The 56,222-nt window shown below is 66.2% G+C and carries 54 protein-coding genes (2 of these 54 running past the window's edge); 26 read left to right on the top strand and 28 right to left on the bottom strand.

The annotated features are described in order from the left end of the window. The 3 genes in view from RM190_RS13480 to glpD are tightly spaced (at most 15 nt apart) and all read right to left on the bottom strand, a layout consistent with a single transcriptional unit that may run on beyond the window. Positions 1-97, bottom strand: partial view of an ABC transporter ATP-binding protein gene (locus RM190_RS13480; RefSeq protein WP_311759972.1) — the 5' portion only. 995 nt of this gene lie to the left of the window's left edge; the window shows 97 of its 1,092 coding nt (coding positions 1-97); the start codon lies at positions 95-97; its stop codon lies off the left edge, out of view. 15 nt (positions 98-112) lie between these two features. Further along, on the bottom strand, positions 113-1,198 hold the full coding sequence (locus RM190_RS13475) for an ABC transporter ATP-binding protein (RefSeq protein WP_311759971.1): 1,086 nt from the start codon (positions 1,196-1,198) through the stop codon (positions 113-115). 10 nt (positions 1,199-1,208) lie between these two features. Further along, positions 1,209-2,780 carry a glycerol-3-phosphate dehydrogenase gene (glpD, locus tag RM190_RS13470; protein ID WP_311759983.1) on the bottom strand — a complete coding sequence of 524 codons (1,572 nt, stop codon included), beginning with the start codon at positions 2,778-2,780 and terminating at the stop codon, positions 1,209-1,211. Positions 2,781-2,994: 214 nt separating this feature from the next. Between glpD and RM190_RS13465 the strand changes: the two genes are divergently transcribed. Next, positions 2,995-3,771, top strand: a complete 777-nt coding sequence (locus tag RM190_RS13465; RefSeq protein ID WP_311759970.1) for a DeoR/GlpR family DNA-binding transcription regulator — start codon at positions 2,995-2,997, stop codon at positions 3,769-3,771. 266 nt (positions 3,772-4,037) lie between these two features. Here RM190_RS13465 and RM190_RS13460 read toward each other — a convergent pair whose 3' ends face one another. After that, positions 4,038-4,970: a pirin family protein gene (locus RM190_RS13460; protein ID WP_311759969.1), complete on the bottom strand. Its 933-nt coding sequence runs from the start codon at positions 4,968-4,970 to the stop codon at positions 4,038-4,040. Between the two features lie 78 nt (positions 4,971-5,048). On the opposite strand from RM190_RS13460, the gene RM190_RS13455 reads away from it, so the two are divergent. Genes RM190_RS13455 through RM190_RS13445 form a run of 3 tightly spaced genes read left to right on the top strand, consistent with a single transcriptional unit; the run spans position 5,049 to position 6,934 of the window. Next, a complete protein-coding gene (locus RM190_RS13455; RefSeq protein ID WP_311759968.1) occupies positions 5,049-5,789 on the top strand; it encodes an energy-coupling factor ABC transporter ATP-binding protein in 741 nt (246 codons plus the stop codon). After that, positions 5,764-6,378, top strand: coding sequence for an energy-coupling factor transporter transmembrane component T family protein (locus RM190_RS13450; RefSeq protein ID WP_311759967.1), 615 nt, complete (start codon positions 5,764-5,766; stop codon positions 6,376-6,378). Before RM190_RS13455 ends, RM190_RS13450 begins: the two co-directional genes overlap by 26 nt. A gap of 4 nt (positions 6,379-6,382) precedes the next feature. Continuing rightward, the gene (locus RM190_RS13445; RefSeq protein ID WP_311759966.1) at positions 6,383-6,934 is read left to right on the top strand and encodes a biotin transporter BioY; all 552 of its coding nucleotides are present in this window, start codon (positions 6,383-6,385) and stop codon (positions 6,932-6,934) included. Between the two features lie 24 nt (positions 6,935-6,958). Here the strand turns inward: RM190_RS13445 and kynU are convergent, their stop codons facing one another. Both kynU and RM190_RS13435 read right to left on the bottom strand, forming a co-directional pair. Next, positions 6,959-8,170 carry a kynureninase gene (kynU, locus tag RM190_RS13440; protein ID WP_311759982.1) on the bottom strand — a complete coding sequence of 404 codons (1,212 nt, stop codon included), beginning with the start codon at positions 8,168-8,170 and terminating at the stop codon, positions 6,959-6,961. A gap of 106 nt (positions 8,171-8,276) precedes the next feature. Beyond that, positions 8,277-8,927 (bottom strand): carbonic anhydrase, encoded by a 651-nt coding sequence (locus RM190_RS13435; protein WP_311759965.1) that lies wholly within the window; start codon positions 8,925-8,927, stop codon positions 8,277-8,279. Positions 8,928-9,068: 141 nt separating this feature from the next. Here RM190_RS13435 and RM190_RS13430 point away from each other — a divergent pair, with 141 nt between their 5' ends. From RM190_RS13430 to RM190_RS13415, 4 genes are all read left to right on the top strand, one after another. Further along, positions 9,069-9,452, top strand: coding sequence for a hypothetical protein (locus RM190_RS13430; RefSeq protein WP_311759964.1), 384 nt, complete (start codon positions 9,069-9,071; stop codon positions 9,450-9,452). A gap of 64 nt (positions 9,453-9,516) precedes the next feature. Further along, entirely contained in the window at positions 9,517-10,926 is a 1,410-nt protein-coding gene (locus RM190_RS13425; RefSeq protein ID WP_311759963.1) for a leucyl aminopeptidase family protein, read from the top strand. Next, the gene (locus RM190_RS13420) at positions 10,923-11,795 is read left to right on the top strand and encodes a C40 family peptidase (protein WP_311759962.1); all 873 of its coding nucleotides are present in this window, start codon (positions 10,923-10,925) and stop codon (positions 11,793-11,795) included. The genes RM190_RS13425 and RM190_RS13420 overlap by 4 nt, the downstream gene beginning before the upstream one ends. A 122-nt stretch (positions 11,796-11,917) precedes the next feature. Beyond that, a complete protein-coding gene (locus RM190_RS13415; RefSeq protein WP_311759961.1) occupies positions 11,918-13,099 on the top strand; it encodes a PQQ-dependent sugar dehydrogenase in 1,182 nt (393 codons plus the stop codon). Positions 13,100-13,105: 6 nt separating this feature from the next. Here RM190_RS13415 and RM190_RS13410 read toward each other — a convergent pair whose 3' ends face one another. From RM190_RS13410 to RM190_RS13370, 9 genes are all read right to left on the bottom strand, one after another. Next, on the bottom strand, positions 13,106-13,477 hold the full coding sequence (locus RM190_RS13410) for a DUF3775 domain-containing protein (RefSeq protein ID WP_311759960.1): 372 nt from the start codon (positions 13,475-13,477) through the stop codon (positions 13,106-13,108). Between the two features lie 50 nt (positions 13,478-13,527). Next, positions 13,528-15,348: a DNA mismatch repair endonuclease MutL gene (mutL, locus tag RM190_RS13405; protein ID WP_311759959.1), complete on the bottom strand. Its 1,821-nt coding sequence runs from the start codon at positions 15,346-15,348 to the stop codon at positions 13,528-13,530. 43 nt (positions 15,349-15,391) lie between these two features. Then, complete coding sequence (locus RM190_RS13400; protein ID WP_311759958.1) at positions 15,392-16,705, bottom strand: M16 family metallopeptidase; 1,314 nt, start codon at positions 16,703-16,705, stop codon at positions 15,392-15,394. Continuing rightward, positions 16,702-18,096 (bottom strand): M16 family metallopeptidase, encoded by a 1,395-nt coding sequence (locus RM190_RS13395; protein ID WP_311759957.1) that lies wholly within the window; start codon positions 18,094-18,096, stop codon positions 16,702-16,704. Before RM190_RS13395 ends, RM190_RS13400 begins: the two co-directional genes overlap by 4 nt. A 104-nt stretch (positions 18,097-18,200) precedes the next feature. After that, positions 18,201-18,776: a DUF3035 domain-containing protein gene (locus tag RM190_RS13390; RefSeq protein ID WP_311759956.1), complete on the bottom strand. Its 576-nt coding sequence runs from the start codon at positions 18,774-18,776 to the stop codon at positions 18,201-18,203. A 32-nt stretch (positions 18,777-18,808) separates the two neighbouring features. Continuing rightward, positions 18,809-19,618, bottom strand: coding sequence for a signal peptidase II (lspA, locus tag RM190_RS23400; protein ID WP_390908389.1), 810 nt, complete (start codon positions 19,616-19,618; stop codon positions 18,809-18,811). Next, positions 19,618-21,207, bottom strand: coding sequence for a bifunctional phosphoribosylaminoimidazolecarboxamide formyltransferase/IMP cyclohydrolase (purH, locus tag RM190_RS13380; protein ID WP_311759955.1), 1,590 nt, complete (start codon positions 21,205-21,207; stop codon positions 19,618-19,620). The genes lspA and purH overlap by 1 nt, the downstream gene beginning before the upstream one ends. Positions 21,208-21,244: 37 nt before the next feature. Continuing rightward, positions 21,245-22,891, bottom strand: coding sequence for a heparinase II/III family protein (locus RM190_RS13375; protein WP_311759954.1), 1,647 nt, complete (start codon positions 22,889-22,891; stop codon positions 21,245-21,247). A gap of 30 nt (positions 22,892-22,921) precedes the next feature. Beyond that, positions 22,922-24,223: an RsmB/NOP family class I SAM-dependent RNA methyltransferase gene (locus RM190_RS13370; protein WP_311759953.1), complete on the bottom strand. Its 1,302-nt coding sequence runs from the start codon at positions 24,221-24,223 to the stop codon at positions 22,922-22,924. 42 nt (positions 24,224-24,265) lie between these two features. On the opposite strand from RM190_RS13370, the gene RM190_RS13365 reads away from it, so the two are divergent. The 5 genes from RM190_RS13365 to RM190_RS13345 all read left to right on the top strand — a co-directional run bounded on the left by RM190_RS13365 (position 24,266) and on the right by RM190_RS13345 (position 30,444). Then, entirely contained in the window at positions 24,266-24,439 is a 174-nt protein-coding gene (locus tag RM190_RS13365; RefSeq protein WP_311759952.1) for a DUF1674 domain-containing protein, read from the top strand. Between the two features lie 128 nt (positions 24,440-24,567). Then, positions 24,568-25,839 (top strand): efflux RND transporter periplasmic adaptor subunit, encoded by a 1,272-nt coding sequence (locus tag RM190_RS13360; protein WP_311759951.1) that lies wholly within the window; start codon positions 24,568-24,570, stop codon positions 25,837-25,839. After that, the gene (locus tag RM190_RS13355) at positions 25,839-28,943 is read left to right on the top strand and encodes an efflux RND transporter permease subunit (RefSeq protein WP_311759950.1); all 3,105 of its coding nucleotides are present in this window, start codon (positions 25,839-25,841) and stop codon (positions 28,941-28,943) included. Before RM190_RS13360 ends, RM190_RS13355 begins: the two co-directional genes overlap by 1 nt. 1 nt (position 28,944) lies before the next feature. Next, a complete protein-coding gene (selD, locus tag RM190_RS13350; RefSeq protein WP_311759949.1) occupies positions 28,945-29,988 on the top strand; it encodes a selenide, water dikinase SelD in 1,044 nt (347 codons plus the stop codon). A 69-nt stretch (positions 29,989-30,057) separates the two neighbouring features. Continuing rightward, a complete protein-coding gene (locus RM190_RS13345; protein WP_311759948.1) occupies positions 30,058-30,444 on the top strand; it encodes a hypothetical protein in 387 nt (128 codons plus the stop codon). A gap of 16 nt (positions 30,445-30,460) precedes the next feature. On the opposite strand, the gene RM190_RS13340 is transcribed toward RM190_RS13345, so the two are convergent. Both RM190_RS13340 and RM190_RS13335 read right to left on the bottom strand, forming a co-directional pair. Further along, on the bottom strand, positions 30,461-30,904 hold the full coding sequence (locus RM190_RS13340; protein ID WP_311759947.1) for an RbsD/FucU family protein: 444 nt from the start codon (positions 30,902-30,904) through the stop codon (positions 30,461-30,463). 88 nt (positions 30,905-30,992) lie between these two features. Then, entirely contained in the window at positions 30,993-31,826 is an 834-nt protein-coding gene (locus RM190_RS13335; RefSeq protein ID WP_311759946.1) for an aldo/keto reductase, read from the bottom strand. Between the two features lie 253 nt (positions 31,827-32,079). Here RM190_RS13335 and RM190_RS13330 point away from each other — a divergent pair, with 253 nt between their 5' ends. From RM190_RS13330 to RM190_RS13315, 4 genes are all read left to right on the top strand, one after another. Next, positions 32,080-32,526, top strand: coding sequence for a PaaI family thioesterase (locus tag RM190_RS13330; RefSeq protein WP_311759945.1), 447 nt, complete (start codon positions 32,080-32,082; stop codon positions 32,524-32,526). 94 nt (positions 32,527-32,620) lie between these two features. Further along, positions 32,621-33,274, top strand: a complete 654-nt coding sequence (locus RM190_RS13325) for a protein-L-isoaspartate O-methyltransferase family protein (protein WP_311759944.1) — start codon at positions 32,621-32,623, stop codon at positions 33,272-33,274. 36 nt (positions 33,275-33,310) lie between these two features. Next, positions 33,311-34,708 carry a TolC family outer membrane protein gene (locus RM190_RS13320; protein ID WP_311759943.1) on the top strand — a complete coding sequence of 466 codons (1,398 nt, stop codon included), beginning with the start codon at positions 33,311-33,313 and terminating at the stop codon, positions 34,706-34,708. Between the two features lie 32 nt (positions 34,709-34,740). Then, positions 34,741-35,259: a hypothetical protein gene (locus tag RM190_RS13315; protein WP_311759942.1), complete on the top strand. Its 519-nt coding sequence runs from the start codon at positions 34,741-34,743 to the stop codon at positions 35,257-35,259. A gap of 57 nt (positions 35,260-35,316) precedes the next feature. On the opposite strand, the gene RM190_RS13310 is transcribed toward RM190_RS13315, so the two are convergent. The 3 genes from RM190_RS13310 to surE are packed head-to-tail and all read right to left on the bottom strand — an operon-like array spanning position 35,317 to position 37,987. Beyond that, positions 35,317-36,507 carry a LysM peptidoglycan-binding domain-containing protein gene (locus RM190_RS13310; protein ID WP_311759941.1) on the bottom strand — a complete coding sequence of 397 codons (1,191 nt, stop codon included), beginning with the start codon at positions 36,505-36,507 and terminating at the stop codon, positions 35,317-35,319. Positions 36,508-36,537: 30 nt separating this feature from the next. Continuing rightward, a complete protein-coding gene (locus tag RM190_RS13305; protein WP_311759940.1) occupies positions 36,538-37,188 on the bottom strand; it encodes a protein-L-isoaspartate(D-aspartate) O-methyltransferase in 651 nt (216 codons plus the stop codon). 7 nt (positions 37,189-37,195) lie between these two features. Then, on the bottom strand, positions 37,196-37,987 hold the full coding sequence (gene surE, locus RM190_RS13300) for a 5'/3'-nucleotidase SurE (RefSeq protein ID WP_311759939.1): 792 nt from the start codon (positions 37,985-37,987) through the stop codon (positions 37,196-37,198). A gap of 214 nt (positions 37,988-38,201) precedes the next feature. Here surE and RM190_RS13295 point away from each other — a divergent pair, with 214 nt between their 5' ends. Both RM190_RS13295 and RM190_RS13290 read left to right on the top strand, forming a co-directional pair. Continuing rightward, a complete protein-coding gene (locus tag RM190_RS13295; protein ID WP_311759938.1) occupies positions 38,202-39,125 on the top strand; it encodes a sulfite exporter TauE/SafE family protein in 924 nt (307 codons plus the stop codon). Continuing rightward, positions 39,122-39,907: a TIGR02186 family protein gene (locus tag RM190_RS13290; RefSeq protein ID WP_311759937.1), complete on the top strand. Its 786-nt coding sequence runs from the start codon at positions 39,122-39,124 to the stop codon at positions 39,905-39,907. The genes RM190_RS13295 and RM190_RS13290 overlap by 4 nt, the downstream gene beginning before the upstream one ends. Here the strand turns inward: RM190_RS13290 and RM190_RS13285 are convergent. The 7 genes from RM190_RS13285 to RM190_RS13255 all read right to left on the bottom strand — a co-directional run bounded on the left by RM190_RS13285 (position 39,904) and on the right by RM190_RS13255 (position 47,489). After that, positions 39,904-41,046, bottom strand: a complete 1,143-nt coding sequence (locus tag RM190_RS13285; protein WP_311759936.1) for a GNAT family N-acetyltransferase — start codon at positions 41,044-41,046, stop codon at positions 39,904-39,906. The two genes, RM190_RS13290 and RM190_RS13285, sit on opposite strands and share 4 nt — an antisense overlap. Positions 41,047-41,078: 32 nt before the next feature. Further along, positions 41,079-41,831, bottom strand: a complete 753-nt coding sequence (locus RM190_RS13280) for an SDR family oxidoreductase (RefSeq protein WP_311759935.1) — start codon at positions 41,829-41,831, stop codon at positions 41,079-41,081. Further along, positions 41,828-42,583, bottom strand: a complete 756-nt coding sequence (locus RM190_RS13275) for a glycerophosphodiester phosphodiesterase family protein (RefSeq protein WP_311759934.1) — start codon at positions 42,581-42,583, stop codon at positions 41,828-41,830. The genes RM190_RS13280 and RM190_RS13275 overlap by 4 nt, the downstream gene beginning before the upstream one ends. After that, a complete protein-coding gene (locus RM190_RS13270) occupies positions 42,583-43,023 on the bottom strand; it encodes a RidA family protein (protein WP_311759933.1) in 441 nt (146 codons plus the stop codon). Before RM190_RS13270 ends, RM190_RS13275 begins: the two co-directional genes overlap by 1 nt. 8 nt (positions 43,024-43,031) lie before the next feature. Beyond that, positions 43,032-43,487, bottom strand: coding sequence for a YbjN domain-containing protein (locus RM190_RS13265; RefSeq protein WP_311759932.1), 456 nt, complete (start codon positions 43,485-43,487; stop codon positions 43,032-43,034). A 48-nt stretch (positions 43,488-43,535) separates the two neighbouring features. Then, on the bottom strand, positions 43,536-46,982 hold the full coding sequence (locus tag RM190_RS13260; protein ID WP_311759931.1) for an AAA family ATPase: 3,447 nt from the start codon (positions 46,980-46,982) through the stop codon (positions 43,536-43,538). A 186-nt stretch (positions 46,983-47,168) separates the two neighbouring features. Beyond that, entirely contained in the window at positions 47,169-47,489 is a 321-nt protein-coding gene (locus RM190_RS13255) for a DUF6280 family protein (RefSeq protein ID WP_074968330.1), read from the bottom strand. A gap of 348 nt (positions 47,490-47,837) precedes the next feature. On the opposite strand from RM190_RS13255, the gene efp reads away from it, so the two are divergent. Both efp and RM190_RS13245 read left to right on the top strand, forming a co-directional pair. Continuing rightward, complete coding sequence (gene efp, locus RM190_RS13250; protein ID WP_311759930.1) at positions 47,838-48,401, top strand: elongation factor P; 564 nt, start codon at positions 47,838-47,840, stop codon at positions 48,399-48,401. A 117-nt stretch (positions 48,402-48,518) separates the two neighbouring features. Further along, on the top strand, positions 48,519-48,827 hold the full coding sequence (locus RM190_RS13245; RefSeq protein WP_311759929.1) for a GNAT family N-acetyltransferase: 309 nt from the start codon (positions 48,519-48,521) through the stop codon (positions 48,825-48,827). Positions 48,828-48,830: 3 nt separating this feature from the next. Here the strand turns inward: RM190_RS13245 and RM190_RS13240 are convergent, their stop codons facing one another. Further along, positions 48,831-49,790: a LysR family transcriptional regulator gene (locus RM190_RS13240; RefSeq protein WP_311759928.1), complete on the bottom strand. Its 960-nt coding sequence runs from the start codon at positions 49,788-49,790 to the stop codon at positions 48,831-48,833. A gap of 250 nt (positions 49,791-50,040) precedes the next feature. Here RM190_RS13240 and chvE point away from each other — a divergent pair, with 250 nt between their 5' ends. The 5 genes from chvE to RM190_RS13215 form a co-directional block, all read left to right on the top strand. Further along, the gene (chvE, locus tag RM190_RS13235; RefSeq protein WP_311759927.1) at positions 50,041-51,105 is read left to right on the top strand and encodes a multiple monosaccharide ABC transporter substrate-binding protein; all 1,065 of its coding nucleotides are present in this window, start codon (positions 50,041-50,043) and stop codon (positions 51,103-51,105) included. A 75-nt stretch (positions 51,106-51,180) separates the two neighbouring features. Next, the gene (gene mmsA / locus RM190_RS13230) at positions 51,181-52,755 is read left to right on the top strand and encodes a multiple monosaccharide ABC transporter ATP-binding protein (protein WP_311759926.1); all 1,575 of its coding nucleotides are present in this window, start codon (positions 51,181-51,183) and stop codon (positions 52,753-52,755) included. Further along, positions 52,748-53,935: a multiple monosaccharide ABC transporter permease gene (gene mmsB / locus RM190_RS13225; RefSeq protein WP_311759925.1), complete on the top strand. Its 1,188-nt coding sequence runs from the start codon at positions 52,748-52,750 to the stop codon at positions 53,933-53,935. The genes mmsA and mmsB overlap by 8 nt, the downstream gene beginning before the upstream one ends. Continuing rightward, entirely contained in the window at positions 53,935-55,677 is a 1,743-nt protein-coding gene (araD, locus tag RM190_RS13220; RefSeq protein WP_311759924.1) for an L-arabinonate dehydratase, read from the top strand. The genes mmsB and araD overlap by 1 nt, the downstream gene beginning before the upstream one ends. Beyond that, positions 55,664-56,222, top strand: the 5' portion of a protein-coding gene (locus RM190_RS13215) for a Gfo/Idh/MocA family protein (RefSeq protein WP_311759923.1). It continues 374 nt past the right edge of the window; 559 of the gene's 933 nt are visible here — the first part of the coding sequence; it begins with the start codon at positions 55,664-55,666; its stop codon lies beyond the right edge, outside the window. The genes araD and RM190_RS13215 overlap by 14 nt, the downstream gene beginning before the upstream one ends.

The following is a 56,222-nucleotide window of genomic DNA, read 5'->3' as shown; positions in this document are numbered from 1 at the left end:
GCCAGACGTGGTTCATTTCCTTCAGCGCGTAATCCGCATCCGATTTCGGATGCGCGCTATAGCTGTGGGCCAGGTTCTGCAGCGTGATCTGGGCCATGCTTCCCCCCTTTCCTCAGGCTGCACGGGCATAGGCGGCGGGCGCAACAAGGCTGCCATCCGCGTCGAACAGATAGACATGGCGCGGATCCAGCCACAGCGAGATCTGCCGCCCCGGCTCAATATCATGGATGCCGTCGACAAGGCCGACCCAGCGATCGTCGCCATGCCCGACATGGATGAAGCTTTGCGCCCCGGTGATCTCGGTGACGATGACGGGGCAGCGAAATTCCAGTGCGTCGGCGCCGGGCCGTTCGGTGCACAGGTGGTTGGCGCGGAACCCCGCCAGATATTGACCGTCCGGCACGGCAAAGGCGCCCTCAGCCGGGACGATGACGCCCGGCCCGATGTCGAGGCTGGGACCACGCTTGATGCAGGGGGCAAAGTTCATCGGCGGGTCGCTGAACACGCGGGCGGTGACGGCGTCCACCGGCTCGCGATAGACGCGGGGGGTGGGGCCGAACTGCGTCACGCGCCCTTCCCACATGGTTGCGGCGTTTCCGCCCAGCAGCAGGGCCTCTTCGGGTTCGGTCGTGGCATAGACGAAGATCGCGCCCGAGGCCTCGAAGATGCGGGGGATTTCGACGCGCAGCTCTTCGCGCAACTTGTAGTCGAGGTTCGCCAGCGGCTCGTCCAGCAAGACCAGTCCCGCCCCCTTGACCAGCGCACGCGCCAGGGCACAGCGCTGCTGCTGTCCCCCCGACAGCTCCAACGGTTTACGGGCCAGCATCGGTGTCAGGTGCAGCATCTCGGCGGTCTCGCGCACCTTGCGGTCGATTTCCGCGCGCGGTCGCCGCAGGATGCGCAGGGGCGAGGCGATGTTTTCGTAAACCGTCAGGCCGGGATAGTTGATGAACTGCTGATAGACCATCGCAACACCGCGATCCTGCACGCGACGGCCGGTGACATCAGCCCCATTCCACAGGACACGCCCGGTCGTCGGCTGGTCCAGCCCCGCCATCAGCCGCATCAGCGTCGTCTTGCCCGACAGCGTCGGACCCAGCAGGACGTTCATCGAGCCATTCTGCAATGTCAGGCTGGTGGGATGGATATGCACCCTCCCCTCGACCATCCGCGACACCGATTGCAGTTCCAGCGTCATTCCCGCTCCCTCATTCGGCCGCGTCGGCCGCTTGCCCGGCAAGCCACTCGCCCAGGTCGGCGGCCTGCGCGCGCGTCATCTTCAGTCCAAGCTTGGTTCGGCGCCAAAGGATATCTTCGGCGCTTTGGGCGTATTCGCGGGTCAGGAACCAGCGCACCTCGGCCTCGGTCAGACCGGCGCCAAAATCGTGTCCCAGATCGGCACGCGCGCGCGCGTTGCCCAGGATATCGAAAACTTCGGTGCCGTGGGTGCGTTGCAGGCGCTGCACCTCGGCCGGCGAAAGGAACGAATAGGCCTGCGCGATCCGCGCGCGCAGCGCCTCGACCCCGTCGACCGGGAAATCCCCGCCGGGCAGTGGCACCCGGGCGGTCCAGGCCGCGCCCGCCTGCGGGAAATGCGAGGCAAGTTTGGCCAGCGCATTTTCCGCCAGCCGCCGATAGGTGGTGATCTTGCCGCCAAAGACATTCAGCAGCGGCGGTCCGTCCGCATTCACGCTGAGCACATAGTCGCGGGTCGCTGCCGTCGCCGACTTCGCACCGTCATTGTAAAGCGGGCGCACCCCGGAATAGGTCCAGACCACCTGCTCTGCCCGGATCGGCAGCGCGAAATAGCGGCTGGCGAAGGCGCAAAGATAATCGCGTTCCTCATCCGTGCAGCGCGCCTCTCCGGGTGGGCCCCGGTGGTCCATGTCGGTCGTCCCGATCAGGGTAAAGTCCTGCTCGTAAGGGATGGCGAAGATGATCCGCCCGTCCGTGCCCTGGAAGAAATAGCAGCGGTCGTGGTCATAGAGCCGCGGGACGACGATATGGCTGCCGCGAACCAGCCGCACGCCTTCGGTCGTCGGGATATGGGTGACATTCCGGATCACGTCCTCGACCCAGGGGCCGCCCGCATTGACCAGGGCGCGGGCCAGATGCAGGCGCTGCCCCTCCGGCCCCTCGGTCGTGATCCGCCACAGATCCCCCGCGCGCTCGGCATGGGTGACGCGGTGGCGGGTCAGGATGGTGGCCCCGCGCGCCTCGGCATCGCGGGCGTTCAGGACAACCAGCCGCGCATCCTGCACCCAGCAGTCGGAATATTCCCAGCCGAGCCTGAATCCCGGCTTCAGCGGGCGTCCGGCAGGATCGACGGCCAGATCCAGCTTGCGGGTTCCCGGCAGGACACGCCGACCGCCCAGGTTATCGTAAAGAAACAGCCCCAACCGGATCAGCCAGGCCGGACGCCGCCCGCGCATCCAGGGCATGGCGACACCCAGCAACCGAGAGGTGGGGGTGTCGCTTTCAAAGCGCATGTCCGGGGAATAGGGCAGCACGAAACGCATCGGCCAGCTGATATGGGGCATCGCGGCCAGCAGCGTCTCGCGCTCTTCCAGCGCCTCACGCACCAGGCGGAATTCGAAGAACTCCAGATAGCGCAGGCCGCCGTGGAACAGCTTGGTTGAGGCCGAGGACGTCGCCTGTGCCAGATCGCCCATTTCAGCCAGTGTCACGGACAGGCCACGACCCGCCGCATCGCGTGCGATTCCGCAGCCATTGATGCCGCCGCCCAGGATGAAAAGGTCTTGAACCGGCCCTTCCTGCATCGCCCCTGACTCCTCCACGAAGCCTCCCAGCCCCGCGCCTGAAGGCTGCACCCCTGTTCACGGTTCCGTCAACAGATATTTTCGTTTGTCTTGCGAATCGGAAGAATCCGAACATTCTCACTGGGAGAATTCTTTTTCATGACAGCAAGCGGAAGGCTTGCGCACATTCGCGAAGGGCGTAGATTCGCTTCGCTATCCATGACTGGGGAGAGGCATGGCATTGAGCATCCGACAGGCGGAAATCCTGGAATTGGCCCGCGCCGAAGGCCGGGTTCTGGTCGATGAACTGGCCCAGCGCTTCGACGTGACGCTGCAGACGATCCGTCGCGATCTGGGCGAAATGGCCGAAGCGGGCGTTCTGGAACGCGTCCATGGCGGCGCCGTGCCGCGTGCCGGAACCGTCAATCTGGGCTATGAGGCGCGCCGGCGCATGAATGCCGACGCCAAGGCTGCCATCGCCGCGGCCTGCGCGGCCCAGATCCCGGACAATTGCAGCCTGATCCTGAACCTTGGCACCACGACCGAGGCCGTGGCCCGCGCCTTGCTGCACCATTCGAACATCACCGTCGTCACCAACAACATGAATGTTGCGAACATCCTGCTTGAGAATCCGGGATGCGAGATCATGGTCGCAGGCGGCGCGCTGCGCCGGTCGGACGGCGGCCTGGTGGGCGAACTGACGACCCAGTTCTTCGAGCAATTCAAGGTAGATTACGCGGTGGTCGGCACCTCGGCGCTGGACCATGACGGCGACATGCTGGATTTCGATCTGGCCGAGGTTCGCGTCAGCCGCGCAATCCTGCGACAGGCCCGCAAGTCGTTTCTTGTCACCGACCATTCCAAGCTGGGCCGGACCGCACCCGCGCGCATTGCCAGTCTGGCCGAAATCGACACGATCTTTACCGACCAGCCCCTTCCACCCGAACTTGCCGACCGTTGCGCCGAATGGCGCACCGATCTGCAGCTATGTCCGGCCACCGCCGAGGGCTAAGGATCGCGGGCAAGGCACGCGACAACGTCAGCGCAGCCCCAGCATCGACAGGATGAACAGCACCACGACCACAAGGCCGACAAGGTAGATGATGGAATTCATTTGGAAATCTCCTGTTTCCTGTGTCCCTGCAAGTTCGAGATCAACGAAATGCCCCCGCCAAGGGTTTCCGGGACCCCGAACTATTTTGGGCCGCAGCCCCGCCGACCCGGCCGCACCAACCCGGCCACAGTCGGGCGCGCCTGCGGCCGCGAAAGCGGGGCTGGTCAGGGCAGGGGAATGAATTCGTGATTGTCGCCGCGCGGCAGGTTGAACAGCCCCTGCCCCCAGCGGGCCTCGCGCCATTCCTCTTTCGCCTGCTCGATCCGCTCCTGTGACGAGGCGACGAAGTTCCACCAGATATAGCGTGGGCCGTTCAGGGTCTCGCCGCCCAAGGCCATGATGCGCGCACCCTGTGCGCCCGCCGCGACAGTGATCTTGTCGCCGGGGCGAAAGACCATCATCCGCCCGGCCGGGAATTCCTGCCCCGAAATCAGGATCGAGCCCTGCGTCACATAGATCCCCCGATCCTCGTGATCCTCGGGCAGGGGAAACAGCGCACCGGGATCCAGCGTGATGTCGAGGTAAAAGGCGTCTGAATACAGCGTCGCGGGGGCCCGTTCTCCATAGGCCCGACCCAGGATCAGGCGAGCATGGATGCCGCTGTCCTCGAATTCGGGCAGGCTTTTCTTTTCGTGATGCTCGAACAGCGGGGCCATGTCCTCATGCGTTTCGGGCAGCGCGATCCAGGTCTGGATGCCGAACAGGGAATGCGGACCCTTGCGCCCCTCCTCGCTGGTGCGTTCGGAATGGGTCACGCCTTTGCCCGCGACCATCCAGTTCACCTCTCCCGGCAGGACGACCTTATCGGCGCCGGTGCTGTCGCGGTGGTGGAAATCGCCACGGTAAAGATAGGTGACGGTCCCCAGCCCGATGTGCGGATGCGGACGGATGTCGACGCCCTGCCCGGTCAGGAACTCGGCCGGCCCGGCCTGGTCGAAGAAGATGAACGGCCCGACCATCTGGCGCTTGGGCGCAGGCAGGGCGCGCATGACCTCGAAGCTGCCAAGGTCGCGCGCTCGGGGCACGATCAGGGTTTCGATGCTTTCCAGCGCGACGTCATCGGGGCATCCGGGTTCAAGCGCGGGATTCCAGCTCATCCGAGTCTCCTTTCGAGATGCGGGTTTCAAGCAGCCTTAAAGATGCTAGAGCGGTTCCCGATTCTGGAAAACCGTCTCGTGAGGACGCCGACAATGCAACCCGGCTCGGGTATCGAGATCCAAGGCCTTCATCTTGCCATCGGACCCCGCCCGATCATCCAGGGAATCGATCTGCGGCTGGATGCGCCGCGCATCGGCATCATCGGTCGAAACGGATCGGGCAAAAGCACGCTGGCGCGCCTGCTGGCCGGGCTGATCGAACCGACGCAGGGCCGCGTGCTGATCGAAGGCACGGATGTCTGCAAGGACCGCAAGGCGGCGATCGCGACCGTCGGCATCCTGTTCCAGAATCCCGAACACCAGATCATCTTTCCGACCGTCGCCGAGGAGATCGGCTTTGGCCTGCGCCAGATGGGCCGCAGCAAGGCAGAAGCGCGCCACGCGACCCGGGCCGTTCTGGACCGCTTCGACCGTGCGCATTGGCTGGACGCCACGACCGAGGCACTGTCGCAGGGCCAGAAACACCTGCTTTGCATGATGGCGGTAATGGCGATGGGGCCGCGCTGGCTGATCCTGGACGAACCCTTTGCAGGGTTGGACATCCCGACCCGGATGCAGCTTGCGCGTCATCTGGACCGTTGCGGTGCACGACTTCTGCACATCTCGCACGATTCGCGCGATCTGGCGGGATATGACCATGTCTGCTGGCTGGATGAGGGCCGCATCGTCGAGGCAGGGGATGCCACCGTCTTGCAGCGGTTCGAGATGGAGATGACCCGCGAGGGGGCCGAGAATGATCTCGCTGACCTCGCCGGTTAGAACGCGGGCACATGGCTGGCCCGCCGGGGCCAAGCTGGCCGGGCTGGCGGTGGCGACGACATTGCTGTTCCTGCTGAAGGGCCCTCTGGCGCAGGGACTGGCATTGGTGGCCGTATTGGCAATCTATAGCCTGCCGGGGCGCGACTTCATGGCCCACGGCCTGCGACAGTTGCGCGTGCTGTGGCCCTTTGTCGTCCTGCTTCTGGCGTGGCATGCAGTGACCGGAGGATGGGTGCAGGGATGGACCATCGCGCTGCGCATGGTCTCGACGGTGGCGATGGCGAATCTGGTGACGATGACGACCAGCCTGTCGGACTTGTCGGACCTGCTGCACCGGCTGCTGCGCCCGCTGCGCCGGCTTGGCCTGCCCGTGGGACTGATCGAGGCGGGCATTCCCCTTGTCATCCGCTTCACCCCAACGCTGATCGCCAAGGGACGCTTGCTGATGGATGCCTGGCGCGCGCGCTCGCCCCGGCGGGCGAACTGGCATATCGTCCTGCCGATGGCGCTACTGGCGCTGGACGATGCCGACCACCTGGCCGAGGCGCTGCGCGCACGGGGCGGCCTGAACCCGAATGACGAGGACTGAGCACATGGAACGAAACGTGGCGCAGATCGCGCTGTTCGCCGCCCTGATCGCCGCATTGGGGGCCATTCCCCAGATCACCCTGGCCTTCGGCATCCCGATCACCGCGCAAAGCATGGGCGTCATGCTGGCGGGGGCGGTCCTGGGGACCAAACGCGGCTTCCTGTCGATGATGCTGTTTCTGCTGCTGGTGGCCATCGGGCTGCCGCTGCTGGCAGGGGGACGCGGCGGCCTTGGCGCTTTCGTCGCGCCGACCTCGGGCTTCCTGATCGCGTTCCCTTTCGGCGCCTTCGTCACCGGACTGTTCGTCGAGAAGGTGCGCCTGCGCCCGATCGGCCTGCGCGCGGGAATCGGCGCGGCGCTTGGCGGCATCCTGGTGCTTTACGCCCTGGGTATCCTTGGCATGTCGATCGGGCTGGGCAAATCGATCCCCGAATGCGCGAAGCTGGTCATGGCCTTTCTGCCAGGCGATGTGCTGAAGGCGGGCGTCACCGGGATGCTTGTTGCGGCCCTGGCAAAGGCCCGGCCGCAATCCGTCGCGTGGAGCGTGCGCGCCTGACCCCTGCCAGGACGGACCGCAGCTTCAGGTCACCGCGCCGCGGACCGCAAAGCGCGGCTCGCGCCACAGCCCCGATTCCAGCACATCGGCCAGCACCTGCACGGCGCGCGCCACATCGGCATGGCTCAGATACAGTGGGGTGAAGCCGAAGCGCAGCGTATGGGGCGCGCGGAAATCACCGATCACGCCGCGCTCGATCAGCGCCTGGACGATCTCATAGGCGTGCTCATGGCCAAACGCGACCTGGCTGCCGCGACGCGCGGGATCGCGCGGGCTTTCAAGGACCAGACCATGACCCGTGCATTTCTCTTCGACCAGCTGGATGAAAAGCTCGGTCAGCGCGATGCTCTTGGCGCGAAGCTGACCCATGTCGACATCGTCCCAGACCGAAAGCGCGCCTTTCAAGGCCCGCAATGACAGGACCGGTTGCGTGCCGCATTGAAAGCGGCGAATGCCGGGATCGCCCTGATAGCCGGTCTCGAAGGCAAAGGGACGGGCGTGGCCCCACCACCCGCTCAACGGTTGCTGCGCCTTGTCCAGATGACGCGACGCGACATAGATGAAGGCAGGAGAGCCGGGGCCTCCATTCAGGTATTTATAGGTGCAGCCGACCGCGAAATCGGCATTCGCTTCATCCAGCGTGATGGGCAGTGCCCCCGCCGAATGGCAAAGATCCCAGACCGCCAGCGCGCCGACGCCGTGGATGGCGCGCGTCAGTTCCGCCATGTCGCGCAGCGCCCCGGTCTTGTAGTTCACATGATTGACCAGGACCGCAGCAACATCGTCGTCCAGCAGATCCTCGATCCGGTCGGCATCGCGCCCCTCAAGCCGCATCGTCACGCCCGGCAGGGTCGAGATCACGCCCTCGGCAATGTAAAGATCGGTCGGAAAGCTGCCCGCCTCGGCCACGATCACCTTGCGACCGGGCCGCAGGCCGATCGCCGCATGCAGGGCCTTGTATATGTTGATCGAGGTCGTGTCGGAAACCACGACCTGTCCCTGCGCGGCCCCGACCAGGCGGCCGATCGCGTCGCCCAGCTCGACCGGAAGGTCGAACCAGCCGGCGGTGTTCCAGCTGCGGATCAGGCCCTGCGACCATTCTTCGCGCGCGCCGATGCGCAACGCATCCAGCGCGGCGGCGCTGGCCACGCCCAACGAGTTCCCGTCCAGATAGACCTCGCCCTCGGCCAGCAGGAAACCTTGCCGAAGCCGGGCCAGCGGGTCGCTGGCATCCATCCGGGCAATGTCTTCGGGGCTGGGCGCTGTGGTCATGGCAAATCCTCCTGGCTGAACCGGGGACTGCCATATCAGCCCTTGAGGCGGCTTGCGATGCCCGAACGCCTTAGCCGAGCAGGGTGAAGCTGTCCGTCTCCGGCAGGTATTCCAGCAGCGTGCCTTCGCCGATGTCATGGACGACGCCATGCAGCGTCAACGAGCCCGCCTCGACATTTTCCCGGATGAAGGGGAAGGTCATCAGGTTCTCCAGCGAGATCAGCACCGCCTGCTGTTCCAGCGCGGCGATCTGCTGGTCGTCGGGCAGATGGGCGATGCGCTCGTATCCGGGACGCAGAATGTCCATCCAGCGGCCGACGAAGCTGGATTTCTCTTCCAGTTCGGGCGCGTTGCCGTGGCACATCGCGTGGCAGCCGACGACGCCGCCGCAATTCGTGTGCCCCACGACCACGAGATGCGCGATCTTGAGGGCGTTTACCGCATATTCGATCGCAGCCGAGGTGCCGTGCTGCTGTCCGTCCGGCAGATAGGGCGGCACGAGATTCGCGATGTTCCTGTGGATGAAAAACTCACCCGTGTCGGCGCCGAAGATCGAGGTCACATGCACGCGAGAGTCACAGCAGGCGATGACCATCGCGCGCGGATGCTGGCCAACTTCGGCAAGGCGACGGTACCAGCTGCGATTCTCGCCGAAGGTCGTCGCGCGCCAGCCCTGATAGCGCTGGACTAGATACGGGGGCAGCGGACGCGCCTGTTTCATCATATCCTCATCTGGCTGTTTGGCGACTTGATACCCCCGGAACCGATAAAGTTCGAGGGGTTTAGCGACACCCCCTCAACCATTTCTTGAGAGATGGCTGCGAAAGCTGTGTTTCGCGACTTATCGAGTAGGGTGGGATACATGGCGGGAATTGCAAGGCTGGCGGTCGAAGAGCAGTCGACGATCGACCGGCAAAGGCTGAACCAGATGGTCGAAGCCCTGGGCGAGGCCTCGGCTGCGCGCATCATCTCGGCCGCGCTGGAGCAGCTTCGACTGGCGCTGAACCGGACCGAGGCCGCGATTGCGCGCGGCGATCTGGTCGCGGTCGCCTGCGACGCCGACCGTATCTCGCGGTTGGCATGGCAACTGGGGCTGGTTTCGATGGCAGCGGTCGCCATCGACGTCGGCACCTGCGCCGAGCGGCGCGATGCTGGCGGTCTGGCAGCGACCTCGGCCCGGCTGCGCCGGATCGGCGACAGTTCCCTGACGCGGATATGTGACCGCCCCGATCCCGCCGCCGGGTAAGCGGGGCTTGCGGTCGTCACCCCGCGCGCTAGGTTGACGGCAAGACCAAGAAAAGGCCCGTGCCATGACACCTCTTCCCGAATTTGCAGCCCCCTTCTCTGCCAGCCTGCCGCTTTGGCTGGTCCGGCCGGGTGCCGACGGCCCCGCCCTGCCCGAAGGTCTGGCCGCGTCCGACCGCACCTGGGCGCTGGCGCAGGGCTTTGCCGGAACGGCGGGCCAGCTTTGCCTGCTGCCGGGTGAGGGCGGTGTCATCGCCGGGGCGCTTTTCGGCATCGGCCCGCAGGCCGATCCCGCTAGCCGCCCCGCCCGCGAACGCTATTCCCTTGCCAAGGCGGCCGAGACGCTGCCCGAAGGCGACTGGCACCTGGCCAACGCGCCCGAGGGGTTCGACCCGCAGCTTGGCGCGCTTGGCTGGCTTTTCGCGCAATACCGCTTCACTCGCTACAAGCAGGGCAAGACCCCGGCCGCACGACTGGTCTGCCCCGAGGGCGTGGATGCGGATCGCGTGCTGGCCCTGGCCGCGGGCGAATATCTGGCGCGCGACCTGATCAATACGCCCGCATCCGACATGGGTCCGGCGGATCTGGAACAGGCGGCGCGTGCGCTGGCCGCACGCCACGGTGCCCGCATCTCGGTGATCGAGGGGCAGGATCTGCTGGCCCAGAACTTCCCGATGATCCATGCGGTCGGCCGCGCCGGGGCGCAGGCCCCGCGCCTGATCGACCTGCGCTTTCCCGGCGAAGGGCCGATGCTGACCCTGGTCGGCAAGGGCGTCTGCTTCGATACCGGCGGGCTGGACATCAAGCCGCCATCCTCGATGGGGCTGATGAAAAAGGACATGGGCGGTGCCGCGAACGTGCTGGGCCTGGCCGAGACCCTGGCCCGGCTGGGCCTGACTGCGGGGATGCGCCTGCGGGTGCTGATCCCGGCGGTCGAGAACTCGATCGCGGGCAATGCCTTCCGCCCCGGCGACATCCTGACCAGCCGCAAGGGCCTGACCGTCGAGATCAACAATACCGATGCCGAAGGCCGTCTTGTTCTGGCGGATGCCCTCGCCCTCGCGGCCGAGGAAAAGCCCGCCGTCCTGATCTCGATGGCGACATTGACCGGGGCCGCAAGGGTGGCGCTTGGGCCGGACCTGCCGCCCTTTTTCTGCGACGATGACGGCACCGCGACGGCAGTCCAGCGGGCCGGGCGCGACAATGCCGACCCGATCTGGCGCATGCCGTTCTGGGAGCCTTACGAATCCATGATCGAGCCGGTCATCGCGGATCTGGACAACGCGCCGGGTGGCGGCTTCGCGGGCGCGATCACCGCCGCCCTGTTCCTGCGCCGCTTTGCGGGCGAGGACGCGACTTACCTGCATTTCGACATTTACGGCTGGCAGCCCGTCGCTGCCCCCGGACGCACCAAGGGCGGCACCGGGCAAGGAATGCGCGCCATCCTGAACGCCCTGCCGGAGATCCTGAAGTGACCGCATCGACCCAGACCGCCGAACCAAGGACGGACCGCCGCCTGACCCCTGCGACGCAAAACGTCGCGTTGGAATCGTTGCGCGGCGTGCTGAACCGCCCCGTCTATACCGCCGGTCGCCCGGCGCGCCTGCAGGTGGCGCTGGCGGATCTGTGCCGCGAGCCGGGGGGCGCGCGCGACCGACAGGTCAACCACGGCGCCGAGCTGACGGTGATCGAGGAACGCGACGGCTGGTCCTTTGTGCAGGCGGTCGCGGACGGCTATTGCGGTTGGCTGCGGGACAACGCGCTTGGTTCGGCGGTACAGCCGGTCACGCATCGCGTCAGCGCACCCGCGACGCATGTCTATCCCCAGCCCAGCATCAAGACGACCGAACTGGGCGGCCTGTCGATCGGCGCGCGCCTGTCGGTCGTGGCCTGGCAGGACGGCTTCGCCCAGCTTGCGCAAGGCGGCTGGGTGCCGCGCCAGCATCTTTCCGACCAGCCCGCCAGCGATCCGGCCAGCGTCGCCGAAACGCTGATCGGCACCCCCTATCTGTGGGGAGGAAACAGCCGCTGGGGGATCGATTGTTCGGGACTTGCGCAGGCTTCTTTGACCGCCTGCGCCATCGCCTGTCCCGGCGACAGCGACATGCAGCAAGCCGCCTTTCCGGTGGTCGAGGGCGAAATTCGCCGCAACGACCTGCTGTTCTGGCCCGGCCATGTCGCCATCGCGCTGGACGCGACCCGCATGATCCACGCCACAGCCTGGACCATGAGCGTGGTGATCGAGCCGATCGCCGCGGCCATTACGCGCATCGACGCGGCGGGTCAGGGCCCCTTCCTTGGCGCGCGCCGCCCGCCCGCAGGCGCGGACGCGGTCTTTCCCTGACCGTCCGCCCCCCTGACCGCCCGACGCACAGGGGAATGCGCTGACGGAATTGTCAGGGAACGGGGCGGGTTCGCGGGGTGTTGGCGGGTATCCCCTGCCGCTTCACCCAAAGGATCGCGACCATGCCCCGTCTTTGCACGCTTAGCCTTCTCGCCGGACTGGCGGCGACACCCGCCGCCGCGCAGCTGAACCAGCAGCCTCCGAACGCCCCGGACCAGCAGCCCGCCTTTGACGGCCAGACCCGTGCCCCGGAACTGACGGACGGGGTTCACGTGAAACAAGATGTCGTGGTCTCGGGGTTCGATCACCCCTGGGGGATGGCCGCGCTGCCGGATGGCGGCTGGGTGATCACCGAAAGACCCGGAAAGATGCGCATCCTTGCCGATGGCAAGCTGAGCGAACCGCTATCCGGTCTTCCGCAGGTCGACACGCGCAAGCAGGGCGGGCTTCTTGACGTCGCGGTCCGGGACGATTTCGCCCAGACCCGCCGCCTGTGGTGGAGCTTTGCCGAACCCCGCGACGGCGGCAAGACCTCGACCTCGGTCGCGACCGGGACTTTATCGGCGGACGGCACGGCAATCAGCGACGTCCGCGTCATCTTCCGCCAGGAACCGGCCTGGGACTCGACCATGCATTATGGCTCGCGGCTGGTCTTTGATGCAGATGGCATGCTGTTCGTGACCACCGGCGAAAGATCCCTGCCCGAGCCGCGGAAACTGGCGCAGGACGTGAACACCCATCTGGGCAAGGTTTTGCGCATCGATCCCGAAACGGGACGCGGGCTTCCGGGCAATCCCTTTGCGCAGGGTGGCGGTCAGCCCGAGATCTGGTCATGGGGCCATCGCAACCTGCAGGCGGCGGCGCTGGACGGACAGGGCCGGCTTTGGACCGTCGAGCATGGCGCCAAGGGCGGGGATGAGCTGAACATGCCCCAGGCCGGGCGCAATTACGGCTGGCCGATCATCACCTATGGCGAGGATTACAGCGGCAAGCCCATCGGCAAGGGCATCACCGCGCAAGACGGGATGGAGCAGCCGGTCTATTACTGGGATCCGGTCATCGCCCCCAGCGGCCTTGTCTTTTACGACGGCGCGATGTTCCCCGAAATGCGGGGTGATGCGCTGATCGGCGGGTTGAAATCGCAGTCCCTTGTCCGCCTGAAAATGTCCGAGGGGCGCGTGACCGGCGAACAGCATCTGGCCGAGGGGATCGGGCGCGTGCGCGATGTCGCCGTCGATGCGGATGGTTCGATGCTGATCCTGACCGATGCCGATGACGGCGCGCTGATCCGACTGACGCGCTAGTCCGGGTCACACGGGGTGATGCAGGTCATCCTCGGCCTCTTCGGGTGAAATCCCCAAGGCCTCCATCCCGGCTTCAAGGTAATCGGCCAGCTGCGGCTCTCCCATCAGGTAACTCTCGGTGGGCGAGCGGTTCTCGACCTTGGCGGTGCGAATTGCCTCGGCCAGATCCTCGGCGGCAAAGGTGTCGCGGCCAATCCACATCACCGCGACAAGGCTGGCCTTTTCATCATCGTTCAGGCTGGCGATGAATTCGGATAGCTCGGTCTCGGTCCCGTGACCCCGCCGATGGCCGCTATGCGCCCAGGCGTTGACCCCGCTGTCGTATTCACGCGCGCGGATGATGACATGGGCAATCTTCTCAGGGCTGATTTCCAGCATGGCGACCTCTCCTTGCAGCGAAGTGTCGCGCCAGCCGGGGCGCAGGTCAACTAGCGACCGAAAAGCCGCTCGATGTCGCCCAGTTTCAGCTCGATCCAGGTCGGGCGGCCGTGGTTGCACTGTCCCGAACGGGGCGTCCGCTCCATCTCGCGCAGCAGAGCGTTCATCTCGTCCGCCGTCATCCGCCGGCCCGAACGGACCGAGCCATGGCAGGCCATCGACGACAGCACCGCATCGACGCGGGCCTTCAAGCGGTCCGATGTGCCCTGATCGGCAAGATCGTCCAGGATGTCGCGGATCAGCGCGGGGGCATTGATGCGGCGGATCAGGGCCGGAACCTCGCGCACGGCAACCGCGCCACCGCCGAACGGTTCGATCACCAGCCCCAGTTCTGCCAGGTCATCGGCGATGGACAGGATACGCTGCGCGTCGGCGTCAGAAAGTTCGACGATCTCGGGGATCAGCAGGGCCTGGCTGGCGACACGGCGCGCCTCGGCCTGGGTCTTCAGCCGTTCATAGACCAGCCGCTCATGCGCGGCATGCTGGTCGACGATGACGATGCCATTCGCGGTCTGGGCGATGATCCAGTTTTCATGCAGCTGTGCGCGGGCGGCGCCCAGAGGGGCGTCGGCTTCGACCTCGATTTCCGGTTCAACCCGCGCCGTCGGCGCCTCGGCAAAGCCGGGGGCCTGAAAGGCCATGCTCGCGGCGATGGCCTGCGGCGAGGGGCGTGCGGCCGGGGCATAGCTTGCCTGATAGGCGCGGGTTGCAACCGCCTCCGGCGCAGCCTCGACCCGTGCCGCGCCAAGCGCCGCCGTCGCCACCGTGGTCGAGCTGCGATGCCCTGCCCCCGCCAGCCCGTGACGCAGGGCGCTGACAACAAGACCTCGGGCGATGTCGGGTTCGCGGAACCGCACCTCGGCTTTGGCCGGGTGGACGTTCACATCGACCTGATGGGGATCGCAGGTCACGAACAGGACCGCGGCCGGATAGCGCCCCGAGGGCAGCACGTCCATGTAGCCCGCGCGCAGCGCCCCGGTCAGCAGCTTGTCACGAACCGGGCGACCGTTCACGAACAGGTGCTGGGCCACTGCCGCCCCGCGCGAATAGGTCGGCAGCGCCGCAAAGCCGGTCAGGGTGATACCGTCGCGGGTCGCGTCGATCGGCAGGCAATTCTCGATGAACTCGCGCCCCATGATCCGGGCCAGCCGGGTCTGAAGCGCGCCGAACAGTTCACCCTGCTCGGCATCGACGCGCAGAAGCTGGCGGCCCTCATCCTCGTCGGTCAGGGTGAAGCCGACATAGGGTTCGGCCATTGCAAGGCGGCGGATGACCTCGGCCACGGCCTGCGTCTCGGCGCGGTCGCTGCGCAGGAATTTCAAACGCGCGGGCGTAGCGAAGAACAGGTCGCGCAGTTCGACTACGGTACCGCGATTGCCCGCCGCGGGCCGGACCGGGCCGATGCGCCCGCCCTGAACGGCGATCTGCGCCCCCTCGAAACCCTGCGCGCGGCTGGTCAGCGTCAGGCGACCGACAGCACCAAGGCTGGGCAACGCCTCGCCCCGGAAGCCGAAGCTGCGGATGTCCAGCAGGTCGCTGCCGTCGATCTTGCTGGTGGCGTGGCGGGACAGCGCCAGCGGCAGATCCTCGGCTGTCATGCCGCAACCGTCGTCACCGACGCGGATCAGCCCCTTGCCCCCCTTGGAGATCGCGATGTCGATGCGGCTCGCGCCGGCATCCAACGCATTCTCGACCAGCTCCTTGACCGCCGAGGCCGGGCGCTCAACCACCTCGCCCGCTGCGATGCGGTTGGCGGCGGCTTCATCAAGCTGGCGGATGATGGGACGCATGTTGGGGGCATGACTGTTCATGCCCCCAGATTTAGCAGTATCGGACAAATCAGGAAAGAGTTCGTCAGTTGCTTGCCGAGACGCCCTGCGGCCGCCCGACCAGGACGAAGCGGATCTGATCGGAATGCAGCAGGCGCTTGGCAACGCGCTGGACGTCCTCGGCCGTGACGGCCTCGATCTTCGAATTGCGGGTATTCACGTAATCGGCAGGCAGCCCGATCAGCTGCATCCCGGCAAGGATGCTGGCGATCTTGCCATTGCCGTTGAACCGCAAGGGATATTCGCCAGTCAGATAGGTCTTGGCGTCGGTCAGCTCCTTGTCGCTGACCGGGCTTTGGCTGAAGCGGTCCCATTCCTGACGGATCAGACCGATGGCCTCGGCCACCTTTTCATTGGCGCTGGCCATGGCCCCGGCCCAGGTCTCGCCATAGACACCGTTCGAAAGGCCGGTTCCGACGCCATAGGTAAGCCCACGCTTTTCGCGGATCTGGTCCATCAGGCGCGACGAAAACCCGCCGCCGCCCAGAATATGGTCCGCGACAAAGGCGGCGAAATAGTCGGGGTCGGACATGGGCAGGCCGGGTTGCGCGAAATTCACCACCGTCTGCGGACTGTCCCAGTCGATGACGGTCACACCGCCTGTCAGGCCAAGCTTGGCGGGTTCCGGCAGGGGCGCAGATCCCTTTTCGGGCAGCCCGCCCAGGATCTTGTCGATCAGCTTGCCAAGATCCTCGGCACTGATGTCGCCCGCTGCGGCTACGACCACGCGGTCACGCGCCAATACGCGGTTCTTGGCGTCGATCAGGTCATCACGGGTCAGCGCCTTGACCGATTCCGCCGTCCCGTTGATCGAGGTGGCATAGGGGTGATCGCCCCAAGACAGGCGGGCCATTTCCTTGGCCGCGATCGAGCTCGGGTCGGTCGCCTCGCTGAGGATCACAGACTGGACCTGCGCACGCACACGCTCGACCGCGTCGGCGTCAAAGCGCGGGTCGGTCAGGGCCTGGCGCAGCAGGTCGGCGGCCTGGTCGCGATTCTCGGTCAGGGCGCGGGCGCTGACGGTCAGGGCATCATCGCCCACGTCAAAGCGGTTCATCGCCCCCAGCCCCTCGACCGCCTCGGCGTATTGGACCGAGTTCATCTGGCCCGAGCCTTCCTCAAGCAGCGCGGTCATCAGGTTGATCGCACCACGCTTTTCAGGCGCGTCCAAACTGGCGCCGCCCTTGAACATCAGGGACAGCGCGGTGAAGGGGATCGAGTGATCCTCGACCAGCCAGGCCTTGATCCCGCCGGGAGAGGTGATTTCCTGGATCTCGATGGCACGGGCCGGCAGGCTGGCCAGCGCGACGAAGACAAGGGTTGCAAGCGCGCGGATCATTGGACTTCCTCGGCAGTGGTGACTGCGGCAGGGACGGCTTCGGCAGCGGCGGCATCGGCCCCCGCTTGCGGCAGAAGCCATGCGGTGACGCTGGCGCGGCTGTCCAGAACCAGCTTCGCGGCGGCGCGGATGTCGTCGGCAGTCACGTCGCCCAGAATGTCGGGCCAGTCGTTCACATCCTCGACCGTCAGGCCGACCGACAGCCCCTGCCCATAGTCATAGGCCCGGCCATGCGCCGAATCCTGGGCATAGATGCGCGCGGCCCGGATCTGGGTCTTGACCCGCTCAAGCTGCTGGGCATCCGGGCCGTCCTGCAGGAATTTCGCCAGCGCGGCATCCAGCGCCGCTTCGGCATCGGCGTTGCTGACACCGGGGCCGGGAACCAGAGACAGGCCGAACGTGGTCGGATCGACCGTCAACCCGTCATAGGAGGCATCGACGTAAAGAGCCTTGCCGGTCAGCACCAGATCCCGGGCCAGAACCGAGGTTTGGGCAGAACCCGCCAGCAGCTCGGCCAGTACGGTCAACGCGGCGGCCTGTTTCTGGTCGCCGGCATTGCGTTCGGGTGCAAGGGTCGTGCGCATCAGGACCGGCTGCGCGACGCGCGGGTCGCTGCGCTCCATCCGGCGGGCCGAACGCTGCTCGGGCTCCTGCGGGCGGGGCTTGCGGGTCGAATTTTCCTTGGGGGCGATCGGACCGTAGTACTTCTCGGCCAGTTCCTTGGCTTTTTCGGGCGTCACGTCGCCCGCGATGACCAGCACCGCGTCGTTCGGGGCGTAATGCGCATCGTACCAGGCGATGGCATCGTCGCGCGTTAGCCCCTCCATCTCGTGCCGCCAACCGATGACGGGGCGGCCATAGGGATGGTTGTAGAACTGGACGGCGCTGCGTTCCTCGGAGAACTGGGCGCCGGGATCGCTGTCGGTGCGCTGCGAGCGCTCTTCAAGCACGACCTGACGCTCGGCCTTCCAGTCGTCCTCGCCGATGCGCAGATTGGCCATCCGGTCGGATTCCATGTCCATGACCAGCGGCAGCCGGTCCGAGGCGATGCGCTGGAAATAGGCGGTGTAGTCATAGCTCGTAAAGGCATTGTCCATGCCGCCATTGGCGGTGACCGTCTTGGACAATTCGCCCGGTCCCAGCCGGTCGGTTCCCTTGAACATCAGGTGTTCCAGGTAATGTGCGATGCCGGACTTGCCGGGCTGTTCATCGGCCGAGCCGATCTTGTACCAGACCATCTGGACGACGACCGGGGCGCGGTGATCCTCGATCACCACGGCCTCAAGACCGTTGTCCAGTTTGAAATGGCTGATTCCCTTGGGCATTTCGGCCAGCGCAGGTGTCGCGGCCAGCGCCAGCGCAAGGGGCGAAAGGCGCATCAGGATAGACATGGGGCAGGCTCCGGTTCCGGGTCGCTGCCAGAACCTGCCCTGACCGGGCGGGCCGCGCAAGTCAGCAGCCCGTCATCATGCCGTGATCGTGCGCGAGGGCCGGATCAGTCGCCGCTGAGGATCGGGCTCCGATCCTCGGCCCGCTGGGCGGCGATGGCGTCGGCGTTGCCGCGGCTTTCGCGCGGCGGAGCGGCCGGCATCTGCACGCCGGTCGGGCGCCAACGTTCCTGTTCGGCCCAGCTGTCCAAGGTCATCGGGTCATAGGCACGGTAATAGACGTCGGTGCGGGCAATGACTTCCAGCGCGCGGCGGGAATGGCGCTGACGCCATTGCAGATCTTCCTGCGCGGTGGTCAGGCGGATCGCCGGATCGCGGCCCAGCCGAGAGCTATAGGCGACCAGCGCCGCATCGGCGCTGCCGATCCCCTGCGCCGCAAGCTGGCCGGGATTGCCGCCAAGCGCAGCGACGGCATCCGCTTCAGGCGTCGGATCGGTGATGTTGCTGCCGCCCGGCGTCGGGGTCGGCAACACATTCAGGTCCGGTGGCATTGTCAGCGGCTTCGTCGGAAGAATGGCGAATTCGTCCGGTCCCGAACGGTTCGTGCTGAGATTCATCAGCTGCGGATCGGTGCTGCACGCGGCCAGCAGCAGCATGGTCATGGTCAGCGCAATCGCCCGCATCTTCCGTCCCTCATATTCGTCTTGCGCCGTTCTTAGCGTGAATTGCCCGGCTCGTCACGGGGCTTGTCGTCGGGTGGGGTCGGATCCAGCGCGAGTTCGCCTTGCGTGGGGGCATGACCCGGACCGGTCGAGTGCGCCGACGGTCGCGAGGCCGGGGCCGCCACGGGTGCGCCAGACGGTGCGGGTGCCGGTGCCGCTTCAGGCGCGGGTACCTGCGCCTGCGCGGGAACAGCGGCACGCGGCTTCGCATCCCGCGTCTTTGCGGGCTGGCGCCGGGTTTTGGCCGCAACCTGCTTTTCCGGCGGTTGCAGGACCAGTCCGACCGCGCCCAGGAAAATCGCGATATCGGCCACGTTGAAGCTGTAGGGGTTGCGCCAGCCGGGCAGCGACATGTTCAGGAAATCCGCGACCGCGCCGTAAAGCAGACGGTCGACGACGTTACCAAGCGCGCCGCCGATCAGCATTCCGGCCGAGATCAGCGCGAAGCTGCGCGGTCGGGTGCGCCCGATCCAGACCCCGACCCAAACGCAAACCGCAATGGCGATCGCGATCAGCACCCAGCGCATGACATCGACATCGCTGGCGAACAGGCCGAAATTCATGCCCTGATTCCAGGCCATGCGCAGATTCAGCCAAGGGCTGAGCACATCGATCTCGCGCACGCGATCCAGTTGCAGGATATGCACGACAAGATATTTCAGCGCCTGATCCAGCAGGAAGACCGCCGCGGCGGTCAAGCCGACCTTGCGCCAGACCGGGGGGCGGGCACCCCGTTTCGGGGCACCTGCCTTGCGCGTCGCCGTCGGAGACTTCCGCGGCTTTGGGGTCGCGGACGGGCTCATCAGTGGCGGAAGTGGCGCTGGCCGGTAAAGACCATTGCCAGTCCAAGACGGTCGGCGGCCTCGATCACCTCGGCATCGCGCATCGAACCGCCAGGCTGAATCACCGCCTTGGCCCCGGCGGCCGCCAGCGCCTCGATCCCGTCGGCAAAGGGAAAGAAGGCATCGGACGAGACGGCAGAACCGATCGTCGTCGCCTCGGCCAGTCCAAGCGCCTCGGCCATGTCCTCGGACTTGCGACGGCCGATGCGGGTCGAATCGACGCGGCTCATCTGACCCGCGCCGATACCCACGGTCGCGCCATCCTTGGCATAGACGATGGCGTTCGACTTGACATGCTTGGCCACGGTCCAGGCGAACAGCAGGTCGTCCAGCTCCTGATCCGAGGGCTGGCGCTGCGTCACCACCTTCAGATCCGCCCGGGCGACGCGGCCATTGTCGCGTCCCTGCACCAGAAAGCCGCCCGCCACCTGCCGGAACGAGGTGCCAGCGGCCGACGGATCGGGCAGTCCGCCCGTGGTCAGCAGGCGCAGGTTCTTCTTGGCGGCAAAGATCTCGCGTGCTTCCTCGGTCGCGTCGGGGGCGATGACGACCTCGGTGAAAATCTCGGTAATGGCGCGGGCCGTATCTGCGTCCAGCGTGCAGTTCAGCGCGACGATCCCGCCAAATGCCGAGGTGCGGTCGCAGTCATAGGCGCGGCGGTAGGCATCGAGCGCGGTGGCACCACGGGCAACGCCACAGGGATTGGCGTGCTTGATGATTGCGACGGCAGGCCCTTCGGCCGGGTCGAATTCCGCCACCAGTTCGAACGCCGCGTCGGTGTCGTTGATGTTGTTGTAGCTGAGTTCCTTGCCCTGCCACTGCTTCGCGGTCGCGACGCCCGGCCGGTCCGAGCCGTCCTTGTAGAAGGCGGCGGACTGGTGCGGGTTCTCGCCATAGCGCAGGGTCTGGGCAAGCTCGCCCGAGAAGCTGCGGCGGCGGGGGGTCGCCTCGCCGATGGACTGGGCAAGCCATCCGGACACCGCCGCGTCATAGGCCGCGGTCCGGGCATAGGCGATCTGCGCCTGCCGCTGGCGGAAGACATAGCTGGTGGTGTCGTCGTTCTGGTCCAGCTCGTGCAGGACAGCGGCATAATCCGCGACATCGACGACGACGGTGACATAGGCGTGGTTCTTGGAGGCCGCACGGATCATCGCCGGGCCGCCGATGTCGATATTCTCGATGCAGTCGTCGTAATCCGCGCCCTTCGCGACAGTCTCCTCGAAGGGGTAAAGGTTCACGACCAGAAGGTCGATCATGCCGATGCCGTGGGCATTGGCCGCCGACATGTGCTCGGCATTGTCGCGCAGCGCCAGCAGCCCGCCATGGACCGACGGATGCAACGTCTTGACGCGGCCATCCATCATCTCGGGAAAGCCGGTGACCTGGGCCACGTCGATCACAGCAAGCCCTGCGCCGCGCAGCGCCTTGGCGGTGCCGCCGGTCGAAAGCAGCTCGACCCCGCGCGCGGAAAGGGCGCGGGCAAAGTCGATCAGCCCCGTCTTGTCGGAAACGGAAATCAGCGCGCGCTTCAGAGGAATGCGGTCGGTCATCGGTGGGAGCCCCGTATTGGATCGCGGATTTGCCCAGTCACCTAGCGCCGGAACGCGCCAAGGTCCAGCCGATCTGGATCGCGCGGCCCTGCAAACGCGCGGAAAGCACGATCTGGCGCGCGGGGCGTGGCTCCGGCAGGCCGCGATCCAGCAGGCAGCTTGCCTCAAGCGCGACACGCCCGACGCCGTCATGCGCAAAGCGCCACTCATCACCGGTGGGCAGGGTCAGAAGGATGTCCTGGTCCTGCTGCCGCGCCTCGACCTCGGGATGAAGGTGAAAGCGGATGTCGAAGGCCAGTCCGTCCGGGCCGCGCAAATGGTCCAGCCGGGCCTGCGCAGTGGCGTCCAGCGCGGCCAGCGAATCCTCGCCCTCCAGCGCCCCGCCATCGGGGGCAAGCCACAGTTCCCGCAGATGGGTCAGGCCGTGGCTGTCCAGCCAGCCGTCATGTCCCGCCAGCAGATGCGCGGGATCCTGCGCATGGGCGGGCCCGCAATCCGGGGGCGTCAGGTTGCCTAGCGCATCGCAATCCCCCGCCCAGACAAGGCCGGGACGCTCGGTCAGGATATCCGGCTCATCCTTCTGCCGGCTGGCGCTCAGACGGGACGAGGACAGCCCCTCAAGGCAAAGCGCCGAATGACTGGGGGTCGCGCGGCTGGCCCGCGCCCAAAGCGGGCCGAAGCCGTCCCCCGGCCCGCAATTCACGATCAGCGGCTGGCGCGCGACGGTCAGTTCGAAGGCAAGGGTCGAGGCGTGGGCGCGTGCTGCCGCCGGCCCACCGGGCGGGGGCGAGGCGTCCAGGATCAGCGTCGTGCGCCCCCGCGCCATGCGGGCAAATCCCATGGCAAGGCCATGCGCGGGCAAGGCCGCCCCTTCGGCCGCGCGAAGGCAGCGGTCAAGCCGCCCCGCCGCACCGCGCCCGCCGCCGTGAAACCGCGGCAACGAGCCGTCGGCATGGCGCAGCGCACGCAGGATCGGCGCGATCTCGGCGATGATGGTGCGCAGCTCGGGGGGCGATTCGATCCCGGATTCGTCGGCGATCTCTTGCGCCCAGACCAGCAGGGCCATGCCGTCGAGCAGGGTTTCCGGGCAGCGAGATTCCGACAGCGTGGCAACGCCCATCGCATCCGCCTCCTCGGCCAGCGCGATCAGGGCAGGACCGGCCATGACATGCCGGTCGCGCAGCGACATCGCCCCGATCGCCAGCCCAGCCAACGCCTCAAGCCGCGGCAAGCCGTCGGGACAGTCATACCAACTGCCACGCAGATGGGTCAGATGCTGGTCAAGCGCGCGGAAATAGGGCTCTGCCTCGTCCCGGTCCAGCCCCGGCAGAATCATCCCTGCATGGAAGATCCAGCGCAGCACCCGACGCCCGGCAATGGCGGGCTGCCATTCAGGCCCATCCCTCGGCCCCGCGCGATGCTTGCGCAGCCAGTGCAGGACGTGGTGCTGCGCGATCGACCGCGCCTTGGGCGAACCGACCGCGGCCAGGTCGTCCAGCCAACCGAAACCATGCAATTCCGCCGCAACCGAGGCCGAAGTCGCGACGGCGAAGAAATCTCCCGTCAGGGTGACGCCGCCCAGATTGATCTGACCCGCGATGATCTGCTCACCCAGGCCGGAATGGCCGATGGCCTTCGGCTCGGGCCGGCGCAGGAATCCTCGGGGTGAGGGCGTGTCGTTCATCTGTGCCGCATTCGCTGGAACGGGGCAAGTTTAGGACTTTGCACCTGATTTCCGCAAGCACGCGATGAAGAACCCATCCATGCCGCCGCGATCCGGCCACAGGTCCGGACGCAGGCGCAGCGCACCTTGCGGCGTCAGCCAGCCCGGCTCGATTCCGGGGGCAGCAGCCGGTTCGACCGTGACGCCGGGATTGCGGGCCAAAGCCGCGGCAAGCTGCTCCTCGCCCTCGGCAGGCAGAAGCGAGCAGGTTGCAAAGACCAGTCGCCCGCCGGGACGCAGGATCGACAGCGCATGATCGATCAGGCGCGCCTGCAGGGCGACCAGCCCCGACAGGGCGCTGCCATCGCGGATCAGCGGCAGTTCAGGATGGCGCCGCACGGTGCCGGTGGCCGAACAGGGCGCATCCAGCAGGATCGCATCCAGCGGCGCATCGGGCCGCCACTCCAGCGCATCCGCTGCGATCAGGCTTGCCTTCAACCGGCATCGTTCCAGATTCTCGGCCACCCGCGCCAGTCGTGACGACGAGATGTCCAGCGCCGTCACCTCTGCCCCTGCCGCGGCAAGCTGCATGGTCTTGCCGCCGGGCGCGGCGCAAAGATCGGCGATCCTTTCGCCCGGCCTGGGATTCAGGACCCGGACCGCCATCGCCGCCGCTGCGTCCTGCACCCACCAGTCGCCACCGTCATATCCGGCAAGCGCGCTGATCTGCGTGGTCGAGGGCAAGCGGTGCGACCCGGTCGGCAGCGTCTCGCCCGGCGCATCGCCCGACCTTGGCGTCAGGTCCAGGGGCGCACCGGCCTCCTGCGCAGCCTCGATGGCGATGGCAACGTCTTCGCCCCATTGTGAAACGATGGGCCCACGCATCCAGTCCGGCAGGCGCTGGGGTGGCAGCGCGGCCCAGGCATCAGCCGAGGCAGCGACCTTGCGCAGGACGGCGTTTACCATGCCCGCCGCGGCCTGCCCCTTGCCGCCCAGCCCGCGGCAAAGCGAGACCGCAGCATTGACCGCGCCATGCGGCGCTTCGCCCAACGCCAGCAACTCGACCGTCGCAAGGCGCAGAACGCGCATGATCTCGGGGCGCGGCCTGCGCGCCAGATGCGGGGCCAGCAGGGCATCGCAACGCTCGACCCGGCGCAACACCTCAAGCGCAAGGCGGCGGGCACGGGCGCGGGCGGCCGGCTCAAGCGTCTCGATGGCGGCAGCGGCCTCGTCCAGGGTCGCACCGGCCTCGACCGCCGCCAGCAGGCGCAGCGTGCCCTGCCGCGCGGTGTCCCCGCGTTCGGGACGCGGTCCCCGCCCATTCTTGCGCGTCTTGTCCAATTCGGCCCCCATGCCTAGATAGGTCGGGTTTACCGCGATGCAGGGAAAACCGCCATGACCGACCACAAGGATCTTCCCCCCGCCGCCCAGCGCGCGCTGGCCGAGGCCGAGGAGCGCCGCCGCAAGACCCCGCCGCTGGACCTGCCGGAGGAACTGGGCGGCCGCGACGGCCCAGAACCCGTGCGCTTCGGCGATTACGAGAAAAAGGGCATCTGCGTCGATTTCTGACGCCTTTGCGCGACCGCTCCTCACGCCGGATGGCGATTCCGTGATGCGGGCGACGGCGGCCATTTACTTGCCATTGGGTTTTGCCGACTAGAGAGTCGGGCACACCAAACCGCAGGGATCGGCAGCAGATGAGATTTGGCCAAACGATGTCGAAATGGGTGGCGCTGCTGCTGGTTTCGGGATTGGCAACGACACCGGCATGGGCACAGCACCGCCAAGCGCAGAAGGGTCCGCGCGAAGTCGGCGTGATGGTGACCTCGGAAGAGGACGTGCCCTATACCGTGACCCTGCCCGGCCGGGCCATCGCCTATCAGCAGACCGCGATCCGCCCCCAGGTCGGCGGCGAGATCCTTGAGATCACCTATGACCCCGCGCGCCCGGTCAAGACCGGAGACGTGCTGTTCCGCATCGACCCCGAGACATTGGCTGCGGCCCTGGCCGCTGCCGAAGCCGGCGTCGCCGGTGCCGAGGCCACACTGACCGAGGCCCAGAACACCGTCACCCGCTATATCCGGCTTGAGGGGAAGGGCGTTTCCGCTGTTGACCGCGCCGCTGCCGAAGTCGCGCTGAAACAGGCCGAGGCGAACCTGAAATCGGCCGAGGCCGCGCGCGATTCCGCGCGGCTGTCGCTGGACCGGACCCAGATCACCAGCCCGATCGACGGCATGGCCGACGTGGCCGAGGTCTCGGTCGGGGATATCGTCACCGCCAACCAGTCCGAGGCGCTGACCACGATCACCCAGCTTGACCGGATCTATGTGGACGTGTCGGAATCCAGTGCCAGCATCCTGCGCAACCGCGCCCAGATCGACAAGGGCAAGCTGGTCAGCACCGGCGAGGTGCAGGCCCAGCTGACCCTTGAGACGGGCGAGGAATACAAGGGCGCCGGGCGCATCGTCAGCCCCGGCATCGCCGTGTCCCCCACCACCGGCACCGTGCCGATCCGCCTGCAATTCGACAATCCCGACAAGCTGATCCTGCCGGGCCAGTTCCTGCGTGTCGAAATGACGCTGGGCTCGACTCGCGCCGTTCTGGTGCCGCAGCGCGCGACGCGCCGGGCTTCGGACGGGACGCTGACTGCCTTTGTCGTCCGCGACGGCCAGACCCAGCAGGTCACGCTGAGCGCGCAGGGCAACTACCGCAACAACTGGGTGGTCATCCAAGGCATCAGCCCCGGAGAGCAGCTCGTACTGGACGGGCTGGACAACCTGCGCGCCGGCGCCGAGGTCAAGACCGTGCCCGTCCGTATCGATGAGCAGGGCGTGGTCCGCGAGGTCGACGCGAAGGCCGAAGGCGATCAGCCCGCGGCCGGACAGAATAAGGACGTGCAGGCGTCAGGTGATCAGGACAAGGCGCAATCGGACAAGGCGGGGCAGGACAAAGCCGCGGGCGGCAACTGATGGCCCGCTTCTTCATCCACCGCCCGGTCTTTGCCTGGGTTCTCGCGATCGTCACCATGCTGGTCGGCGCATGGTCGCTGCTGGGGCTTCCGGTCTCGCAATATCCCGACATCGCGCCGACGACGATCCGCATCACCGCCAACTATTCCGGTGCGACGGCGCGGGCCGTGCAGAACTCGGTCACGACCCCCATCGAAGATGCGCTGACGGGGCTCGACGGGCTGCTTTATACCGTCTCGAACTCGGCGCAGGGGCGTTCCACCATCACGATGACCTTCGACGACAGCGTCGATCCCGTCGATGCCCTGAACGAAGTCCAGTCCAAGGTTCGCTCGGTCGAGGGGCGCTTGCCGACGCCGGTGCAGAACGACGGCGTGAACGTCACCCGTTCCTCATCCTCGATCCTGATGGTCGGCGCGCTCGTGTCGACCACGGGGCAGCATTCGACAATCGAACTGGGCAACCTGCTTGAACAGGTGGTCGAAGGCCCGGTCAAGCGCACCGAAGGTGTCGGCGGGGTCAACGTCTTCGGCTCGGGCTATGCCATGCGGATCTGGATGGACCCGCTGCGGCTGGCGCAATTCCAGCTGACGCCGACCGACATCACCGCGGCGGTGGCCGAGCAGAACAGCACCGTCTCGGTCGGCGATCTGGGCAGCCAACCCGTGATCGCGGGCCAGCAGTTCACCGCCACGATCACCGCGCAAAGCCAGCTGACCTCGGTCGACGATTTCCGCAACATCCTGCTGAAGACCGGGTCGGACGGCGCCGCCGTGCGGCTGGGCGATGTCGCCGAGGTCGAGATCGGCCAGACCAGCTATGGCCGCGATTCCCGGTTCAACGGCATGAACGCCTCGGGTTTCGGGGTGAACCTTGCCACGGGCGCGAACGCGGTCGAAACGGCCGAGGCCGTCCGCAGCACGCTGGCCGGGCTGAAGAACGCCCTGCCCGAAGGGGTCGAGATCCATATCGCCTATGACACCGCGCCCTTTGTCGAGCTGTCGATCGAAAAGGTCTACCACACGCTGCTTGAGGCGATCGTGCTGGTCTTCCTGGTCATCCTGCTGTTCCTGCAGAACTGGCGCGCGACCCTGATCCCGATCATCGCAATTCCCGTCGTCCTGCTGGGCACCTTCGGGATGCTCGCGGCACTGGGATATTCAGTGAACACGCTGACGATGTTCGCGATGGTTCTGGCCATCGGCCTGCTGGTCGATGACGCCATCGTGGTCGTGGAAAACGTCGAGCGCGTGATGGCCGAGGATGGGCTTGGACCGGTCGAGGCGACCGAGAAAAGCATGGGCCAGATCAGCGGGGCGCTGGTCGGGATCGCGCTGGTCCTGTCCGCCGTGTTCCTGCCGATGGGCTTCATGGCGGGTTCGACCGGCGTCATCTATCGCCAATTCTCGGTGACGATCATCACCGCGATGGTTTTGTCGCTGCTGGTCGCGCTGATCCTGACGCCCGCGATGTGCGCCAGCCTGCTGCGCCCCGGCCACGGCGAGCCGCGATTTGCCCCGGCGCGCTGGTTCAATCACGGCTTCGACCGGGTGACGAACGGCTATTCCGCGACCGTCCGGCGCACGCTGCATCGTCCCTTTCTGGTAATGATCGTGCTGGCCGCGATCAGCTTCGGCGCCTTGCAGTTGTTCGAGCGCATGACGACGACCTTTATCCCGACCGAGGATCAGGGCGTGCTGCAATCGCGCATCACCCTGACCGAGGGGTCGACCGCGCAGCAGACTGCCGCCGTGGTGCAGGAAATCGAAGACTACATGCTGAAGGACGAAAAGGCTGCCGTGGAATCGGTCTTCGTCGCGATGGGCTTCGGCTATTCCGGTACCGCGCAGAACCAGGCGATGGTCTTCGTGAAGCTGCGCGACTTTGGCGCGCGCGGCGACAAGACGCTGTCCGCCTCGGCCGTGGCGCAGCGTGCCAATGCGCATTTCGCAAGCCACCGCGCGGGCCGGATCATCTTCATGCAGCCGCCGGCCATTCCGCGGCTGGGGAACTCGTCGGGCTTCACCTTCTATCTGCTCGATCAGTCCGGAGGAGGAGTCGAGGAATTGACCAAGGCCGCCGACCTGCTGGAGCAGAACGCGGCCCAGGACAACCGTGTCGACAATGTCGAAAGCGGCGCATCCGAGGACGAGGCCGCGCTGCGCATCGACATCGATCAGCAAAAGGCGGAAAGCTTCGGCGTCTCGGTCAAGGGCGTGAACTCGATGCTGTCGACGATCTTTGCCGGGACCGAGGTCAACGACTTTGCCCTTGGCGCGCAGTTGCGCCCGGTCGTCGTGCAGGGCCGGGCCGAGAACCGGATGCAGCCCGAGGATGTGGACAGCTGGTATGCCCGCAATTCCGAGGGCGAGATGGTACCCTTCAAGGCCTTCATGACCACGCGCTGGGAACCGGTCGAACCCCGGCTGGCGCGGCTGGACGGGTTGGACGCCATCTCGATCGAGGGGCAGCCCGGCCCCGGCGTCAGTTCGGGCACGGCGATGGACGCGATGGAGGAAATGGTCGCGGCCCTGCCGGGCGGCTACGGTCTTGCCTGGACGGACCTGTCCTATCAGGAACGCCAGGCCGGGAATCAGGCGCCCTATCTGTTCGCGCTGTCGGCGTTGGTGGTATTCCTGTCGCTTGCCGCACTTTACGAAAGCTGGTCGATCCCGTTCTCGGTCATGCTGGCGGTGCCGGTCGGCGTCCTTGGCGCGGTGATCGCGGCACTGACGCTTGGGCAGGCCAATGACGTCTATTTCAAGGTGGGCATCCTGACCACGATCGGCCTTGCCGCGAAGAACGCGATCCTGATCGTCGAATTCGCGCGCGAGCTTCAGGACAAGGGGCGATCCGCCATCGAGGCCGCGACCGAGGCCGCGCGCCAGCGGCTGCGGCCGATCCTGATGACCTCGCTGGCCTTCATCCTGGGCGTGCTGCCGCTGGCGGTGGCGACCGGGGCGGGCGCGGGTGCCCAGAACTCGATCGGGATCGGCGTGATGGGCGGCATGATCGCGGCAACCTTCCTTGGCATCTTCATGGTGCCGGCCTTCTACGTTACCGTGCGCAGGCTGACCGACCGGCGTGGCAAGAAGGAGCAATGAGATGAACGAACTTCCCCGTCTGACCTCACTTGCCCACGGGGGTGGATGCGGATGCAAGCTGGCCCCCTCGGTCCTGAGAGAGCTGCTGGCCGACCAGCCCGTCACGCATGTCTTTCCCCAGCTTCTGGTCGGGACCGAAACCGCGGACGACGCGGCAGTCTGGCAGGTCGACGACAATACCTGCGTCATCGCCACCACGGATTTCTTCATGCCGATGGTGGACGATCCGCGCGATTTCGGGCGCATCGCCGCGACCAACGCCATCTCGGACATCTATGCGATGGGCGGGCGGCCGATCATGGCACTGGCGATCCTGGGAATGCCGATCGACAAGCTTGCCCCCGCGCAGATCCGCGAGATCCTGGCCGGCGGGCGCGAAATCTGCGCCGAGGCGGGCATTCCCGTCGCGGGCGGCCATTCCATCGACGCGCCCGAGCCCATCTATGGCCTTGCGGTGATCGGACTTTGCCATCCGTCCGAATTGCGGCGCAATGCCGATGCGCGACCGGGTGACGCGCTGATCCTGACCAAGGGCATCGGCGTCGGCATCTATTCCGCCGCAATCAAGAAAGGTGCGCTGGACGATCAGGGCATCGCCGAGATGGTGGCCAGCGCCACCACCCTGAACCGCATCGGCAGCGACCTTGCGAAGCGCCCCGAGGTTCATGCCATCACCGACGTGACCGGCTTCGGCATCCTTGGCCACGGGCTGGAGATCGCACGGGGCGCGGGGCTGCGCCTGCATCTGGACCTGGCCGCCCTGCCCCTGCTGGACCGCGCGGCAGAGCTTGCCAAGGCCGGGCACTTCACCGGGGCATCGACCCGGAACTGGGCTGCCTATGGCGCCGAGGTCAGCCTGCCCCCCGACCTGCCGGACTGGCAGCGTGCGCTGCTGACGGATCCGCAGACCTCGGGCGGGCTTCTGGTCTCCTGCGCGGCGGATGCGGCACCGGACCTGCTGGCAAGCATTCGTGCGGCAGGCTTTCCGTTGGCCGCGATCATCGGGCGGGCCGAAGCGGGCACGCCGGGCATCACCGTGGCCTGACCCCGGTGCAGGCAAGGGGAACCGCCGCCGGCACGGCGCGTTCCCCTGCCATCACGGAGGGATCAGCCCATGTCCTGTCATCGCCTGCCCCACCTGCTTGCGGCCGCCCTGTTCGCCGCTTCGGTCGCGCTTCCCGCCCTGGCCGAAACGCCGCCTGCGTCCGGCACGACCACCACAAGCCCGGCATTGCCCGCCAAGCCCCCCGAAACCGTAAGGGCGGATGCCGGTGACTGCCCGCCGGTCGCCGCACAGGCCGAACCCGCGACCCCGCCCACGGCCAGCGCCGACGGAACCGCGCCCGGAAATTCCGGTTCGACGGGATGGAGCGGGGGTGCCGGGGGGTCCTTGATCGGGACCAACCCCTCGGGCGCGACGCGGCACACCAAGACCTGGCACGCGCCGACCGCGCGCGGGCTGGACCTGAAGGGCAGGCCCGAACCCGCGCCGGTCTGCTGATGCGAGGCTGCGCGCCCTAGCGGGCGATCAGCGGCAGCACGCCCTTCTTCAGGATGATGTTCGCGTAAAGCCGCGTGTCCAGGCATTGCAGGATCGCGAAGCTGTTGCGCGTGAACTCGTAGAAACCGAAGCGATCGATGGATTGCAGCGACGAACCCGCCCGTTCGATGATCGGGATCGTTTCGGCAATCGCCTCGGGGACGGATTCGGGATCGTCCACCACCTGCATGGTCGTCGCCGCCGCCGGGACAAAGGTGTCCAGCGGCATCAGGTTCGTGACAAGCGTCACGGCGACGTTCAGCCGCACGCCGACGGTCAGCACGCGGTCATAGGGCAAGCCCCGTGCGATGCTGGCGGCGGGAAAGTTCTGGTCCACGATCGCCAGATCGTCGCCATGACCCATCTGCGCCAGCACATAGAGCAGGTCGGGTGAAACGCGCGGATCGATGCCCTTGAGCATGTAAAAGCCTCCTGTCCGGTTGGCCCGGTTCGTTCGGAATATCGCGCCAACAAATGCCGTCAGCGCGCCGTCGTCAATGCCGCGGCGATCAGATCATCTCAAGCGGGCGCGGTCCCGAGGGGGCGAGGAACAGGGAATCCAGCTCGGACACGACGTCGCGCGGCAGGCCTAGCTCGACCGCGCGAAGGTTCTGGCGGACATGCTCGACCCGCCCGGCCTTTGGGATCGCGATCATGCCCGAGCGGTTCAGAACCCAGCCCAACGCAAGCTGCGCTGCGGTCAGGCCAAGGTCCGCGCCCAGCCGGTGCAGACGCGGATGCCGGGCCAGTCGGCCCTGTTCGACCGGGCTATAGGCCATCGCGGCGATTCCCTGCGCCTCGAGCAATGGCAGCAGGTCCCATTCCGGGCCACGCCGCGTCAGGTTGTAAAGAATCTGATTCGCCGCGCAGCGCCTGCCGCCCGCGGCCATCAGTTCGTCCATATCCTCGACCGAGAAATTGCTGACCCCCCAATGCCGGATATGGCCCTGATCGCGCAGTCTCTCCATCGCAGCGACGGTCTCGTCCAGCGGCACCTTGCCGCGCCAATGCAGCAGGTAAAGGTCGATCCGATCGGTTTCCAGCCGTTTCAGGCTGCGCGCGCAGGCCAGCGGCAGTTCCCGCGCCGAGGCGTGCCAGGGATAGGCCTTGGAGACCAGAAAGACCTCATCCCGCCGCCCCTCGATCGCTTCGGCAACCAGTTCCTCGGCAGCGCCTTCGCCATACATCTCGGCGGTGTCGATCAGCGTCATTCCCAGATCCAGCCCGCACCGCAGCGCGGCGAGTTCCGCGGCGCGATCCTCAGCATCTTCGGCCATCATCCAGGTTCCCTGCCCCAGTGAGGGAACGGTTTCGCCATCGGGAAGCTTGGTGCGCGGGATCATTCCTGGATCTGTCCTTTTCGGGTTCCGGCACCAGTGGCGATGCCAGAGACAGGTCGGAATGTTGCGCGGAACCGGGCCCGGAAACAACGGATTCCTTGTCCGCCGCGCCCGAAAGCCCGTTTTCTGCCCAGACCGGCAGATCCCCCGCCTTGGCATGGCGGACACAGGGCCGCGGCAACACATGCCTGCGCCCTGCCCTTGGCTTGACGGCCCCGCCCCTGCGGTTCAGCATGACCCAAAAGAGGGACGGTCCATGCAGGACGATGAACGTCAAAGGCTTGCAGCCGACCAACCGGCATTCGCACATTTTCTGGGGATCAGGGTCATGTCGGCAGATCCCGACGAGGTCGTAGCCGAGATGACGGCGACGGCCGAACTGTCGAACCGCAATGGCGTGCTGCATGGCGGCGCGATCATGGGTTTTGCCGATAATCTGGGCGGAACCGCAGCCACCCTGAATCTGGGGTCGGGACAGGCGACGACCACGCTGGAAAGCAAGACCAACTTCCTGCGCCCGATCCGCATCGGCGATGTCGCCCACGGCCGCTGCATCGCGCTTCACAAGGGGCGCACGACGATGATCTGGCAGACCACGATCAGCCGCGCAGATGGGAAGGTCGCCGCCATCGTCACCCAGACGCAGATGGTGATGGAATGGCATGACGTCGGCGCAACGCGGTCGCAAGGGGCGGTCACATGACCGCCATCGCCCGGCCTTGGTTGCGGGTGGCGTTGCCCAGCGGGTTTTTTCGTGGCAATAGGACTCGAAAGCAACCGAAAGCAGGGTTCGCAGAATGACCGATTTCGCCCAGCGCCGCACCATGATGGTCGATAGCCAGGTCCGCCCCAACGATGTGACCAGTTATCCCGTCATCGATGCGATGCTTCATGTTCCGCGTGAGCAATTCGTACCCGACGCCCGCCGCGATGTGGCCTATGCCGGCCAGAACATCGAGCTTGGCGCAGGCCGGGTGCTGCTGGAGCCGCGCACCCTTGGCAAGATGATGGAGGTGCTGGACCTGCAGTCCGGCGACCTCGTGCTGAATGTCGGTGCAGGCTACGGCTATACCGCCGCGCTGGTGGCGATGATCGCCCAGGCCGTGGTCGCGGTCGAGGACGACCCTGCCATGGCGGCCGAGGCGCAGTCGCGCCTGACCGCGCAGGACGTCTTCAACGCCGCGGTCGTGACCGGCCCGCTGAACCAGGGTTACGCCAGCCAGGCCCCCTATGACGCGATGCTGATCGAGGGCGCGATCGAGGAATTCCCCGCCGCGCTGGCCGAGCAGCTGCGCGACGGCGGTCGGGTCGTCGCGCTGTTCCGCGAGGGCAATCTTGGCACGGTCCGCATCGGACGCAAGGTCGAGGGGCGCATCAACTGGCGCTTTGCCTTCAACGCGGGCGCGCCCGTCCTGCCCGGCTTCGAGAAGGTCCGGGGTTTCGTCTTGTAAGAAAGCCACGCAAAAGGCACGCAAAAGGGGCAGGACATGTTGGGCACCAGGCTGAGAAATCTGCGCAAGCCGCTCGTCGCGGCGGCGCTTGCAGGTGCCATGGCCCTGCCTGCTCAGGCGGAAACGCTGGCCGATGCGATGGTCGCGGCCTATCGGCACTCGGCCCTGCTCGAACAGAACCGGGCCGTCCTGCGCGCGGCCGACGAAGATGCCGCCACCGCCCTTGCCGCGCTGCGCCCGATCCTGCAATGGGTCGGCGAATACACCTATCAGAACATCGAGGGGTTCGACGCCAACTCGGCCAGCCTGTCGCTGCAGGCACAGATGACGCTGTACGACTGGGGCCGGAATGCGATCGCCATCGACATCGCCAAGGAATCGGTTCTGGCGACCCGCGCCGCGCTGGTCGGCGTGGAACAGGACGTGCTTCTGGGCGCGGTCGAAGCCTATCTGAACGTGCGCAGCGCCACCGAGCAGGTCGAGCTGCAATCGAACTCGGTCCGCGTGATCGGTCAGGAACAACAGGCCGCGACGGACCGCTTCGAAGTGGGCGAGATTACGCAAACCGACGTGTCGCAGGCCGATGCGGCCCTGGCCGAGGCGCGGGCGGAATTGGCCACCGCGCAGGGCGACCTGCAGATCGCGCGCGAGAATTACCGCGCGCTGACCGGCAAATTCCCTGGCACCCTTGCCCCGCCGCCGCCGACGCCGAAGCTGCCCGCGAACCTGGTCGCCGCGCGCGAAATCGGGCAGCGTACCCATCCGCTGATCCAGCAGGCAAAGCGTGAGACCGCGGTCTCGGAGCTTGGCGTTGCCGCCGCCGCCGCCGAACGCAATCCCGAACTGACCGGTACCGCCGGCATCAGCACGACGCGGTCCAAGTCGATCAGCGGCGGCGGGGTCAGCACGACCACCGATGTCGGCACGATCGGGTTGAACCTGTCGCAGACGATCTACTCGGGCGGACGCCTGCCATCCGCCCACCGCAAGGCCATGGCACAGCGCGATGCCACGCGGTCATCGCTGCTGCACACCGCCCGTCAGGTCGACCAGGCAGTCGGCAATGCCTGGGCGGGCATCGATGTGGCACGCGCACAGATCGGTGCGATCGACGAACAGATCGTCGCGGCCCGCCAGGCCTATAACGGCGTGCGCGAGGAATCCCTGCTGGGCGCGCGGACGACGCTGGACGTGCTGGATGCCGAGCAATCGGTGCTTGAGGCGATGGCCAACAAGATCACCGCCGAAGCCAACCTGCAATTAGCACATTATCAACTTCTGTCCGCTATGGGTCTGTTGACGGTAGAGAACCTGAAACTGGGAATCCCGACCTATGACCCAACGGCCTATTACAATGCGGTGCAGGACGCACCCTTCACCAGCCGGCAGGGCGAAAGCCTCGACCGCGTGCTGCGCGCCATCGGCAAGCAATAACGCCGGCTGCGCCCCTGCCGCGGGGGCGCGCCATGCAGGCTGAACTGGCAGTGCAGCGGCTGCCGCTGCCCCAGACCGCGAATGTCGGTGACGTTTTGGCCTCGATCCGGCGCCTCATCGCGCAGGAAACGACTCCTGAGGCGGTGATGACGAAACTGCCGGCACCTTCGCCCCTGGTCCTGTCGCAGACCGATCAGGTCGCGCCGCCGCCCTTCGAAGACCCCGTCATGAGCGAAGAGGAAGCAGCCGAATTCGCGGAGGCCGAGGCCGCCTTGGCCCGTATGCTGGCCCCGCCCGCAGCGACGATCGCCGTCATCGAGGAGATCGCCTCGCCTCTGGACGCGCCCGAGAGGACACAAGGGCCCGAGTTGCGGAACATGTTTCTGGCGCCCGAGGGGCATGCCGATCGCGAAGACCTGCGCAGCCTGATCCGCGCGGCACTGCGCGAGGAAATGGAGGGCGAGATGGGCGCGACCTTCAGCCGCAACCTGCACCGGGTCATTCGCCAGGAAATCGAGGCGGTCATCCGCGAAGCCGCGATCGGCCCCTAAGCCTGCGTCACCATGCCGCGTCCGCGCCGCGGCAATGGCAGTTCACTTCAGTTCAGTTCAGTTCAGGTATTTTTCGGGGTCCACGCTGTCGAAGCCATTGCGGACCTCGAAATGCACCACGCCCTTGTTGCGGGCCTTGCCAAGGGCCGTGCCGGTCGCGACCGATTGGCCCTTGGTCACGGCGACATCGTCCAGCCCGGCATATACGGTCATCAGGTTGTCGGGATGGCGCAGGACGATGATCGGCACCTGATCGGTGTCGCGGGTGATTGCCGCGACGGTGCCGGCGGCTGCTGCCGAAACCGTGGTGCCCGGCGCTGCCGAAATGTCGATGCCTTCGTTCTTGCCCTTTTCGTAGGTGCGGATGATCGCGCCATTCGCGGGCATGCGGAACTTGCCATTGCCCGAGGCCGCCGTGCGCGTCTTGCCCAGATCCGGGCTTGCAGGCTTGTTGGTCGGACTGTTCGAAGGCTTGGTCTTCTCGTTCGGCAGCGGCTCGGACGAGGATGGCGGCCGCGGCGTCGGGCTGCCTGTTCCGGGTGCCGTCAGCGCGGCAAGGGGTTGCGGCGATTTACCAGCGACCGGGATCAGCAGGCGCTGGCCATTCCGAACCGCCATGCTGGACGGCAATCCGTTCCAGGACGCCAGATCATTGACCGAGACACCGTATTTGCGGGCAATGGACCACGCCGTCTCGCCCTGCGCGACGACATGCTGGCGCGGCTGGCTTGCGGCTGGCTGCGTGACCGCGCCCGCCGTCACAGCCCCGGTCGCACCCGCAGGCGGCGGGACATTCGGTTGCCTGACACCTTGCCCGGCATAGGGATCGCTGACCTGACCGGTGGTCGAGGTCACGCGCGCGCCCCCGGTCGCGGCGACCGGCGCACCAGCCGCGACCCGACGCGGCAAGGCGACGACCGATCCCGGATTCAGCGGCGCATCGGCCGCAATGGCGTTGTAGCGCGCCAGTTCGGCCGCATTCAGGCCGACCCGCGCGGCGACTACGGCGATGGTGTCGCCCTGACGGGCGATCGCCACCTGATAGCTGGGATAGCTGATGATCCCGCGGCTGTCCGGCGCTGGACGCGGCGCGGCCGCCGCTGCGGCCGGGGCTGTGTCCAGTCCGCCGCCGCCCCATCCCCGCAAATCCGCGTCCAACGTGCTAAGGTTGACGCCCCCTTGCGGGCTGCAGCCCACCACCACCGCCAACATCCCGGCAGCACATGCAAGCCGCGCGAAATCTACCATCTGCCCGATCCCCAATCCTTCAGTCGGGGGTCATGTCTGGCCCAACCCCTCGACCAGCGGCACGAAACGCACTTGCCGCAATTCATCATAATCGAAACCGGTTTCGGTCCGTCGCACGCGGATCAAGGTCTGCACCGCATCCGACTGCCCGACCGGCAGGACCATGATACCGCCGATCTTCAGTTGCGCCAAGAGCGGCCCCGGCGGATCCTCGGCCGCGGCAGTGACCATGATCCGGTCGAAGGGTGCCTGTTCGGCCAACCCGCGAGAGCCGTCCGCCGCCATAGCGGTGATGTTCGTCAGGCCGAAATGCCGGAAGATCGCCTCGGCCTCGGTCACCAGCCTGCGGTGTCGGTCCAGCGTATAGACGCGGCGGCAAAGCAGGGACAGGATCGCCGCCTGATATCCCGAGCCGGTCCCGACCTCGAGCACCTTATCGCGCGGCCCGACCTCAAGCGCCTGGGTCATCAGCCCGACCACCGAAGGCTGGCTGATGGTCTGGCCGCAGGGGATGGGCAGGGGTGTATCCTCATAGGCGCGATCCTCGAAATGACCGCGCACGAACTCGCCCCGGTCGATCCGCTCCATCGCCTCCAGCACCCTGGGGTCGGTCACACCGCGCTGGCGCAGCGCGAACAGGAAGCGCATCTTTCTTTCGGCGGCTTCGGGTTCGTCGCTCATCGCGGGATCAGCCCTCTTCAAGGACGCGCAGCGCGTCAAGGCTTGCGTGGCAGGTCAGGTCCGGACGCATTGGCGTCACCGAGATATAGTTGCGCATGTTTGCGTCGACGTCGCTGCCGGGACTGGCCTCGGCCGTCTGCGAGCCGCCAAGGATCCACAGGAACCGCCGCCCATTCGGCGCGGGATAGGGTTCCGCCTCGAACCGCACGCCCGCGCGACGCCCCTGCGGCGCGACGCGCGTGCCGCGCACCGATGCGGCGTCGCAGGCCGGGAAGTTGATGTTGTAGAACAGCCGGAAATCCGCGTCAGATGTCCAGTCGCCATGTTCCAGAAGTTGGCGGATCAGGCGCGGACCGTGGCGGCGCGCAGCCTCGAACGGGTCGGCCAGGCCCGCGGTCTGCAACCCCATGTATTGCGACAGGGCAATGGCAGGCAGACCCTGAAGCGCCGCTTCCATCGCCCCGCCGATCGTGCCGGAATACATCACGTTCTCGCCCGAGTTGTTGCCCCGGTTCACGCCGGACAGCACAAGGTCGGGGGGATTGTCACGCATGACGTCGCCAATCGCCGCAAGCACGCAATCGGCGGGCGAACCTTCTGCCGCAAACCGGCGGGGGCCAAGCTCGGCGATCAGGGTCGGATGGACATAGCTGATGCAATGGCCGACCCCGGATTGCTCGAAGGCAGGAGCGACGGTCCAGACCTCACCCTCGGGCCCCGCGATCTCGGCCGCGATCTCGGCCAGCGCGACCAGCCCGGGCGCATTGATTCCGTCGTCATTGGTAAGCAGGATCCGCATTCAGTCCCCATGTGCTGCGCCGGAAACCCGGTGTGGATCGGGGCCTGAATTCCCCCCGCGTCGCCCGGACCGTCCGATATTTGCAATCAAATCCCCGTTAGAAACATGATTATCCGCGTGGCGGCGCTGCGACAACCCGAAGCAGGGACAACCGCAGCGTTTGACGCGCGGCAGTGCTAAGGGCAGGATCAAACCGAGCAGAGCCGGGCAGAACATGCAGATCTATCTTCCGATTGCAGAAGTGGCAGTCAATGCCTTCGCACTTGTCGGGCTTGGCGGTGTCGTCGGGCTTATGTCCGGCCTGTTCGGGGTGGGTGGGGGATTCCTGATCACACCGCTGCTGTTTTTCATCGGCATCCCGCCCGCCATCGCGGTGGCGACCGGGGCGAATCAGGTCGTGGCCTCATCCTTCTCGGCGCTGCTGTCGCATGTGAAGCGCAAGTCCGTCGACTTCCGCATGGGCTGGGTGCTGCTGGCCGGTGGTCTGGTCGGATCCTCGATCGGAGTCTTTTTCTTCAACATCCTGTCGCGCCTTGGCCAGGTCGATCTGGTGGTCCAGCTGTGCTACGTCATCTTCCTGGGCCTGATCGGGGCGATGATGCTGCAGGAAAGCGTCCGCGCCCTGCGCCGGTCCCGGAAAAGCGGACCGATCAAGCCGATGCGCCGCAACCAGCATGGCTGGGTCCATCGCGGGCCGTTCAAGATCAAGTTCCGCGCCTCGGGCCTGTATATCAGTGTGATTCCGGTGCTGCTGGTCGGGGCCGCGGTCGGCATCCTGGGCGCCCTGATGGGGGTCGGCGGCGGTTTCATCATGGTGCCCGCGATGATCTATCTGCTGGGCATGCCCACCAAGGTCGTCATCGGGACCTCGCTGTTCCAGATCACCTTCCTGTCGGCCTATACGACGCTGATGCATGCCGTCTCGCTGAACACCGTCGACATCATGCTGGCAGTTCTGCTGATCATCGGCGGCGTCGTGGGCGCGCAGATCGGCACCACGCTGGGCGCGAAACTGCGGGCCGAGCAATTGCGCATCCTGCTGGCGCTGCTGGTGCTGGCCGTCTGCGGCAAGCTCGGGCTGGATCTGGTGCTGAAGCCGGACGACCTTTATTCGCTGACGCCGGGGGTGATCGGATGATCCTGCGCGCCCTGGCCATCCTGATCGCGGGCGCGCTGCCCCTTGCCGCGCAAGAGGCTGCCCCAACCAAGCCGCCCGAACGGATCGTCGCCGACCTGTCGCGCGACGACGTCGACATCACCACCAGCTTCGACGGGTCCGAGATCATCATCTATGGAGCGATCAAGCGTGAGGCCCCGCCGCTGGCCACGCCGCTGGACGTCATCGTCACCGTCGAAGGCCCGGCCCTGCCCGTCACCGTCCGCCACAAGGAGCGGCGCTTCGGCATCTGGGTCAATACCGGCAAGGTCGCCATCGCCTCGGCCCCGAACTTCTATGTCGTGGCCACCACCCGCCCGCTGGAAAAGATTCTTGACCCGGCCGAGGACAGTCGTTTCCGCATCTCGGTCCCGCTGGCCATGCGCGCCTTCGCCGGCGCGGCCGAGGTCGATGACGTCGTCCCCTATACCGAGGCCCTGATCCGCCTGCGCGAACAGCACGACCTGTATCGTCTGGACGAAGGCGCGGTCCGCCTGGCTGAAGAGACGCTGTTCCGCGCCGATGTCCGCCTGCCCGCCAACCTGATGGAGGGGCTTTACGCGACCCGCATCTTCCTGATCCGCGACGGCAAGGTACAGGACACGTTCCGCGCCCCGATCGAGGTGCGCAAGGTCGGGCTGGAGCGGTGGCTGTATCGGCTGGCCTTTGAAAAACCCTTCCTTTACGGGCTCATGTCGCTGGCACTGGCAGTCGCCGCGGGCTGGGGCGCATCCGCCGCCTTCCGCCAGTTGCAGCGCAGCTAGGTATCGCGGGGGGTGCGACGGAACGGCCCCATCTCGGTCAGGACTTCCATCTCTTCGCGGACGGCGCGGCGTTCGCGCTGCAGGTAGTCGTCGATCGCGTCATGCAGGCCCTGATCGGACAGCCAATGCAGGGAATGGGTCTGGCTGGGCAGATACCCCCGCGCCAGCTTGTGTTCGCCCTGCGCCCCCGCCTCGACCCGCGACAGGCCGTGCGCGATCGCCCAGTCGATGGCGCGGTGATAGCACAGTTCGAAATGCAGGAAGGGGTGATCCTCGATGCAGCCCCAATAGCGGCCATAGATCGCATCCCTGCCCAGCAGGTTCAGCGCCCCCGCGACAGGGCGGCCGTCACGCTCGGCCAGAACCAGCAGGCAATCATCTCGCATCGTGTCATGCAGCCGGTCAAAGAAATCCCGCGTCAGATAGGGGCGGCCCCATTTCCGGCTGCCCGTGTCCTGATAGAAGTGCCAGAACGCATCCCAATGTGCGGGCAGGATCTCGTCCCCGCGCAGGCTGCGGATGGTGCCGCCGAAGGCCTGGGCACGTTCGCGTTCCTTGCGGATCGCCTTGCGCTTGCGCGACGACAATTGCGCCAGAAAATCGTCGAAGCTGGCATAGCCGTCATTCTGCCAGTGAAACTGTTCGCTGGCGCGGGTCAGGAAGCCCACGCCCCGGCCAAGCTCTGCCTCAGCCTCGGTGCAGAAGGTCACATGCGCGCCGGACAGCCCCGATTGCCGGACGACCTGCGCCATGGCCTGCAGCAGCGCCGCCTGCACCTCGGGAAAGGCCGAGATCAGCCGCGGGCCCGTCACCGGCGTGAACGGAACTGCGCATTGAAGCTTGGGATAATACTGCCCGCCCGCGCGTTCGAATGCCTGCGCCCAGGCATGGTCGAAGATGTATTCGCCCTGGCTGTGCGTCTTGAGATAGCAGGGCGCCACGCCCGCCACCCTGCCGTCCAGTCGGGCGACAAGATGGCTCGGGTGCCAACCCGTCCCCTCTCCTACCGAGCCGGATTGCTCCAGCGCGGCAAGAAAGCGGTGTGTGGTGAAGGGATTCGCCTGCGCACCGCAGCCATCCCAAAGGGCGGCGTCGATGCCCAGGATCCCGGGCAGGACGGAGACGCTGAGTTCGCTCATGCCGCGGACGATAGCGGGGGTGCCGCGCTTTGTCAGCGGCCCCCGGTTACTTCCAGGTTTGTGCCCGTCACATAGCTCGCCTGTTCGCTGGCCAGCCACAGGATCGCCTCGGCCACCTCCTCGGCACTGCCCGGACGGCCCATCGGAACGCCGGGAGCAAGGATCCGCGCGCGGTCGGGATTGCCGCCCGAGGCATGGATCTCGGTCTCGATCAGACCGGGGCGGACGGCGTTGACGCGGATGTTCTGTGGCGCCAGCTCCTTGGCCAGACCGATGTTCAGGCTGTCGATCGCGCCCTTGCTGGCGGCATAGTCGACATATTCGCCCGGTCCGCCCAGCTTCGCCGCGGCAGAGCTGAGCAGCACGATCGAGGACGAGGCCTCGTCCTTGGACCGTTTCAGCCGACGCGCCGCTTCCCGCGCGGTCAGCAATGCACCGGTGACGTTCACGTCCATGACCCGCTGGATCCGGTCCAGCGACATTTCGGCCAGCGGCATGGCCTGCGACAGCATCCCGGCATTGACGACGACGGAATCGATCCGTCCGAAGGCCGCCTCGGCCGCATCGAACAGCGCGATCACCTCGGCCTCGCGAGCGACGTCGACCTGAAGGCCGACGGCGCGGCGACCCGCGGCGCGGATGCGCTCCAGCACCTCCTGCCCGGCCTCGGCGTCATTGCGCCAGCTGATCGCGACATCCCAGCCGCGTTCGGCCGCCAGCAACGCGACGGCGCGGCCAATGCCGCGCGACCCGCCCGTCACGATCATGGATTTGGTTCTGCTCATGCTCCCCCCGGCAGATAATTTTCAAACGTGATGTTGTCGGCCACCGCTCTCGCTGCCTGCTCCTGCGCGGGCGAACGGATGGTCCAGGTCAGGACCGGCACGCCACGCGCCTTCAGGGCAGTGACGGCAGGATTGTCCAGATCGTCCCGGTCATGCGAGACGAAACTTGCCCCGACCCGGTCGAAATCTGCGATGGCCGCGAGACCCTCGCGCGTCGCGTCGTCCAGCATCGGCCAGTCCTCCGCGTCATAGCCGCAGGTGGTCAGCCCGACCGTGACCCCCGGCGCCGCAGCGTGGAACGCGGCGATGCTGTGGGGGTTGAAGGACATGACCGCGACCGGCCCGTCATAGGCCGCCACAAGCGCCGCCACGCGTTCGGACAGATCCCCGATCTCGTCGGTCGAGCGCAGGCTTTGATCCTTGATCTCGATCAGCAGCGGAACGCGGCCCGCGACTTCGGCCAGCAATTCGGCCAGCGTCGGGATCGCCTCGTCGGTTTCCATCAGGCGCAGCATCGACAGCGTGTCGATTCCCAGCGCACGGACCAGTCCTTCGGCCCCCGTCAGGCGCGGCAGGTCATCGTCGTGAAAGACCATCGGCGTTCCGTCGGCCGCCGCCTGGATGTCGCATTCGATGCCGTAGCCGGCGGCGATGGCGGCGCGAAAGGCCGCCATGCTGTTTTCCGGAAGTCCGGCAGAATGCAGCCCCCGATGCGTGATCGGCAGGCTGAGAAAATCGGGATGAAGCGGCATCACGCGATCTCGAAGATCGCTTCGACCTCGACCGCGACTCCGCGCGGAAGCGCGGGGGCGGATACGGCGGCGCGGGCGTGGCGGCCCTTGTCCCCGAACACCTCGACCATCAGATTCGAGCAGCCATTGATGACCTCGGGCTGGTCGGTGAATTCGGGCGTCGAGTTCACGAAGCCGCCCAGCTTGACGACCCGCTTCACCCGATCAAGCGACCCAAGCGCCGCGCGCGCCTGCGCCAGCAGCGCCAGCCCGCAGGTCCGCGCTGCCTCGGCCCCCGCTTCGACGGCAAGGTCGTCACCCAGCCTGCCCTTTTGCGCGCTGATCTGGCCCGAGACGAACAGCATGTTCCCCGAGATCACGAAGGGCACGTAATTCGCAGCCGGCGCGGGCGCGTCGGGCAGCGTGATCCCCAGTTCGGCCAGTCTCGTCTCGATGCTCATCTTATCCCTCAGTCTGTAATGGAGGCGCGGAAGTCGCCAAGGACGGCGCGCCATGTCGCCAGCGCGTCCTCGAAATTCTTGCGCCCCAGACCGTCATCCGCAAGCCCGATATCCATTTCCAGAAAGGGATCGCCGGAATCCGCCACGAAAAGCTTGCCGACCGGGTTGTCCCGGTTCCAGTCATTCGCATCCTCTGCCGTCATCGGATGGGTCAGCTTGAAACTGGTGACGAACTGCATGCGCCGGCAACTGGGCGCGCAGTCATAGAAATAGACGTTGAACAGCGTCTCGTCGATCTCGCTTTCCAGCATCGGCATGCCTTCGACATCGCGGCTGGGGACCACCTTCATGCCTTGTTCTGCCATGATCCGGCCAATGATTTCGGGGTCTCCCGTCACCGCCTCGGCCATCAGCGCGGCGGGGTTCAGGAGGGCAAGCAGGAAGAAGGCGCGTGACGCACGCATGGAACAGACTCCGCCGGAGGGATGGCAGGCCTATTAGCGTTTTGCCGATCAGGCTACCAGAGCTTCCGCGCGCTTCAGATCGACGCTGACAAGCTGGCTGACACCCTGCTCGACCATGGTCACGCCGAACAGCCGATCCATCCGCGCCATGGTCACGGCATGGTGCGTGATCACAAGGAATCGCGTATCCGTCCGGCGGGTCATTTCGTCCATCAGATCGCAGAAACGCGTCACGTTCGCATCGTCCAGCGGTGCGTCCACCTCGTCCAGAACGCAGATCGGCGCGGGATTGGCCAAGAACACGGCAAAGATCAGCGCGAGCGCCGTCAGCGTCTGCTCGCCCCCGGACAGAAGGCTCAGCGTCGACAGCTTCTTTCCGGGGGGCTGGCACATGATTTCCAGCCCGGCCTCAAGCGGGTCGTCGGACTCGACCAGGACCAGCCGCGCCTCTCCGCCGCCAAAGAGATGCGTGAACAAATTGGTGAAATTCTGGTTCACCGTGTCGAAAGCCGCCAGCAGCCTTTCGCGACCCTCGCGGTTCAGGCTGCCGATCCCCTGACGCAGCTTTCGGATCGCTTCGGTCAGGTCCTCCTTTTCGGCATTCAGCCGGTCGCGTTCGGTTTCAAGCTCCTGCTTGTCCTCATCGGCGCGCAGGTTGACCGAACCAAGCGAATCCCGATTCTGCCGCAGACGCTGGATGCGGTCCTCAAGCGCGGCTGGGGCGATCTCGTCGATCTCGCCCAGCGCTTCGCGCAGGGCTTCGGGTTCGGCCTCGGTCTCGTCAAGGATGCGGGCACGGGCGGCGACCTCGGCCTCGGTCGCGGCTTCTGCCCGCGCTTCGCGCGCGGCCCGCGTCGCCCGCGCGTCCGAGGCGGCACGCTCGGCATCGCGCTCGGCTTCGGCCGCGACGCGCAGCGCCTGATCGGCAGCTGACAGCGCAGCCCGACCACGGGCAAGGCGCGCGGCGGCCTTGGCCTCGGCATCGGTCAGGGTCTCGCGGCGCTCGGCCAGGATCTCGGGCTGGGCTTCGGCCGCTTCCAGCTCGTCCGCGGCGTGTTCGCGCCGCGCGACCAACTCGGCGGCGCGCGTTCCCGCCTGATCCAGACGCAGGCGCCAGCCCGAATCCTCCTTGGCGATTTCCTGCAGGCGCCGGATCCGGGCCGTCGCCTCGCGCTTCAATTCGTCCAAAGCACCGCGCCGGGTCATGGTGGCGATGCGCGCGGCCTCGACCCCGGTGCGCGCATGTTCAAGCGCAGCGGCGGCAACGCCGCGATCGGGAAGCTCGGCCAATGCACGCTCGGCCTCGGCCAGTCGCGCCGCGGCGTCGCCAGCATCAGCACGGTGGCGGGCCAGTTCGGTTCGCGCCGATTCGGCACGGCTGCGCGTGGCGGCAAGTTCGGATTCCGCGCGCGTCACGGAGCGCGACGCCTCGGACAGGCCGCGTTCGGCCTCGCGCCGCGCATCGCGGGCCGAACGCTCGGCCCCGCTCGCATCGGCCAGGCGATCACGCAGGGCCTGATGACGCCTTCCGGCGTCCGAGGCCCGATCGCCCACGGCCTGGGCCTGCGCGGTCAGTTCCGCAAGCTGGTTCACCTTTTGCAAATGCAGCGCGGCAGTCGACGAAGCGTCCTGCGCCAGAACGCGCATTCCGTCCCAGCGGAACAAGTCGCCCGAAAGCGTGACTAGGCGCTGACCGGGTGCCAGCGCCTGCTGCAGCCGCGCCGCCTCGACCGCGTCACCGACCAGCCCGACCTGCGACAGGCGGCGCGTCAGCACGGGCGGAGCGTCGACATGGGGCGCAAGCGGGGTCACGCCCTTGGGCAAGGGTTGCGGCGGCTCATAGCCGGGCAGCGGATGCCAGCCCGAACCATCCTCGGCAAGCCCGGCCGCCAGTTCGTCGCCCAACGCCGCGCCAAAGGCGGCCTCGTATCCGCGGGCAACCCGCACGAGGTCAAGGATCGAGGCACCGCCAGCATCGCCGCGCTCCACCAGCCGCTTCAGCGCGGCCATTTCGGCGGTCAAGGCAGAAAGCTCGCCCTCGGCCTCGGCGCGGGTGGCGCGGGCCTCGGCCTCGTCCCCCTCAAGGGCACCGCGACTCTCTTCGGCCAGCAGCAGCGCCTCCTCTGCGGCTTCGACGCGCTCATGCGCCTCGTCTTGCGCGATGTCTGCGGCTTCGCGGGCAGCCTCGGCGACGGCACCGGATTCGTCCGCCTTGGTGGCGGCGGCCTCGGCGGTCGTTGCGGCCCGGTTCGCCCGGTCGTGCATCTGGCGCAGATCATGGGCCAGCCGCTCCGCCGACTGGTGCCGCGCCGACAGTCGCGCGCTTTCGTCGGTCAGTTCGGCCAGCCGGTCCTCGACCTCGCGCAGAACCTCGGCGGCTTCGTCCGCCACCCCGGTCGCAAGCTCCAGCCGCTCGGCATGACCTTGCCCGGCCTTTTCCAGCTCGCGCTTTTCCCATTCCAGACGTTCGATGACCTCTCCCGCGTCACGGTTCAGGGCGGCTTCGCGCTCGATGTCGCGGTCAAGGTGGGCGATGCGGGCCAGCAGGGTCTTGATGGCTTGGGTCGCGCGGGCCTCGGCCTCGTCCAGCGCCTCGCGCTCGACAGTGGCGCGGGACAGGATTGCCGCGGCGACCTGTTCCTCCTCGCGCAGGGCCGGCAAGTGGATCTCGGCCTCCTCCCGCGCGGCAATGGCGCGTTTCGCGGTCGCCTCGACCTCGCCGGCAAGGCGGATCGCTTCGCGCAGGGCTTCAGCGGTCTGGGCCTTGACCTCTTCGGCCTCGGTCCAGCGGCGATACAGCAGCAGCCCTTCGGCCTGACGCAGCGCGGCACCGATCTCGCGGTATTTTGCCGCCGCGCGGGCCTGCCGCGCCAAGGATGCCGCCTGCGAGGACAACTGGTCCAGCGTGTCATCGACCCGGGTCAGGTTTGCTTCGGCCGCATTCAGCTTCAGTTCCGCTTCGTGCCGGCGCTGGTAAAGCCCCGAGATGCCGGCCGCTTCCTCAAGAATACGACGACGCGCCTTGGGCTTTGCGTTGATGAGTTCGGAGATTTGGCCCTGCCGCACCAGCGCCGGCGAGTGCGCCCCGGTCGAGGCATCCGCGAACAGCATCTGCACGTCCCGCGCGCGCACTTCCTTGCCATTGATGCGATAGGCGCTGCCGGCATCGCGCGTGATCCGGCGAGTGATGTCCAGCGCATCGGCATCATTCAGGCCGGCAGGGGCCAGTCGGTCCTTGTTGTCGATGGTGAGCGTGACCTCGGCATGGGCGCGCGCGGTGCGGCGTGCGGTCCCGGCAAAGATCACGTCCTCCATCCCCTCGCCGCGCATGGCGGTCGGGCGGTTCTCGCCCATCACCCAGCGCAGGGCCTCAAGCAGGTTCGACTTGCCGCAGCCATTCGGACCCACCACGCCGGTCAGCCCCTCATGAATGACCAGGTCGGTCGGATCCACGAAGCTTTTGAAGCCGTTCAGGCGAAGCCGGTCGAAGCGCAATGGAATTGGTCCTGCATTATGATTATTTTGCGCCAATCCTTGGCGAAAATGCCGGAAAAGTCAATCTGCGCCACAATATGTGGATAACCTGCGGCGGCGATCCACAACGGTTTGAGTTTCCAGCAGCAGAAACAAAAAGGGGCTGCCCAAGGGCAGCCCGTCAATGCGACGATAAGGCGCGCGCGATCAGGCGGCGTCAGCCTCTTCGGCGGCGTGGCGGCGTTCGCTTTCCTCGCGCGACAACGCGACCGAGGTCCGCACACCTTTCGAGACGAATTCCATCAGGCCCTTCACGACGCGTTCGTTCGGATCGATGCCAGCGCAGGACAGGACCTCGCGCCCATCGCGCGAGCGTGCCCAACGTGCAATCTGATCAGGCCCGTTGCCGTATTTTTTGTCATCCGCGATCGCATCATCAAGCGCAGCCAGCACAACGGCAGCAAAAAGCTTGCGGGCACGTTGCCCTTGTTCGAAATTGAAAGCCGAACCATCCACGAAATCGCGCATATACTTAATCCTGTTTTTCTTGCAGTACCGCATCATGACGACGGAGCCCCTGCCCGGTCGTATCCTTCGCCAGCGACGGCGAAGCTAGGCGGGCTTAGCCGATCCCGCCCGTGATTCGGTATGCCCCTACCTACATGACAGCCATGCGCCCCGTGCAAACCCAAGCAAATGCAGCATAGCTTGCGCTTTCTGAAGCTTTCACGACACCCGGAAAACCCCGCCAACCCTTGACAATGGCACAAAGCCGATCCGATTGCGGCGGAACATGGCACTGGATATAGGGGCGCGTAAGCGCGGTTCAAGCGCCGCGACGTCACATCCCTTTCTCAACCTTTCAAGGCGAATTGAATGGCCAAGATCAACGGCAATGAAATCAAGCCCGGCTATGTGCTGGAGCATGACGGCGGGCTTTGGGCCGCCGTGAAGGTCAACCACGTGAAGCCCGGCAAGGGCGGCGCCTTTGCCCAGGTCGAGATGAAGAACCTGCGCGACGGCCGCAAGCTGAACGAACGCTTCCGCTCGGAAGACAAGGTCGAGTATGTTCGCCTGGACAACAAGGACCAGCAGTTCCTGTATGAATCCGAAGGGCGCCTTGTCTTCATGGACAGCGAGACTTTCGAGCAGATCGAGCTGGATGCCGATCTTCTGGGCGACCGTCGCCCCTTCCTGCAGGACGGCATGACCGCGACCATCGAATATTACGGTGACGAGGCGCTGTCGGTCCGCATCCCGCAGAAGGTCGTCTGCCGCGTCGCCGAGACCGAGCCGGTGTTGAACGGCCAGACGGCATCGAAAAGCTTCAAGCCCGCGATCCTCGACAATGGACTGCGGATCATGATCCCGCCCTTCGTCGGCGCGGATGAGGCGATCGTCGTCAATACCGAGCTGTTCGAATATTCGGAGCGCGCCTGAATCGATGGCGCAGGGGCGGCAAATGCCGCCCTTGTCCCCGCCCGCGACAATGCTTCAAGACGGAACGGACCGAAACGCCGCTTCGTGCGTTCAAGCCAGGTCAAGACGGAGCATGACATGTCGCAACTCACCATCCGCGTCTCGCACGAGAATTACGGCAGCTCGGGACGTTATGTCGCCACCCTGCCCGGCATCGACGGCGAGGCGGAGCTGACCTGGCGTTCGGGGGGGCCCGGCATCATCGTCGCCGACCACACCTATTCCCCCGACACGATGCGCGGCACCGGCGCGGCGACCGCGATGGTTCAGCGCCTGATCGACGATGCGCGCCGTCAGGGATTGCTGATCGTCCCCGCCTGCACCTATGTGCGCGCGCAATTCGACCGGCATCCCGAATGGGCGGACCTGCGCGCGGGCGAAGGCTGACCCCTAGCCGCGGCGCTGACGCAGCTCTTCGCGCAGGATGTTCAGGAAGACCTGCGCGGCGGGAGTCGGATTGTGGTCACGCAGGGTGACGATCGAATAGGCCGCCACGCTGAGATCGCGGGCGACGCCCAGCCGGGAAATCGGCGCACTGCGCCCTTCGGACGCGAACAGCCGCGCGGCCGAGGTCGACATCACCCCCACCGCCTGCGATCGAAGCACGAAGGCCAGCGTCAGCATCAGCGAACTGGTCGAGATGACCGTCGGCGGCGGGAACAGCCCGTGGTCGATCAGGTAACGCTCGACCGTGCCACGCAGCATGCTGCCGGTCGGTTGCATCACCCAGTCGTATTCCAAACAATCGCGCAGGTCGCAGCCCGCCTTCCCCGCCAGCGGATGGTCGCGCCGCACGATCAGCGACAGTGGCTCGGGGCCGATCGGGGCCACGTCGAAGGGCGCAGGATCCTGCGTATCCGGGACGCGGCCGATATACAGGTCCAGCCGCCCGGACAGCAGTTCTCCCACCAGGCGGTCGCTGGAAGCGACGTCGATGCGCACGCGCAGATGGGGTTCGGACCGTTCGAGGCTGTGAACGATCGGCAGCACCAGATCCAGCGACGGGCCGGAGACCGAGCCGATATGCACCGACCCCACCCGACCGCGGTCGATGTCGCGCACCTCGCGCCCGGCGATATCCAGGTCGCGCAGCATGGCGCGCCCCCGTTCCGCCAGTCTTTCCCCGGCGAGTGTCAGGCTGACACCGCGGCTGTGACGCTGCGTCAGTTGGGCGCCGACGATGCGTTCAAGATCCGACAGCATTCGAGATGCTGCGGGCTGGGTGATGTTCAGGAAGGCTGCGGCAAGGCTAAGCTGCCCCGTCCGCTCGACCGCGACCAGCAGGGCAAGTTGTTTCAGCTTGATTCCCCGAGAGACGAGTTCGTCCCCCACGTCGCGGTTTGCGCGCATGCTTGCGGCCGTTCATCCCAATGTTAGCGCTAAGATATATCATAAACGATATAACGCCCCACAGAAACCGAAATTGACGCCTGCAACGGTGCCAAGCTAGCCTGTCGGCAGGCAGGCGGCCTGACGCCGCTGCCGCGGACGGCTGCCGGGATTGGCCCGGCAGGCCCGCGATGACGGGGGGAAGCACCGGAAGATCCTGCAAGGCGCCGATGAGCGCCCTCTTCTGTCGTGCCCATCAACGGGAGGAAATATGTCTACCCTCAAGAAACTTGCGCTTGCTGCTGCTTCGGTCGCGGCTCTTTCGGTGCCCGGCTTCGCGCTGGCCGAAGGCATGGTCGGCATCTCGATGCCGACGAAGACCTCGGCCCGCTGGATCGATGACGGCAACAACATGGTCAAGCAGTTCCAGGACGCCGGTTACCAGACCGACCTGCAATATGCTGACGACGACATTCCGAACCAGCTTGCCCAGATCGAGAACATGATCACCAAGGGCGTGAACGTGCTGGTCATCGCCGCCATCGACGGCACCACGCTGTCGAACGCGCTGGCGAACGCGAAAGCGGCGGACATCAAGGTCATCGCGTATGACCGCCTGATCCGCGACACGCCGGACATCGACTATTATGCCACCTTCGACAACTTCAAGGTGGGCGTCGAGCAGGCCAACACCCTGGTCGCCGGCCTCAAGGAGCGTTTCCCGGACGTGAAGCCGTGGAACGTCGAACTGTTCGGCGGCAGCCCGGACGACAACAACGCCTTCTTCTTCTATGATGGCGCGATGTCGGTCCTGCAGCCGATGATCGACGACGGCTCGATCGTGATCCCGTCGGGCCAGATGGGCATGGACAAGGTCGGCACCCTGCGCTGGGACCCGGCCACCGCGCAGTCGCGCATGGATAACATCCTGTCGGCCAACTACACCGACAAGCAGGTGAACGGCGTGCTGTCGCCCTATGACGGGCTGTCGATCGGCATCCTGTCGTCGCTGAAGGGCGTGGGCTATGGCTCGGGCGACCTGAAGATGCCGATCGTCTCGGGTCAGGACGCCGAAGTCCAGTCGGTCAAGTCGATCATGGCGGGCGAACAGTACTCGACCATCTTCAAGGACACCCGTGAACTGGCGAAAGTCACCGTCAGCATGGTCGATGCGATGATCAAGGGCGAAGAGCCGCAGGTCAACGACACCAAGACCTATGACAACGGCGTCAAGGTCGTCCCGTCCTACCTGCTGGAGCCGGTTCCGGTCACCGCCGCCAACGTCAAGGACGTGCTGGTCGGCTCGGGCTACTACACCGAAGACCAGCTGAAGTAATCCAACCAACCCGCGCCGCCGCAGGGGAAAGCCCCCTGCGGCGGCGTATTCCTTAGCTAGGGGCAGAAGGTAGCGATGGATCCCATTCTGGAAATGCGGGGAATCACCAAGGAATTCCCCGGCGTCAAAGCCCTGGACAACGTCAACATGGTCGTGCGCCGGGGCGAGATCCGGGCGCTTTGCGGCGAAAACGGCGCCGGCAAGTCGACGCTGATGAAAGTGTTGTCGGGCGTATATCCCCACGGCTCCTATGACGGCGAAATCCTGTATAATGGAAAGCCGATGGCATTCCGGGGCATCCCTGACAGCGAAGCCCAGGGTATCGTCATCATCCATCAGGAACTGGCACTGGTGCCACAGATGTCGATCGCCGAGAACATCTTCCTTGGAAACGAGATCGCCAGCCGTGGCGTGATCGACCGTCACGAGACGAACCGCCGCACGGCCGAGCTTCTGGCCAAGGTCGGGCTGCGCGAAAGCCCCGAAACCAAGGTCGGCGAGCTGGGCATGGGCAAACAACAGCTTGTCGAGATCGCCAAGGCCCTGTCCAAGAAGGTCGACCTGCTCATCCTGGACGAGCCCACCTCATCCCTGAACGAGAATGACAGCGCCGCGCTTCTGCGCCTGCTTGCAGGCTTCCGCGAGCAGGGCATGACGGCCATCATGATCTCGCACAAGCTGAACGAGATTTCGCAGGTCTGCGACAGCATCACCGTGCTGCGCGACGGCTCGACCGTGTCGCACCACACCGGGATGGTCCCGGAAAGCCAGATCATCAAGGACATGGTCGGTCGCTCCATGAACGACCGCTATCCCCCGCGCGAGCCGAAGATCGGCGAAGTGGTGATGCAGGTCCGCGACTGGACCGTCGCCGACCCCCTGCGCGAAGGCCGGATGCTGGTCGACAACGCCAACTTCGACCTGAAGCGAGGCGAGGTTCTGGGCATTGCCGGCCTGATGGGTGCAGGCCGCACGGAACTGGCGATGAGCCTGTTCGGTCGCTCGGTCGGTGATTTTCGCAAGGGCAGCGTGTCGATCCACGGCAAGCAGGTCGATCTTGCGACCGTACCCAAGGCGATCAAGGCCGGGCTTGCCTATGTGACCGAGGACCGCAAGTCCCTGGGACTGGTGCTTGAGGACACGATCCGCCGCAACATCCCGCTGGCAAACCTTGCGGGCATTGCGAAACGCGGCATCATCGACCGCCACCGCGAAGGCCAGGTCGCGCGCGACTTCCGCAAGCAGATCAACATCCGCTCCTCGTCCATCGACCAGGTGATGGCCAACCTTTCCGGCGGCAACCAGCAAAAGGTGGTGCTGTCGAAGTGGCTGTTCTCGGAACCCGAGATCCTGATCCTGGACGAACCCACGCGCGGCATCGACGTCGGCGCGAAATACGAGATCTACACCATCATCCGCGACCTTGCCGCCGCGGGTAAATCCATCATCGTGATTTCCTCGGAAATGCCGGAGCTTCTGGGCATCACCGACCGGGTACTCGTCATGAACGAAGGGCGTTTGGTGGGCGACATGCCGACCGCCGAGGCGACCCAGGAACGCATCATGTCGATCATCATCAAGTCGGGCCACAACCTGACCGAGGAAGACATCACCCCCGAAGAGATCGAGGCAGAGGCCGCCCATGTCTGATACCACCGAAACCCGTCCCGGCGGCGATACCTTTGGGTTCATCCGCCGCAACATCCGCGAATACGGAATCCTGTTCGCCCTGATCGTCATCATGGCGTTCTTCCAGATCGTGACCGGGGGGATTCTTTTCCGCCCGGTCAACCTGACGAACCTGTTCCTGCAGAACAGCCACATCGTCATCATGGCGGTGGGGATGCTTCTGATCATCGTCGCGGGCCATATCGACCTGTCGGTCGGGTCGGTCGCGGCATTTGTGGGCGCGCTGGCCGCGCTTATGATCGTGAAGCTGGGCCTGCCGATCCCCGTGGTCGTGGTGCTCAGCCTGGTTGCGGGCGCAATCATCGGCGCCATCCAGGGTTACTGGGTCGCCTATTGGAAGATCCCGTCCTTCATCGTGACGCTGGCGGGGATGCTGATCTTCCGCGGTCTGACCATGTGGACGCTGCAAGGGCAGTCGATCGGCCCCTTCCCGCGCGAATTCCAGATGATCGCCTCGGGCTTCATCCCCGACTTCTTCGGGCCGGACAAGCCGAACACGCTGTCGCTGATCCTGGGCTGGGGCGCCGCACTTGTCATCCTGTGGATGCAGGTCCGCAACCGCCGCCGCGAGGAGACGCTGGGCATCGCGGACGAACCCTTTGCCTTCTTCGTCGCCAAGAACGCGCTGATCTTCGTCGCGCTGGCCTGGATGACCTGGGCGCTCGCGAACTTCCGCGGCCTGCCGAACGTCTTCATTGTCATGGCCGTGCTGGTCGCGCTTTACGCCTTCCTGTCCGAACGCACGACGATCGGCCGCCGCATCTATGCCATCGGCGGCAACGCCAAGGCCGCGAAGCTGTCGGGCATCAACTCGGAACGCGTCGTCTTCCTGACCTTCATGAACATGGGGATGCTGGCGGCGCTGGCCGGCCTGGTCGTTTCGGCCCGCCTGAACTCGGCCACCCCCAAGGCCGGCGTCGGCTTCGAGCTTGACGTGATCGCGGCCGTCTTCATCGGCGGCGCCTCGATGTCGGGCGGCGTCGGCACCGTGATCGGGGCCGTGGTCGGCGCATTCATCATGGGTGTGATGAACAACGGCATGTCGATCCTTGGCATCGGCATCGACTACCAACAGGTCATCAAGGGGCTGGTCCTCATGGCCGCCGTCATCTTCGACGTTTCGAACAAGAGCAAATCGTAATGACTTTCAAACCCGCAGAATGGCCGCGCAAGTTGCGGTCGCAGCACTGGTATGGCGGCAACTCGCGCGACACCATCTATCACCGTGGCTGGCTGAAGAATCAGGGCTATCCGCATGACCTGTTCGACGGTCGCCCGGTCATCGGGATCCTGAACACCTGGTCGGACCTGACGCCCTGCAACGGCCACCTGCGGGAACTGGCCGAAAAGGTGAAGGCCGGCATCTGGGAAGCCGGCGGCTTCCCGGTCGAGGTTCCGGTCTTCTCGGCCTCGGAAAACACCTATCGCCCGACCGCGATGATGTATCGCAACCTTGCCGCCATGGCGGTCGAGGAAGCGATGCGCGGCCAGCCGATCGACGGTGCGGTGCTGCTGGTCGGTTGCGACAAGACCACCCCCAGCCTGCTGATGGGTGCGGCCTCGACCGACATCCCGTCGATCGTCGTGACTGGCGGCCCGATGCTGAACGGCTGGTTCCGCGGTGAGCGCATCGGCTCGGGCACGCATCTGTGGAAATTCTCGGAAGCCGTGAAGGCGGGCGAGATGACGCAGGACGAGTTCCTGGAAGCCGAGCAGGCGATGAGCCGCTCGTCCGGGACCTGCAACACGATGGGCACGGCTTCGACCATGGCGTCGATGGCCGAGGCGCTTGGCATGGCGCTTTCCGGCAATGCCGCGATCCCGGCCGTCGATAGTCGCCGCCGCGTGATGGCGCAACTGTCGGGCCGCCGCATCGTACAGATGGTCAAGGACGACCTGAAGCCCAGCGACATCATGACCAAGCAGGCCTTCGAAAACGCGATCCGCACCAATGGCGCGATCGGGGGGTCGACCAATGCCGTCGTCCACCTGCTGGCCATGGCGGGCCGGGTCGGCATCGACCTGACGCTGGACGACTGGGACCGCTGCGGCCGCGACGTCGCGACCATCGTGAACCTGATGCCCTCGGGCAAATACCTGATGGAAGAGTTCTTCTATGCGGGTGGCCTGCCTGTGGTCCTGAAGCGTCTGGGTGAAGCCGGGCTTCTGCACAAGGACGCGCTGACCGTCTCGGGCGAGACGGTCTGGGACGAGGTCAAGGACGTCAAGAACTGGAACGAGGACGTCATCCTGCCGGTCGAGAAGGCCCTGACCCAGCAGGGCGGCATCGCCGTTCTCAAGGGCAACCTGGCGCCGCTGGGCGCGGTGCTGAAGCCTTCGGCCGCCAGCCCGCACCTGATGCAGCACCGTGGCCGTGCCGTGGTCTTCGAGGATATCGACGACTACAAGGCCCGGATCAACGATGACAGCCTCGACATTGACGAGACCTGCGTCATGGTCATGAAGAACTGCGGTCCCAAGGGCTATCCCGGCATGGCCGAGGTCGGCAATATGGGCCTGCCGCCCAAGGTGCTGAAAAAGGGCATCACCGACATGGTCCGCATCTCGGATGCGCGCATGTCGGGGACGGCTTATGGCACCGTGGTCCTGCACACCTCGCCCGAGGCCGCGCGTGGCGGTCCGCTGGCGATCGTGCGCACCGGCGACTTCATCGAACTGGACGTTCCGAACCGCCGCCTGCATCTGGACCTCAGCGACGAGGAAATCGCGCAGCGTCTGGCCGACTGGAAGAACCCGGTCGAGCCGCCGGCCTCCGGCTATGCCCGGATGTTCCATGACCATGTCGAGGGCGCCGATACCGGGGCCGATTTCGACTTCCTCAAAGGCAGCCGTGGACGCGAGGTGGGACGTGACAGCCACTGATCTGGCAATCATCGGCTTCGGCAAGATCGCGCGGGAACAGCATCGTCCCGCGCTGGATGCGTCGAGCGCCTTCAACCTGGCCGCGACGGTCGACCCCTTCAACACGGCCGATGGGGTCAGCGCCTTCAAGGACGTGACGACCTTCCTGGCCGAGCGGCCCGAGGTCGGGGCGGTCGCGCTTTGCACCCCGCCGCAGGTGCGCTTCGCCGTCGCGCGCGAAGCGCTGCTGGCGGGTCGCCACGTCCTGCTGGAAAAGCCGCCGGGCACCACCGTGTCCGAGGTGATGACCCTGCAGCGCATCGCCCGTGATCAGGGCAAGACCCTGTTCACCGCCTGGCACAGCCAGTTCGCGCCCGGCATTCCCGGCGCGCGGGAATGGCTCTCCAGCCGCAAGATCACCGCGATCACCGTCACCTGGCGCGAGGATGTGCGGCGCTGGCATCCGGGCCAGGACTGGATCTTCGCCCCCGGTGGAACCGGGGTCTTCGATCCCGGCATCAACGCCTATTCGATCCTGACCTATATCCTGCCGGTCGCGCTTTACA

Origin of the sequence: Paracoccus broussonetiae (assembly GCF_031854425.1) — a bacterium.
Classification (GTDB): Bacteria; Pseudomonadota; Alphaproteobacteria; order Rhodobacterales; family Rhodobacteraceae; genus Paracoccus; species Paracoccus broussonetiae.
Note: the sequence above shows the minus strand (reverse complement) of the source record. Positions and strands in the feature narration are given on the sequence as shown.

Coding starts and splice junctions, on each gene's coding strand:
- RM190_RS13355 (WP_311759950.1), top strand. CDS start 25,839: ATGGCCCGCTTCTTCATCCACCGCCCGGTCTTTGCCTGGGTTCTCGCG.
- RM190_RS13315 (WP_311759942.1), top strand. CDS start 34,741: ATGCAGGCTGAACTGGCAGTGCAGCGGCTGCCGCTGCCCCAGACCGCG.
- RM190_RS13305 (WP_311759940.1), bottom strand. CDS start 37,188: ATGAGCGACGAACCCGAAGCCGCCGAAAGAAAGATGCGCTTCCTGTTC.
- RM190_RS13475 (WP_311759971.1), bottom strand. CDS start 1,198: ATGACGCTGGAACTGCAATCGGTGTCGCGGATGGTCGAGGGGAGGGTG.
- RM190_RS13425 (WP_311759963.1), top strand. CDS start 9,517: ATGACACCTCTTCCCGAATTTGCAGCCCCCTTCTCTGCCAGCCTGCCG.
- RM190_RS13435 (WP_311759965.1), bottom strand. CDS start 8,927: ATGAAACAGGCGCGTCCGCTGCCCCCGTATCTAGTCCAGCGCTATCAG.
- RM190_RS13460 (WP_311759969.1), bottom strand. CDS start 4,970: ATGAGCTGGAATCCCGCGCTTGAACCCGGATGCCCCGATGACGTCGCG.
- mmsB (WP_311759925.1), top strand. CDS start 52,748: ATGTCTGATACCACCGAAACCCGTCCCGGCGGCGATACCTTTGGGTTC.
- kynU (WP_311759982.1), bottom strand. CDS start 8,170: ATGGATGCCAGCGACCCGCTGGCCCGGCTTCGGCAAGGTTTCCTGCTG.
- RM190_RS13395 (WP_311759957.1), bottom strand. CDS start 18,096: ATGTCTATCCTGATGCGCCTTTCGCCCCTTGCGCTGGCGCTGGCCGCG.
- RM190_RS13450 (WP_311759967.1), top strand. CDS start 5,764: ATGATCTCGCTGACCTCGCCGGTTAGAACGCGGGCACATGGCTGGCCC.
- RM190_RS13410 (WP_311759960.1), bottom strand. CDS start 13,477: ATGCTGGAAATCAGCCCTGAGAAGATTGCCCATGTCATCATCCGCGCG.
- RM190_RS13320 (WP_311759943.1), top strand. CDS start 33,311: ATGTTGGGCACCAGGCTGAGAAATCTGCGCAAGCCGCTCGTCGCGGCG.
- mutL (WP_311759959.1), bottom strand. CDS start 15,348: ATGAACAGTCATGCCCCCAACATGCGTCCCATCATCCGCCAGCTTGAT.
- mmsA (WP_311759926.1), top strand. CDS start 51,181: ATGGATCCCATTCTGGAAATGCGGGGAATCACCAAGGAATTCCCCGGC.
- RM190_RS13295 (WP_311759938.1), top strand. CDS start 38,202: ATGCAGATCTATCTTCCGATTGCAGAAGTGGCAGTCAATGCCTTCGCA.
- RM190_RS13345 (WP_311759948.1), top strand. CDS start 30,058: ATGTCCTGTCATCGCCTGCCCCACCTGCTTGCGGCCGCCCTGTTCGCC.
- RM190_RS13265 (WP_311759932.1), bottom strand. CDS start 43,487: ATGCGTGCGTCACGCGCCTTCTTCCTGCTTGCCCTCCTGAACCCCGCC.
- chvE (WP_311759927.1), top strand. CDS start 50,041: ATGTCTACCCTCAAGAAACTTGCGCTTGCTGCTGCTTCGGTCGCGGCT.
- RM190_RS13255 (WP_074968330.1), bottom strand. CDS start 47,489: ATGCGCGATTTCGTGGATGGTTCGGCTTTCAATTTCGAACAAGGGCAA.
- RM190_RS13275 (WP_311759934.1), bottom strand. CDS start 42,583: ATGCCGCTTCATCCCGATTTTCTCAGCCTGCCGATCACGCATCGGGGG.
- RM190_RS13330 (WP_311759945.1), top strand. CDS start 32,080: ATGCAGGACGATGAACGTCAAAGGCTTGCAGCCGACCAACCGGCATTC.
- RM190_RS13465 (WP_311759970.1), top strand. CDS start 2,995: ATGGCATTGAGCATCCGACAGGCGGAAATCCTGGAATTGGCCCGCGCC.
- surE (WP_311759939.1), bottom strand. CDS start 37,987: ATGCGGATCCTGCTTACCAATGACGACGGAATCAATGCGCCCGGGCTG.
- RM190_RS13290 (WP_311759937.1), top strand. CDS start 39,122: ATGATCCTGCGCGCCCTGGCCATCCTGATCGCGGGCGCGCTGCCCCTT.
- RM190_RS13390 (WP_311759956.1), bottom strand. CDS start 18,776: ATGCGGGCGATTGCGCTGACCATGACCATGCTGCTGCTGGCCGCGTGC.
- RM190_RS13370 (WP_311759953.1), bottom strand. CDS start 24,223: ATGGGGGCCGAATTGGACAAGACGCGCAAGAATGGGCGGGGACCGCGT.
- RM190_RS13365 (WP_311759952.1), top strand. CDS start 24,266: ATGACCGACCACAAGGATCTTCCCCCCGCCGCCCAGCGCGCGCTGGCC.
- araD (WP_311759924.1), top strand. CDS start 53,935: ATGACTTTCAAACCCGCAGAATGGCCGCGCAAGTTGCGGTCGCAGCAC.
- lspA (WP_390908389.1), bottom strand. CDS start 19,618: ATGAGCCCGTCCGCGACCCCAAAGCCGCGGAAGTCTCCGACGGCGACG.
- RM190_RS13445 (WP_311759966.1), top strand. CDS start 6,383: ATGGAACGAAACGTGGCGCAGATCGCGCTGTTCGCCGCCCTGATCGCC.
- RM190_RS13310 (WP_311759941.1), bottom strand. CDS start 36,507: ATGGTAGATTTCGCGCGGCTTGCATGTGCTGCCGGGATGTTGGCGGTG.
- RM190_RS13415 (WP_311759961.1), top strand. CDS start 11,918: ATGCCCCGTCTTTGCACGCTTAGCCTTCTCGCCGGACTGGCGGCGACA.
- RM190_RS13375 (WP_311759954.1), bottom strand. CDS start 22,891: ATGAACGACACGCCCTCACCCCGAGGATTCCTGCGCCGGCCCGAGCCG.
- RM190_RS13240 (WP_311759928.1), bottom strand. CDS start 49,790: ATGCGCGCAAACCGCGACGTGGGGGACGAACTCGTCTCTCGGGGAATC.
- RM190_RS13430 (WP_311759964.1), top strand. CDS start 9,069: ATGGCGGGAATTGCAAGGCTGGCGGTCGAAGAGCAGTCGACGATCGAC.
- purH (WP_311759955.1), bottom strand. CDS start 21,207: ATGACCGACCGCATTCCTCTGAAGCGCGCGCTGATTTCCGTTTCCGAC.
- RM190_RS13285 (WP_311759936.1), bottom strand. CDS start 41,046: ATGAGCGAACTCAGCGTCTCCGTCCTGCCCGGGATCCTGGGCATCGAC.
- RM190_RS13280 (WP_311759935.1), bottom strand. CDS start 41,831: ATGAGCAGAACCAAATCCATGATCGTGACGGGCGGGTCGCGCGGCATT.
- RM190_RS13325 (WP_311759944.1), top strand. CDS start 32,621: ATGACCGATTTCGCCCAGCGCCGCACCATGATGGTCGATAGCCAGGTC.
- RM190_RS13270 (WP_311759933.1), bottom strand. CDS start 43,023: ATGAGCATCGAGACGAGACTGGCCGAACTGGGGATCACGCTGCCCGAC.
- RM190_RS13340 (WP_311759947.1), bottom strand. CDS start 30,904: ATGCTCAAGGGCATCGATCCGCGCGTTTCACCCGACCTGCTCTATGTG.
- RM190_RS13245 (WP_311759929.1), top strand. CDS start 48,519: ATGTCGCAACTCACCATCCGCGTCTCGCACGAGAATTACGGCAGCTCG.
- efp (WP_311759930.1), top strand. CDS start 47,838: ATGGCCAAGATCAACGGCAATGAAATCAAGCCCGGCTATGTGCTGGAG.
- RM190_RS13335 (WP_311759946.1), bottom strand. CDS start 31,826: ATGATCCCGCGCACCAAGCTTCCCGATGGCGAAACCGTTCCCTCACTG.
- RM190_RS13360 (WP_311759951.1), top strand. CDS start 24,568: ATGAGATTTGGCCAAACGATGTCGAAATGGGTGGCGCTGCTGCTGGTT.
- selD (WP_311759949.1), top strand. CDS start 28,945: ATGAACGAACTTCCCCGTCTGACCTCACTTGCCCACGGGGGTGGATGC.
- RM190_RS13400 (WP_311759958.1), bottom strand. CDS start 16,705: ATGATCCGCGCGCTTGCAACCCTTGTCTTCGTCGCGCTGGCCAGCCTG.
- glpD (WP_311759983.1), bottom strand. CDS start 2,780: ATGCAGGAAGGGCCGGTTCAAGACCTTTTCATCCTGGGCGGCGGCATC.